General features: G+C 73.7%; 47 protein-coding genes and 1 pseudogene (2 of these 48 only partly in view). 27 read left to right on the plus strand and 21 right to left on the minus strand.

Features of this window, described 5'->3' with window-relative positions; all coding sequences use genetic code 11:
* A protein-coding gene (locus IE177_RS27205) for a polysaccharide deacetylase family protein (protein WP_190018084.1) crosses the window boundary here: on the plus strand, window positions 1-619 show its 3' portion. 146 nt of this gene lie to the left of the window's left edge; the window shows 619 of its 765 coding nt (coding positions 147-765); the start codon falls outside the window, past its left edge; its stop codon occupies window positions 617-619.
* A gap of 96 nt (window positions 620-715) precedes the next feature.
* Here the strand turns inward: IE177_RS27205 and IE177_RS27210 are convergent, their stop codons facing one another.
* On the minus strand, window positions 716-1,606 hold the full coding sequence (locus IE177_RS27210; protein WP_190018085.1) for an SDR family oxidoreductase: 891 nt from the start codon (window positions 1,604-1,606) through the stop codon (window positions 716-718).
* Window positions 1,607-1,726: 120 nt separating this feature from the next.
* Window positions 1,727-1,909 carry a hypothetical protein gene (locus IE177_RS27215; RefSeq protein WP_190018086.1) on the minus strand — a complete coding sequence of 61 codons (183 nt, stop codon included), beginning with the start codon at window positions 1,907-1,909 and terminating at the stop codon, window positions 1,727-1,729.
* 237 nt (window positions 1,910-2,146) lie between these two features.
* Between IE177_RS27215 and IE177_RS27220 the strand changes: the two genes are divergently transcribed.
* Window positions 2,147-2,536 (plus strand): VOC family protein, encoded by a 390-nt coding sequence (locus IE177_RS27220; protein ID WP_190018087.1) that lies wholly within the window; start codon window positions 2,147-2,149, stop codon window positions 2,534-2,536.
* An 83-nt stretch (window positions 2,537-2,619) separates the two neighbouring features.
* Here IE177_RS27220 and bla read toward each other — a convergent pair whose 3' ends face one another.
* Window positions 2,620-3,522: a class A beta-lactamase gene (gene bla / locus IE177_RS27225; protein ID WP_190018164.1), complete on the minus strand. Its 903-nt coding sequence runs from the start codon at window positions 3,520-3,522 to the stop codon at window positions 2,620-2,622.
* Between the two features lie 175 nt (window positions 3,523-3,697).
* Between bla and IE177_RS27230 the strand changes: the two genes are divergently transcribed.
* Together IE177_RS27230 and IE177_RS27235 are read left to right on the plus strand one after the other, a co-directional pair.
* Window positions 3,698-4,666 (plus strand): LysR family transcriptional regulator, encoded by a 969-nt coding sequence (locus IE177_RS27230; protein ID WP_190018088.1) that lies wholly within the window; start codon window positions 3,698-3,700, stop codon window positions 4,664-4,666.
* The gene (locus tag IE177_RS27235) at window positions 4,663-5,610 is read left to right on the plus strand and encodes a serine hydrolase (protein ID WP_229816293.1); all 948 of its coding nucleotides are present in this window, start codon (window positions 4,663-4,665) and stop codon (window positions 5,608-5,610) included. Before IE177_RS27230 ends, IE177_RS27235 begins: the two co-directional genes overlap by 4 nt.
* Before the next feature lie 124 nt (window positions 5,611-5,734).
* Here IE177_RS27235 and katG read toward each other — a convergent pair whose 3' ends face one another.
* Together katG and IE177_RS27245 are read right to left on the minus strand one after the other, a co-directional pair.
* On the minus strand, window positions 5,735-7,975 hold the full coding sequence (katG, locus tag IE177_RS27240) for a catalase/peroxidase HPI (protein WP_190018089.1): 2,241 nt from the start codon (window positions 7,973-7,975) through the stop codon (window positions 5,735-5,737).
* Between the two features lie 33 nt (window positions 7,976-8,008).
* Window positions 8,009-8,446, minus strand: a complete 438-nt coding sequence (locus IE177_RS27245; protein WP_190018090.1) for a Fur family transcriptional regulator — start codon at window positions 8,444-8,446, stop codon at window positions 8,009-8,011.
* Window positions 8,447-8,781: 335 nt separating this feature from the next.
* Between IE177_RS27245 and IE177_RS27250 the strand changes: the two genes are divergently transcribed.
* Window positions 8,782-9,981 (plus strand): acyltransferase family protein, encoded by a 1,200-nt coding sequence (locus IE177_RS27250; protein ID WP_190018091.1) that lies wholly within the window; start codon window positions 8,782-8,784, stop codon window positions 9,979-9,981.
* Between the two features lie 277 nt (window positions 9,982-10,258).
* Here the strand turns inward: IE177_RS27250 and IE177_RS27255 are convergent, their stop codons facing one another.
* Entirely contained in the window at window positions 10,259-10,756 is a 498-nt protein-coding gene (locus IE177_RS27255) for a MarR family transcriptional regulator (protein WP_190018092.1), read from the minus strand.
* A 249-nt stretch (window positions 10,757-11,005) separates the two neighbouring features.
* Here IE177_RS27255 and IE177_RS27260 point away from each other — a divergent pair, with 249 nt between their 5' ends.
* Genes IE177_RS27260 through IE177_RS27280 form a run of 5 tightly spaced genes read left to right on the plus strand, consistent with a single transcriptional unit; the run spans window position 11,006 to window position 15,438 of the window.
* Window positions 11,006-11,899 carry an STAS domain-containing protein gene (locus IE177_RS27260; protein WP_190018093.1) on the plus strand — a complete coding sequence of 298 codons (894 nt, stop codon included), beginning with the start codon at window positions 11,006-11,008 and terminating at the stop codon, window positions 11,897-11,899.
* On the plus strand, window positions 11,896-12,276 hold the full coding sequence (locus IE177_RS27265; protein ID WP_190018094.1) for an STAS domain-containing protein: 381 nt from the start codon (window positions 11,896-11,898) through the stop codon (window positions 12,274-12,276). The genes IE177_RS27260 and IE177_RS27265 overlap by 4 nt, the downstream gene beginning before the upstream one ends.
* Entirely contained in the window at window positions 12,276-12,722 is a 447-nt protein-coding gene (locus IE177_RS27270) for an ATP-binding protein (RefSeq protein WP_190018166.1), read from the plus strand. Before IE177_RS27265 ends, IE177_RS27270 begins: the two co-directional genes overlap by 1 nt.
* Window positions 12,719-13,768 (plus strand): ATP-binding SpoIIE family protein phosphatase, encoded by a 1,050-nt coding sequence (locus IE177_RS27275; protein WP_190018095.1) that lies wholly within the window; start codon window positions 12,719-12,721, stop codon window positions 13,766-13,768. The genes IE177_RS27270 and IE177_RS27275 overlap by 4 nt, the downstream gene beginning before the upstream one ends.
* Window positions 13,765-15,438, plus strand: a complete 1,674-nt coding sequence (locus tag IE177_RS27280) for a PP2C family protein-serine/threonine phosphatase (RefSeq protein WP_190018096.1) — start codon at window positions 13,765-13,767, stop codon at window positions 15,436-15,438. Before IE177_RS27275 ends, IE177_RS27280 begins: the two co-directional genes overlap by 4 nt.
* 74 nt (window positions 15,439-15,512) lie before the next feature.
* On the opposite strand, the gene IE177_RS27285 is transcribed toward IE177_RS27280, so the two are convergent.
* Both IE177_RS27285 and IE177_RS27290 read right to left on the minus strand, forming a co-directional pair.
* The gene (locus tag IE177_RS27285) at window positions 15,513-17,792 is read right to left on the minus strand and encodes a catalase (protein WP_190018097.1); all 2,280 of its coding nucleotides are present in this window, start codon (window positions 17,790-17,792) and stop codon (window positions 15,513-15,515) included.
* 422 nt (window positions 17,793-18,214) lie between these two features.
* Window positions 18,215-19,678, minus strand: a complete 1,464-nt coding sequence (locus tag IE177_RS27290) for an aminotransferase class I/II-fold pyridoxal phosphate-dependent enzyme (protein ID WP_190018098.1) — start codon at window positions 19,676-19,678, stop codon at window positions 18,215-18,217.
* A 154-nt stretch (window positions 19,679-19,832) separates the two neighbouring features.
* On the opposite strand from IE177_RS27290, the gene IE177_RS27295 reads away from it, so the two are divergent.
* The gene (locus tag IE177_RS27295; RefSeq protein WP_190018099.1) at window positions 19,833-21,008 is read left to right on the plus strand and encodes an amidohydrolase; all 1,176 of its coding nucleotides are present in this window, start codon (window positions 19,833-19,835) and stop codon (window positions 21,006-21,008) included.
* 65 nt (window positions 21,009-21,073) lie between these two features.
* Here IE177_RS27295 and IE177_RS27300 read toward each other — a convergent pair whose 3' ends face one another.
* Both IE177_RS27300 and IE177_RS27305 read right to left on the minus strand, forming a co-directional pair.
* Window positions 21,074-23,629: a discoidin domain-containing protein gene (locus tag IE177_RS27300; protein WP_190018100.1), complete on the minus strand. Its 2,556-nt coding sequence runs from the start codon at window positions 23,627-23,629 to the stop codon at window positions 21,074-21,076.
* Between the two features lie 102 nt (window positions 23,630-23,731).
* Complete coding sequence (locus IE177_RS27305; RefSeq protein WP_190018101.1) at window positions 23,732-24,610, minus strand: inositol monophosphatase family protein; 879 nt, start codon at window positions 24,608-24,610, stop codon at window positions 23,732-23,734.
* A 110-nt stretch (window positions 24,611-24,720) separates the two neighbouring features.
* Here IE177_RS27305 and IE177_RS27310 point away from each other — a divergent pair, with 110 nt between their 5' ends.
* From IE177_RS27310 to IE177_RS27340, 7 genes are all read left to right on the plus strand, one after another.
* The gene (locus IE177_RS27310; protein ID WP_190018102.1) at window positions 24,721-25,728 is read left to right on the plus strand and encodes a Ppx/GppA family phosphatase; all 1,008 of its coding nucleotides are present in this window, start codon (window positions 24,721-24,723) and stop codon (window positions 25,726-25,728) included.
* A gap of 123 nt (window positions 25,729-25,851) precedes the next feature.
* On the plus strand, window positions 25,852-27,561 hold the full coding sequence (locus IE177_RS27315; protein ID WP_373305190.1) for a DUF885 domain-containing protein: 1,710 nt from the start codon (window positions 25,852-25,854) through the stop codon (window positions 27,559-27,561).
* Between the two features lie 184 nt (window positions 27,562-27,745).
* The gene (locus tag IE177_RS27320) at window positions 27,746-27,916 is read left to right on the plus strand and encodes a hypothetical protein (protein WP_190018104.1); all 171 of its coding nucleotides are present in this window, start codon (window positions 27,746-27,748) and stop codon (window positions 27,914-27,916) included.
* Window positions 27,909-28,160, plus strand: a complete 252-nt coding sequence (locus IE177_RS27325; protein WP_229816294.1) for a hypothetical protein — start codon at window positions 27,909-27,911, stop codon at window positions 28,158-28,160. The genes IE177_RS27320 and IE177_RS27325 overlap by 8 nt, the downstream gene beginning before the upstream one ends.
* 34 nt (window positions 28,161-28,194) lie before the next feature.
* On the plus strand, window positions 28,195-28,602 hold the full coding sequence (locus tag IE177_RS27330; RefSeq protein WP_190018105.1) for a PaaI family thioesterase: 408 nt from the start codon (window positions 28,195-28,197) through the stop codon (window positions 28,600-28,602).
* Window positions 28,603-28,722: 120 nt separating this feature from the next.
* On the plus strand, window positions 28,723-29,937 hold the full coding sequence (locus IE177_RS27335) for a chitinase (protein WP_190018106.1): 1,215 nt from the start codon (window positions 28,723-28,725) through the stop codon (window positions 29,935-29,937).
* Window positions 29,938-30,084: 147 nt separating this feature from the next.
* On the plus strand, window positions 30,085-30,540 hold the full coding sequence (locus IE177_RS27340) for a hypothetical protein (protein WP_190018107.1): 456 nt from the start codon (window positions 30,085-30,087) through the stop codon (window positions 30,538-30,540).
* An 86-nt stretch (window positions 30,541-30,626) separates the two neighbouring features.
* Here IE177_RS27340 and IE177_RS27345 read toward each other — a convergent pair whose 3' ends face one another.
* The gene (locus tag IE177_RS27345; RefSeq protein WP_190018108.1) at window positions 30,627-34,001 is read right to left on the minus strand and encodes a pyruvate carboxylase; all 3,375 of its coding nucleotides are present in this window, start codon (window positions 33,999-34,001) and stop codon (window positions 30,627-30,629) included.
* A 190-nt stretch (window positions 34,002-34,191) separates the two neighbouring features.
* Window positions 34,192-35,094, minus strand: a complete 903-nt coding sequence (locus tag IE177_RS27350; RefSeq protein WP_229816295.1) for a hypothetical protein — start codon at window positions 35,092-35,094, stop codon at window positions 34,192-34,194.
* 454 nt (window positions 35,095-35,548) lie between these two features.
* Here IE177_RS27350 and IE177_RS27355 point away from each other — a divergent pair, with 454 nt between their 5' ends.
* Window positions 35,549-36,538, plus strand: a complete 990-nt coding sequence (locus IE177_RS27355) for an aldo/keto reductase (protein WP_190018109.1) — start codon at window positions 35,549-35,551, stop codon at window positions 36,536-36,538.
* A 364-nt stretch (window positions 36,539-36,902) separates the two neighbouring features.
* A complete protein-coding gene (locus IE177_RS27360) occupies window positions 36,903-38,150 on the plus strand; it encodes an MFS transporter (protein WP_229816302.1) in 1,248 nt (415 codons plus the stop codon).
* Window positions 38,151-38,325: 175 nt separating this feature from the next.
* On the opposite strand, the gene IE177_RS27365 is transcribed toward IE177_RS27360, so the two are convergent.
* Genes IE177_RS27365 through IE177_RS27375 form a run of 3 tightly spaced genes read right to left on the minus strand, consistent with a single transcriptional unit; the run spans window position 38,326 to window position 40,027 of the window.
* A complete protein-coding gene (locus tag IE177_RS27365; RefSeq protein WP_190018111.1) occupies window positions 38,326-39,069 on the minus strand; it encodes a metallophosphoesterase family protein in 744 nt (247 codons plus the stop codon).
* Entirely contained in the window at window positions 39,066-39,344 is a 279-nt protein-coding gene (locus tag IE177_RS27370) for a BON domain-containing protein (protein ID WP_190018112.1), read from the minus strand. Before IE177_RS27370 ends, IE177_RS27365 begins: the two co-directional genes overlap by 4 nt.
* Window positions 39,341-40,027, minus strand: a complete 687-nt coding sequence (locus IE177_RS27375) for a nucleotidyltransferase family protein (RefSeq protein ID WP_190018113.1) — start codon at window positions 40,025-40,027, stop codon at window positions 39,341-39,343. The genes IE177_RS27370 and IE177_RS27375 overlap by 4 nt, the downstream gene beginning before the upstream one ends.
* A gap of 511 nt (window positions 40,028-40,538) precedes the next feature.
* Here IE177_RS27375 and IE177_RS27380 point away from each other — a divergent pair.
* Window positions 40,539-41,726, plus strand: a complete 1,188-nt coding sequence (locus IE177_RS27380) for a PP2C family protein-serine/threonine phosphatase (RefSeq protein ID WP_190018114.1) — start codon at window positions 40,539-40,541, stop codon at window positions 41,724-41,726.
* A 278-nt stretch (window positions 41,727-42,004) separates the two neighbouring features.
* Here the strand turns inward: IE177_RS27380 and IE177_RS27385 are convergent, their stop codons facing one another.
* From IE177_RS27385 to IE177_RS35260, 3 genes are all read right to left on the minus strand, one after another.
* Window positions 42,005-42,268, minus strand: a complete 264-nt coding sequence (locus IE177_RS27385; RefSeq protein WP_190018115.1) for a hypothetical protein — start codon at window positions 42,266-42,268, stop codon at window positions 42,005-42,007.
* A gap of 35 nt (window positions 42,269-42,303) precedes the next feature.
* Entirely contained in the window at window positions 42,304-44,478 is a 2,175-nt protein-coding gene (locus tag IE177_RS27390) for a serine/threonine-protein kinase (protein WP_190018116.1), read from the minus strand.
* Window positions 44,479-44,731: 253 nt separating this feature from the next.
* The gene (locus IE177_RS35260; RefSeq protein WP_229816296.1) at window positions 44,732-45,190 is read right to left on the minus strand and encodes a flavodoxin family protein; all 459 of its coding nucleotides are present in this window, start codon (window positions 45,188-45,190) and stop codon (window positions 44,732-44,734) included.
* 151 nt (window positions 45,191-45,341) lie between these two features.
* On the opposite strand from IE177_RS35260, the gene IE177_RS27400 reads away from it, so the two are divergent.
* Complete coding sequence (locus tag IE177_RS27400) at window positions 45,342-45,983, plus strand: class I SAM-dependent methyltransferase (protein ID WP_229816297.1); 642 nt, start codon at window positions 45,342-45,344, stop codon at window positions 45,981-45,983.
* Between the two features lie 6 nt (window positions 45,984-45,989).
* On the opposite strand, the gene IE177_RS27405 is transcribed toward IE177_RS27400, so the two are convergent.
* Complete coding sequence (locus tag IE177_RS27405; protein WP_190018117.1) at window positions 45,990-47,315, minus strand: lipase family protein; 1,326 nt, start codon at window positions 47,313-47,315, stop codon at window positions 45,990-45,992.
* Between the two features lie 210 nt (window positions 47,316-47,525).
* Here IE177_RS27405 and IE177_RS27410 point away from each other — a divergent pair, with 210 nt between their 5' ends.
* A complete protein-coding gene (locus IE177_RS27410; RefSeq protein ID WP_190018118.1) occupies window positions 47,526-48,224 on the plus strand; it encodes a lipoprotein in 699 nt (232 codons plus the stop codon).
* Between the two features lie 23 nt (window positions 48,225-48,247).
* Here the strand turns inward: IE177_RS27410 and IE177_RS27415 are convergent.
* Window positions 48,248-48,895, minus strand: a pseudogene (locus IE177_RS27415) (GNAT family N-acetyltransferase).
* 108 nt (window positions 48,896-49,003) lie between these two features.
* Window positions 49,004-51,049, minus strand: coding sequence for a DUF1996 domain-containing protein (locus IE177_RS27420; protein WP_190018168.1), 2,046 nt, complete (start codon window positions 51,047-51,049; stop codon window positions 49,004-49,006).
* A gap of 403 nt (window positions 51,050-51,452) precedes the next feature.
* On the opposite strand from IE177_RS27420, the gene IE177_RS35265 reads away from it, so the two are divergent.
* The 4 genes from IE177_RS35265 to IE177_RS27440 all read left to right on the plus strand — a co-directional run.
* Window positions 51,453-53,429, plus strand: coding sequence for an NlpC/P60 family protein (locus IE177_RS35265; RefSeq protein WP_229816298.1), 1,977 nt, complete (start codon window positions 51,453-51,455; stop codon window positions 53,427-53,429).
* A gap of 219 nt (window positions 53,430-53,648) precedes the next feature.
* Entirely contained in the window at window positions 53,649-55,013 is a 1,365-nt protein-coding gene (locus IE177_RS27430; protein WP_190018119.1) for an FAD-dependent oxidoreductase, read from the plus strand.
* 82 nt (window positions 55,014-55,095) lie between these two features.
* Window positions 55,096-56,061, plus strand: a complete 966-nt coding sequence (locus tag IE177_RS27435; RefSeq protein WP_190018120.1) for a DUF1152 domain-containing protein — start codon at window positions 55,096-55,098, stop codon at window positions 56,059-56,061.
* A gap of 300 nt (window positions 56,062-56,361) precedes the next feature.
* Window positions 56,362-57,317, plus strand: partial view of a hypothetical protein gene (locus IE177_RS27440; RefSeq protein WP_190018121.1) — the 5' portion only. The gene runs 229 nt beyond the window's last position; only the first 956 of its 1,185 coding nucleotides appear in the window; its start codon is at window positions 56,362-56,364; the stop codon falls past the right edge of the window.

Below are 57,317 nucleotides of genomic sequence, written 5' to 3' on the forward strand. Positions count from 1 at the left end.
GCCGAAGCCGGCGCACGTGTCCGAGACCATCGCCCACGCCTCCGACGGGGGCGCGCACGCCGTCAACATCACCATCGACGACGGCCCGGACCCGGCGTGGACCCCGCAGGTGCTGCAACTGCTGCGGGACAACGGCGTGAAGGCGACGTTCTGCATGGTCGGCACCCAGGCGCAGGCGCACCCGGACCTGGTGAAGAAGGTGGTGGCGGCGGGGCACCGGCTGTGCGATCACACGGTGTCGCACGACACCACCATGGACAAGAAGTCCACGGCCTACCAGTCGCAGCAGATCCTCGATGCCGAGCGGCAGATCACCAAGGCGTCCGGTGGCGTGCGGCCGATGTACTACCGCGCCCCGGGCGGTGCCTTCACCCCGTACAGCCGGCACCTCGCCGCGTCGCACGGGATGCGGCCGCTCGGCTGGAACGTCGACTCCAAGGACTTCGAGCGGCCGGGTACGGACGCCATCGTCAACACCGTCAGGACCGAACTGAAGAACGGGCCCACGATCCTCTTCCACGACGCGGGCGGCGACCGCTCCCAGACCGTGGCCGCGCTGCGCACCCTGCTGCCCTGGCTGAAGCAGCAGGGGTACACGTTCGGGTTCCCCGTACGCTGAACAGCGCCTGTAGCAACGGGACTTCGGGGGCCCTCGGTACGGAGCGACCATTGGCCGCCGCGGCACCTCGACGCCCCCCTTTCAGGAACGGCGAGGTCAGGGCAGGGGGGTGCCGCCGGTCGCGTTGAGGATCTCGGCGGTGATGTAGCTCGCCTGCGGCGAGGCCAGATAGACGTAGGCGGGGGCCAGTTCGGCGGGCTGGGCCGGGCGGCCGAGCGGGCTCTGCTTGCCGAACTCCGTCGTGTCGGGCAGGGTCGACGGGATGAGCGGCGTCCACACCGGGCCGGGCGCGACCGCGTTGACCCGGATGCCGCGCTCGGCGACCATCTGGGCGAGCCCCTGCGTGAAGGTGACGATCGCACCCTTCGTCATGGCGTAGTCCAGCAGGTGCGGGCTGGGCTTGTACGCCTGCACGGAGGTGGAGTTGATGACAGAGCCGCCGGACGGGATGTGCGGCAGGGCGAACTTGGTCAGCCAGAACATGCCGTACAGGTTCGTCCGCATCACCCGGTCGAACTGCTCGGTGCTGATCGCCTCGATGCCGTCCGGCTGGGACATCTGGTAGGCCGCGTTGTTCACCAGGACGTCGATGCGGCCGAACTCGGCCACCGCGCGCTCGACCAGTGCCCGGCAGTTGCCCTCGTCCCGGATGTCGCAGGACACGGCGACCGCCTTGCGGCCCGCTTCCTCGACGAGACGTGACGTCTCGCGCGCCTCGTCCTCCTCCTCGGCGAGATGGGTGAACAGCACGTCGGCGCCCTCGCGGGCGAAGGCGAGGGCCACCGCCCGTCCGATGCCGGAGTCCCCACCGGTGATCACGGCCTTGCGGCCGTCCAGCCGGCCGGCGCCGCGGTAGGACTCCTCGCCGTGGTCGGGCGGCGGGTCCATCGGACCGGTCCAGCCGGGATGCGGCTGGTCCTGGGCGGGGAAGTCGGGGCGGGGGTGCTGTGTGACCGGGTTCGGCCGGTCACCGTGCTGGGGCGTCACGGGAGCCTCCTGTGTCTCGGCGAACGGGACAGCCGCCCGGGTTCCCGGATCACGCCCGCCGAAAAGCCACCGATCAGCGAGAACGCGCGCCGGGGAGGCTTCGCGCCCCGCCGGTGCACGTCAGGTCGTCGGCGCGGTCCGGCCGGTGGCGCGCATGAGGTCCCTGCGGGCGTTGTTGCAGATCCGCAGGAGGTGCTTCGCCACGGCGCAGGCCACGGAATCGGCATGGCACTGGCGGCAGGTCTGCAGGTGCTGCTGGTAGGTGAGGCGCGCGTTCTCGAACGCGTCTTCGACAGAAGACATGGACATCTCCGGGTAGGGCGCGTCATGGGACCGCGCCGAGTTGACTGACTGGTACACCTGAAGACAAGGTCATCATGTTACTGGCGGTACTGGGAAACCCGTCCTGACGCCTCCGGCCGGGACCGGATTCGCGTGGACGTTCGCACGCGTCCGTGACTACCATCGGCGGCGGCATCGCGTGCCGGTCACCGGCCGGGTGAGGCATGGAGGTGCCAGGACATGCCCCGGAGGCATTCCTTGCCAGTCGAGTTCAACCACACCATCGTCCACGCCCGCGACAACCGGGAGTCGGCCCGGTTCTTCACCGAACTGCTCGGCCTCGACATCACCACGGAGTGGGGCCCGTTCATCGCGGTCGCCCTGAGCAACGGCGTCACCCTGGACTTCGCCACCGTCCCCGAGGACAGCATCACCCCGCAGCACTACGCCTTCCTCGTCTCCGAGGAGGAGTTCGACGCGGCGTACGCCCTCATCACCCGACGCGGCATCGAGCACTACGCCGACCCGCACCGCCGCCGGCCGGGCACGATCAACCACAACGACGGCGGCCGGGGCGTGTACTTCACGGATCCCTCGGGCCACGCCATGGAGCTCATCACCGTGCCCTACGGCGGCTGGCCGGCATAGGGGCCGAAGGCAGGCCGTGCGCCGGCCGCGGGACGCCACCGTCCGTGTCGTCCCGCGGCCGGCGCGGCCCGGGCCGCGGAGAGTCACTCGCCGGGTGCCAGGGTGCGGGCCACGACGTCCGCCGCCCCGGACACCAGCGCGTCGTCCACCGGCGCGTCCTTGCCGCTCTTGGTCGACAGCACGGCCAGCACGACCGGCGTCCCCCGGGTCGTCCAGGCCACGCCGATGTCGTTGGCCGTCGCGTAGGAGCCGGTTCCGGTCTTGTCCGCCAGGACCCAGTCGGGAGGCAGCCCGTCGCGGAAGCGTGCCGCGCTCGTGGTGTTGCCCTTCATCCAGCTGACCAGCTGGGCCCGGGCGGCGCCGTCCAGCGCCCCGCCCAGGGTCAGCCGCTCCAGGCTCCGGCCGACGGCCCGCGGGGTCGTGGTGTCGCGCGGATCGCCCGGGACCGCCGTGTTCAGTTCGGTCTCCCACCGGTCGAGCCGGCTCACGCCGTCGCCGAGCGACCGGAAGAACCGGGTCAGACCGGCCGGGCCGCCGATCTGACGGAGCAGCAGGTTGCCGGCCGCGTTGTCGCTGTACTGGATCGCCGCGGCGCACAGGTCCGCCACGCTCATGCCGGTCCCCAGGTGCTCCTCGGTACGCGGTGAGTTGGGCAGGATGTCGTGCGGCGGATAGTGGATCACCCTGTCGAGCGGCGCGCAGCCGCCGTGGTCGCGCAGGACCGCCGCCGCGGCGAAAGCCTTGAACGTCGAGCACATGGGGAACCGCTCCCCCGCCCGGTACGACAGGGTCCGTCCGGTACGGACGTTGTGCGCGTACACGCCCAGCCGGGCGCCGTACCGCTGCTCCAGGCCGCTCAACTCGGCCTCGGCGGCGCCGGGCCGGCGGTGCGGAGCCGCACCGGCGGGGGGCGCGGCGGCGGCGTCGGCCGCGACGGCGCAGGTGGTGAGCGCGAGGCCGGCCTTGAGCAGGCGGCGGCGCGGCATCGGGTCGGGGCGGTCGGTGCTGTACACGGCTGTGGTCCTCCCGGGACATGGCCGGCGGCTCCTCGGAGCCGCGGCGGTTGGTGGATCTTCCGGCGGGGACAGCGAAACAGCGGGACGCCACTCATGTCCAAGAGTGAACTTTGAACGCCTCATGCCTTATTGATATGACTGCTGGGTGGATCTTCTGGCACACCTGGAGGCGTACGTCGCCACGGCCGACGAAGTGAGCTTCTCGCGGGCGGCCGACCGGCTGGGCATCGCCCAGCCGCTGCTCAGCCGCCGCATCAAGACGCTCGAAGCCCACTTCGGTGGTGCGCTGTTCGACCGCTCACGGCGGCAGATCGCGACGACGGAGCTGGGTGTGCTGCTGCTGCCCTACGCACGGGAGGTGCTGGACCGCGCCCAGCGGCTGCGGCAGGCCGCCCGCTCGGCGCGGCGCTCCCGCGTGCTCACCGTGGGCGTGCCCGCCGACTGCGCTCCGGCGGCCCTGGCGCGTGTCCTGCGCGCGGGCGCCGAGCGCGGGATCGCCCTCGGCGTGCGGGAACTTCCGCCCGCGGAGCGGGCCTTGGGGCTGGCAGACGGTTCGCTCGCGTACGCGCTGCTGCGGGTCCCGCCGGAACAGGCCGCTCTCCGGGTGCCGTTGGGTCTGGCGTCGGCGCCGGACCGGCCGGACCACGTGCCCGGCGCGGGGCGTGTGATCCACCTGGAGGAGCTGCGGCCGAGACGCGGTCGCACCGCCGTGCCGCCCGCGCCGTCGCCCGTTCTGCTCCTGCCGGAGGACCAAGTGCCCTACTTCGCCGACCGGCTGGAGAGGGCCGTGGCCCGCGCCGGGCTGCCCGGCGGGCGGTTCCGGCCGGCCGGTCCGGCGGCCACCGCGCTCGCCGAGACGCTGGCGGGGCGGGCCCTGCTGCTGTGCGCGGAGCCGTTCGCCCGGCAGCACGGCGCGCGGTGGGCGCCGTTGGGCGACGGGGCGCTGCGCCGGGGGTACGACGTGAGCGCGGCCCCGGACCGCTCCGGCGGGGCGGACGTCCCGGGCTGGCTGACCCCCCTGCTGGCCTCCGCCGTGGCGGCCGGCTCCCGGCCCGGCGCGCCGGAGTCCGCGGCCCATGGCGACGCCCCGGCACGGCTGGCGGCGCGCGGATGAGCACGCCGATGGGCACGCCGCCGGTCCGGCGGCCGGTGTACGTCGGCGACGCGGACGCCCTGCTGGACGTCGCCGAGGCGGTCGCCGCGGACTGGGCGTCCCTCGGCGTCCGCGGCTCGTTCCTCGCCCGGAACATCGACACCGGCGAGCAACTCGGTTTTGGTGTCGAGGAGTCGATGCCGCTGGCGTCGGTGGTGAAGGTCCCGCTCGCGCTGGTCGTGCTGGACCGGATCGCGGCCGGTGACCTCGACGCCGCGCAGCCGGTCACGGTCGATCCCGCCACGAGCAGCGTCGGCCATACCGGGCTCGCCGCGTTCCGGTACCCGGCCACCGTCGCTGTCGGTGACCTGCTGCGGCTGATGCTCTCGGTGAGCGACAACGCCGCCGCGGACGCACTGCTCGGCCTGGTGCCGATCGCACAGGTCGACGCGCGGCTGCGTGCCTGGGGGTGCGCGGGCATTCACGTGCGGCATCGGCTGAACCACATGTACGAGTGCGCCGCCGGCGCCGCCGGGAACGACTTCTCGCTGGCCCTGGAGCTGGCCGTCCGGGACGAACGCGCCGGCCGGCACACCATCGAGACCCTGGACCCGGCGTTCGCCAACGCCGGTTCGGCCGCGGCGCTCGTCTCGCTGCTGCGGCGCGTGTGGTGCGACGAGGTCTCCGCTCCGGCGGCGACGGCCGAACTGCGCCGGCTGATGGGCGCGCAGGTGTTCACGCACCGGCTGGCGAGCGAGCTGCGCGCGGACACCCTGCGGTGGAGCGGCAAGACCGGCACGTTCCTGCACCTGCGGCACGAGATCGGCGTGGTCGAGGCGGAGTCCGGTGACCGGGTGGCCATGGCAGCGCTCACCCGTGCGGACCGGCGGGCGGGGCAGGCGCCGGACATCGACCTCGCGATCGGCGTCGCGGCGCGCGAGGCGTTCGAGGCGCTGCGCCGGTGAGGTGTGACACGCCGCCCACGGGCCGGACCCTGCGAACGCGGCTCGCCGGGCCCGGAGGGAGCCGGCCGCGAACGGCGTCCGGGGCCGCCCCGCAGGACGGACCCGGACGTCCGTGCGCCGCCGGTCAGCCGGCCCGGACGACGTCGAACCGGTCCAGGTTCATGACCTTGTCCCACGCGGCGACGAAGTCCGTCACGAACTTCTCCTTGGCGTCGTCGCTCGCGTAGACCTCGGCGAGCGCGCGCAGCTCGGAGTTGGAGCCGAAGACGAGGTCGGCGCGGCTGCCCGCCCACTTCAGCTCACCGGTGGCGGCGTCGCGGCCCTCGAACGTGGTCTGGTCCTCGGACGTCGCCTTCCACGTCGTGCCCAGGTCGAGCAGGTTGACGAAGAAGTCGTTGGTGAGGACCTCGGGCGTGGTGGTGAGGACGCCCAGCTGCGAACCCTGGTGGTTGGCGCCGAGGACGCGCAGGCCACCGACGAGCACCGTCATCTCGGGGGCGCTGAGGTTCAGCAGGTTCGCCCTGTCGAGCAGCAGGAACTCGGCCGGCAGGCGGTTGCCCTTGCCGAGGTAGTTGCGGAAGCCGTCCGCGGTCGGCTCCAGCGCCTCGAACGACTCGGTGTCGGTGTGCTCCTGGCCGGCGTCCACCCGGCCGGGGGTGAAGGGCACCTGGACCTCGAAGCCGGCTTCCTTGGCGGCCTTCTCCACGGCGGCGGCACCGCCGAGGACGATGAGGTCGGCCAGGGAGACCTTCCTGGCGCCGGACGAGGCGTTGAACTCCTGCTGGACGCCCTCCAGGGTGCGCAGCGCCTGGGCGAGCCGGTCGGGGTCGTTGACCTCCCAGCCGCTCTGGGGGGCCAGGCGGATGCGGGCACCGTTGGCGCCGCCGCGCTTGTCGCTGCCGCGGAACGTCGAGGCGGACGCCCATGCGGTGGCGACCAGCTGGGACACGCTGAGACCCGAGTCGAGCAGCTTGGTCTTGAGGGCCGCGATGTCCGCGGCGTCGATCGGCTCGCCCTCGCGCTCCGGCAGCGGGTCCTGCCACAGCAGCGTCTCCCGCGGGACCTCGGGGCCGAGGTACAGCGCCTTCGGTCCCATGTCGCGGTGGGTGAGCTTGTACCAGGCGCGGGCGAAGGCGTCCGCGAACTCCTGGGGGTTCTCGTGGAAGCGGCGGGAGATCGGCCCGTACACCGGGTCGAGGCGCAGCGCCAGGTCGGTGGTGAGCATGTTCGGCGCGATCCTCTTCGAGGAGTCGTGGGCGTGCGGGACCGTGCCCTCGCCCGCGCCGTCCTTCGGCCGCCACTGCTTGGCGCCGGCCGGGGACTCGGTCAGTTCCCACTCGTAGCCGAAGAGGACGTCGAAGAAGCTGTTGTCCCACTGGGTCGGCGTCGGGGTCCAGGTGACCTCCAGGCCGGAGGTGATGGCGTCCCCGCCCTTGCCGGTGCCGAAGGTGCTCCGCCAGCCCAGGCCCTGCTCCTCGAGGCCGGCCGCCTCGGGGTCGGCGCCGACGTGGTCGGCGGGACCGGCGCCGTGGGTCTTGCCGAAGGTGTGACCACCGGCGATCAGGGCGACGGTCTCCTCGTCGTTCATCGCCATGCGGCGGAACGTCTCACGGATGTCACGGGCGGCGGCCAGCGGGTCCGGGTTGCCGTTGGGGCCCTCGGGGTTGACGTAGATGAGGCCCATCTGGACGGCGCCGAGCGGGTTCTCCAGTTCGCGGTCGCCGGTGTAGCGCCTGTCGTCGAGCCAGGTGGTCTCGGGACCCCAGTAGACGTCCTCCTCCGCCTCCCACACGTCCTCGCGGCCGCCGCCGAAGCCGAAGGTGGTGAAGCCCATCGACTCCAGGGCCACGTTGCCGGCGAGGATCAGCAGGTCGGCCCAGGAGATCTTCTGGCCGTACTTCTTCTTGACCGGCCACAGCAGGCGGCGGGCCTTGTCCAGGTTGGCGTTGTCGGGCCAGCTGTTCAGCGGGGCGAAGCGCTGCTGGCCGGCACCGGCGCCGCCGCGGCCGTCGCTGATCCGGTAGGTGCCGGCGCTGTGCCAGGCCATACGGACGATGAGCGGGCCGTAGTTCCCGAAGTCGGCCGGCCACCAGTCCTGGGAGGTGGTGAGCACCTCGGCGATGTCCCGTTTCACGGCGGGCAGGTCAAGGGACGCGAAGGCCTCGGCGTAATCGAATTCCCCGCCCAGCGGATTGGCCACGGCCGGGTTCTTGGCGAGGATCTTCAGGTTCAGCCGTTCCGGCCACCACTGGCGGTTGCCGCCGCCCTGGGTCGGGTGCAGAGCGCGGTCATGTGCGACGGGGCAGCCACCGCTCGTGCCCTCCGCCTTCGCATCCGTGACGATCGCGTCGTGGTTCTCAGTCATGGCAATCCTTCCGAACTCTGCGGAAATACGTGCTCAGGAACTGCGGCCGGTGGAACAGTCGGGGCAGGTGCCCCAGTAGACGACCTCGGCCTCGTCGATGGAGAAGCCGCGGTCGTCGGAGGCGGTCAGGCAGGGCGCGTCGCCGACCGCGCAGTCGACGTCGGCGACGGCGCCGCACGACCGGCACACGATGTGGTGGTGGTTGTCACCCACGCGTCCTTCGAACCTGGCCGGGTGCCCGGCCGGCTCGATACGGCGCACGAGTCCCGCCGCGGTGAGGGCGTGCAGGGCCTCGTAGACGGCTTGCAGGGAGATGTGGCCCACGCGCTCGCGCACCTTGGAGGCGATCGCCTCGACGCCGAGGTGGCCGCCCTGCCGGACGGCCTCCAGCAACGCGACGCGGGCCGCCGTCACGCGCAGGCCGGCACCGCGTAGCTCGTCGGCGGTGGTCGGGGCCGGAGAGGCGGGCATGGGCCGAACCTACCGGCCCAAACACGAACGGTTCAAGAAAACGAACGAACCGATTCTGGCGGCCCGATGGGGCCGTGAGCGGCGGGGTGCCGGAGCGGCGGCCGGTCGGGATCATGCCCGCATCATGTGTCCGCATGCCGCCGCCCACCTGGCGGTGAGCCGCGAGATCCTCCGAAGGGGTGCGCCACGGGGGCGTGCGGCCCGGCCGTCCGTGGCATACGGGGGTCAGCCGTCCGGCAGCAGTGTGACGTTCCCCATGGGGCGTGATGGACCGGAGAAGAGCGGGCAAGGTACCCCCTCATGCCCCAAGCGAACCCTCTGCGGCAGGTGATTCGATGACAACGGCGACGACCCGGGCGTTCCGGACGCCGCCCACGGGATCCGGTGCGAAGTCCGCCGGGTCCTCCCCGCCGACCGCCAGACCCTCCCTGCCCTCCCTCACCGGGCTGCGCTGGATGGCCGCGTTGCTGGTCTTCGGACTGCACGTGAACAACTTCGGCTACTTCGGCGGTATCGCCGGCCGGTACGTGTCCTGGGGATTCGGGGCCGGCGCCACCGGAGTGTCGTTCTTCTTCGTACTGTCCGGGTTCGTGCTGACCTGGTCGGCACGGCCCGGCGACCGCGCGCTCGCCTTCTGGCGGCGGCGCATCGCACGCGTCTACCCGGTCCACCTCGTCACCCTCGCCGTGGCCCTGCTCATGGCGTACACACTCGCGCGGCAGCCGCGGCCGGAGCCGAAGCAGGCGGTGGCCAACGTACTGCTGCTGCACTCCTGGTGGCGTCCGTGGTGGCAGACGCTGAACCCGGTCAGCTGGTCGCTGGCCTGTGAGGCGTTCTTCTACGCCGCGTTCCCGCTGCTGTACCTGCTGCTCCGCCGGCTCGGGGCGCGCGGCTCGGCCGCGCTCGGTGTGCTGTGCGTCGCGGCGGTCCTGGTGCTGGCCCGGGCGGACGCCCATCACTGGTGGCGGTACGCGCTCTACTCGTTCCCCGCCGCGCGGCTGCCCGAGTTCGTGCTCGGCGCGGTCACCGCGCGCCTGGTGCTGCTGGGCCGCTGGCGCGGGCCCGGCCTGGAGGCGTCGCTCGCCCTGGCGGTGACCGGCTACTTCTTCGTGCCGCAGGTGGCCCCCGGCTACTCCGCCACCATGTGCACCCTCGCCGGTTTCGTGATGCTCATCCCGGCGGCGGCCGTCGCGGACCTGAACGGGCTGCCCTCCCTGTGGCGGCGCCGGCGGCTCGTGCGGCTCGGGGAGCTGTCGTTCGCCTTCTACATGATCCACCTGCTGGTGCTGCGCGCCACGACCCAGTTGCTGGGCACCAAGCCGCACTACGGTCCGTGGGCCGGACTCGCCGTCACCACGGTGCTGTTCGCCGTGTCGCTCGCGCTGTCCTGGGTCCTGTACGAGGCGGTCGAGTGCCCGGCGAGACGGCTGCTGCTGCGGCGCCGGGCGTCCACCCGGGCGGCGGAGCGGGCGGCGCCCCGCGGTGAGGCTTCGGGACCGGCCCGGGAGTCGCCGGCCGGTCGCACTACCGGGTGACGTCGGCAACACCCAGGAGAGTCCGGCGCGATCCGGGGTAGACGCCTCCCCGACACCGGCCCGGCGGCTCAGGCCCCCGGGCCCGGACCACGACGCGACGAAGGAGCCGTAAGGACGTGCGAGGCGAGAAGACCGCGGTGCGCCGGCGGGCGGACAGCGCCCCGTGCGCCGCCCGTGCGCTATTGGCGCTGCGGGGCCTCCCCTCGTACCTGCGGGCGCCATCCGCCGCTCAGCCGTACCCCTGGCCCTTCGCGAACGTGGGGGCGCGAGCCACTGCTCAGGCGGAGGGGCCGCCCGGCGCGCCGGGCACCTCGGTGGTGGCCGGCGCCACGGGGACGATGGCGCCCGCGCCGTCCGGCCGGCCGGACCCCGCGCTCAGCATGCGGGCCGCCGCGGCGGCCCGGCACACCTCCGGGCCCTCCAGCGGGGTCCGCCTCTCGGCCGCCGGCATCGCGGCCGGCACGGCTTCGTCCTCCGCCTGCCTGCGGGCGCGCGGACCGGCGAGGACGGCACGGCCGCGGCCCCCCAGGCGCAGCCGTGCCTGGCACCGGCCGGCGGCGCCCGGCCCGCGTTCGGGTGATCCGGTGATCTCCAGCCGGTCGCACGGCCCGCTCGCGGACGGCGGCGTCGTGCCGGGGCGGCCGGCGAGGGTGCGCGCGCTGGTGCCGTCGTGCTGTTCCGGAACGAGCGGCACGCGGACCCGTGAGGTGGACGCGGGTGCCCTGGGGGCCCGGCCCGACAGCACGTCCGGCGACTCCGCGGCCGTGGCGGTCACCCGGGCGGCTTCGCCGGACGGTGGCCGACGGCGGGAGGCGGCCACGCTCCCCCTCTCACAGGCACGGGAACGGTCCCCGGCGTGTCCGTGGACGGCTCTTCGGCCGGACTGCCCGCGGCGCCGGGCGAGTTGACGATCCAGAGCCCGGGACGGGTTTGGCCGGGCTCGAATGCGGGGCTAGTGTTGCCGGACGGCAATGATCGGCTCGGAGCCGGCCGACCGGCGGCACCTGGCTGTGCGAGAGGAGAGATGAGAGTGCCGGAGCAGGACGTGGCCGAATCGGCGCCGCAGGTGGTGAGTGCCTTCCTGGAGCAGCGCCGCGAACAGATCGCCCAGCGGTGGGCCGACGCCCCGTTGTTCCGCTGGGTCTTCACCGTGTCCCGCGACGAGGCGGTCGAGGCGTGCAAGCTCGTGGTGGACGCGCTGTCCGAGGTTGCCGTCAGCGGCCGGCTGGAGGACGTCGCGACCGCCGGATTCGCGCCGGTGCGCGACCAGTTGGGGCGGATGGCCCAGACCCGGGCCCGTGCCGGATCCACGCCCGCACAGATCGCCGGCGAGGTGGCCGGACTGCGCGGACCCGTGATCGAGCTGCTGCGCGCGGAGTTCACCGACCCCGACACCCCGCACGCCCAGGAGTGTGTCCTGGCGCTGACCCTGCTGATGGGCACGCTGCGCCTGGTCGTGATGGAGACGGCACTGGACGCGAACGCGGACCTCATCGAGCGGCAGCGGCAGCAGCTCCTGGAAGTGGCCACCCCGGTCATCAAGCTGTGGGAGGGCACGGTCGCCGTCCCGCTGATCGGCACCCTGGACAGCGCGCGCAGCCAGATCGTCATGGAGTCCCTGCTGGAGGCCATCGTCGACCAGCGGGCCCGCTACGCCATCCTGGACATCACCGGCGTGCCCACGGTCGACTCGCTGGTCGCGCAGCACCTGATGAAGACGGTGGCGGCCGCCCGGCTGATGGGCGCCGAGTGCATCGTCTCCGGTATCCGCCCGGCGATCGCGCAGACGATCGTGCAGCTCGGCATCGACCTGGGTTCGGTGCTCACCCGGGCCTCGCTGGCCGACGCGCTGGCGTACGCCCTGAGCCGGCAGGGCATCGAGGTCTCCCGTGCGGACGCGGGTGCGAGCGCGCGGTGAGCCAGCCCCTTCCCGGTCAGTCCGCCCAGGTCCCGGTGCTCGCCCTGGGCGACGTCCTGCTCGTCTCGCTGCAGGGCGAGCTGCACGACGGCATGGCCGAGCAGTTGCAGCACGACATCTCCAGCCGCATCTCCGCCAGCGAGGTGACCGGTGTGGTGATCGACATCTCCGGAGTGGACATCGTCGACTCGTTCCTCGGCCGGGTGCTCGCGGAGATCGCCTCCACGGCCGCGCTGCTGGCGGCGCGCACGGTCCTGGCCGGGATGCGGCCCGCGGTGGCGATCACCCTGGTCGAGCTGGGGCTCACCCTGCCCGGTCTGGTCACCGCCCTGGACGTGGACCGCGCTCTGGAACTGCTGTCCCAGGGGGGCACATGATGCGCCCTTCCGGCCAGGCACCGGCTACCAGCCTGCCCATCGGCTCGGACGCCGATCTGGCCTGGGTCCGGCAGCAGGTGCGGCAGTACGCGGCGCAGCTCGGTTTCGGCCTCGTGCAGCAGACCAAGCTGGTCACGGCGGCCAGCGAGCTGGCGCGCAACACCCTGGTGCACGGCGGCGGCGGGCAGGCGGAGATCACCGCGCTCGACGACGGCCGGAGCCGGGGCCTGCGGATGCGCTTCACCGACCAGGGCCCGGGCATCCGGGACCTGGAGCTGGCCATGACCGACGGCTACACCACCGGGGGCGGTCTGGGGCTGGGCCTGAGCGGCGCGAAGCGGCTCGTGCACGAGTTCCACGTGGACACCGAGCCCGGCCGGGGCACCACCGTCACGGCCGTCGCCTGGGTGACACAGGTCCCCTCCTCGCGTCCGGGGGCCGGATGAGCCGGGTGTGGGAGGTCCCGGTGCACGACTCGACGCGGGTCCGGGACGCCCGGACGGCCGCCCGGGAGGCGTGCGCCCACGCGGGTCTCGCCCCGTCGCGCGCGGCGGACGCGGAGCTGGTCGCCACCGAACTGGCAACCAACCTGCTCAAGCACGCGGGCGGGGGCCTGATGGTGGTGAACCTGGTGCCGCGGGCCGACGGGGGCGCGGGCACCTCGGTGCAGATCTTCTCCCTGGACCACGGGCCGGGCATCGCCGACGTCGACATAGCGTTCCGCGACGGCTACACCACCGCGGACGTCTCCCTCGGCGCGGGCCTCGGCAGCTGCCGCCGGAGCGCGAACGCCTTCCACCTGTACAGCGCGCCGGGCCGCGGGACGGTGGCGACGGCCCGGATGGACCCGGACCCCGCGAGGGACGGTGCCGCGCCGGCCCACCTGCCCGTGGGCGGGATCACCCTGGCACTCGCGCGGGCCGAGCAGTGCGGCGACGCCTGGAGCGGGGTGCGCTCCGGGAGCCTGCTGACCCTGCTGCTCGCCGACGGTCTCGGGCACGGTCCCAAGGCGGCGCACGCGGCCGGCGCCGCCGTCGCGGAGCTGCGCGGCGTCGCGCACCTGCCGCCCGAGGACATCCTGCGCCGGCTGCACACGGTGCTGCGGCCCACCCGGGGCGCGGCGGTCGCCGTGGCCCAGGTGGACACCGAGCGGGCCGAGCTCCAGTTCGCCGGGGTCGGCAACATCGGCGCCCGGTCACTGTCCGGGGACACCTGGACCTCCCTCATCTCCCACCCGGGAATCGTCGGCGCGTACTTCCCCGCAAACGTCCCCGTGCGCAGGCTGCCGTGGCACCGGGACAGCCTCCTGGTCCTGCACAGTGACGGACTGCCCAGCCGCTGGACCCCGCCGGAGGACCCCCGCCTGCTCGCCCACGACCCGTCGGTGGTGGCCGCCACGATCCTGCGGGACGCCGGCAGCCCCGCCCGCCCCGTACGCGACGACACCAGCGTGGCCGTACTGGCCCCCGACCGCCGGACCCAGCTCCCATGACAGCCGCCTCTGACACCTGGACCATCGCCTCCGCCGCCGACGCGGCCCGCGCCCGTGCCCTGCTGTCACGGCTCGCGGCGGACGCCGGGGTGCCGGCGGCCGACCGCGCCCGCTTCCTGGCCGATCTCGGCGCCCGGCTGCGCCGCGGCCTGCCCACGGCTCGCGCGGAGCTGACCGTGACCTGCCGGCCGGACGGGGAGCTGCGGGTCGTCCTCGGCGGCGCCGAGCCCTGGCGGTACACGCTCGTCTGCCCCTCCCCCGTGGCCGGCCCGCTGCCCGGTCCGGCCGGTGTGGACGAGGCCCGGCTGGCCGAGGCCCTGCTGGACGCGGACGAGGAGACGGCGGCCGTCCTGGCGAGCCTGGACGAGGCCGAGGAAGTGGTCCGCTTCCACCGCGAGGAGCTGCACCAGACCAACCAGGGCGTGCTGGCGCTGCACGCCGAGCTGGAGGCCGCCGCCCTGGCCCAGCGCGAACTCCTGGAGGCCGAGCGGAGCGCACGCGCGGAGGCCGAGAAGGCACGCCGCCTGCTGACCTTCCTGGCCAACGCCAGCGCCGTCCTCAACGCCTCGCTCGACCACGAGGACATCCTGCGCCGGCTCCCGGAACTGCTGGTGCCGGAGTACGCCGGGCGCGTGGACATCTGGCTCATGGACGACGACGAACGCACACCGCCGGGCGAGCGGGCGGCGGCCGCGGTGACGGCGGCGCGCACCGGCCGCCCCCAGCACGCCGGCGCCCACCCCGGTGAACTGCCGGGTGTGGACGACCTGCCGGCCTCCGCGCTGTCCCCGCACCGGCCGCTGCTGTGCCTGCCGCTGGGCGCCCGCACGGTGCGGGGTGTGCTGACGCTGTCCGCGCCCGGCGACCGCTTCGATCCCGACACCACGGTGATGTTGCTGGAGGTGGCCCGCCGGGCCGGGATCGCCCTGGACAACGCCCGCCGCTACGAACAGCACCGCGACGTCGCCGAGGAGCTGCAGCGTGCCCAGCTCACCGAGCTGCCCACCACCGCGGGCCTCGCCCTGGCCGCCCGCTATCTGCCGGCCACGCACGGTCTGAACATCGGCGGCGACTGGTACGACGCCTTCCCCCAGCCCGACGGCAGCGTGCTCGCGGTGATAGGGGACGTCACCGGCCACGGACTGCGCGCCGCGGTCATCATGGGTCAGTTGCGCACCGCCCTGCGCGCGTATGCCGTGGAGGGCAACGGTCCCGCCCGGATCCTGACCCTGCTGCACCGGATGCTGCGCCATCAGCAGCCGGAGCTGTACGCGACCTGCGCGATCGCCCGGTTCACGCCCGGTGGGTCCGCCGTGGTGCTGGCCGCAGCCGGGCATCCGCCCGCCGTCGTGCGGGAGCCCGGGGGCGAGGTGCGGGTGCTGGAGGCCAAGCCAGGGATCATGCTGGGTGTTCCGGTGCCCTACGAGTACGCGGAGCACACCGTCGAACTGCCGGCGGGGTCCACGCTGGCGCTCTACACCGACGGTCTGGTGGAGCGGCGGTCGGCCGGCATCGACGCGGGCATCGACCGGCTCGCGCAGGCCATGGGCGCGCTCGGCGCAGCGGATCTGGAGGACCTGGACACGGCGGCCGACTCCCTGCTGAAGCCGATGCTGCACGACTCCGAACACGACGACGACATCTGCCTGTTGCTGTGCCGCACGACGTGACGTGACCGGCCGTGCGCCGGCCCCGCGGGGGGGGCGGCGCACGGCCGGCGTCACCTGCACCGTCCGGGGCGCGGTCAGGCCGCGGCGGGGAAGCGTTCCCAGACCCGGTGGGCGCCGAGCAGGGGGACGAGCTGCTGCAGCACGGTCGTGGCGCCGTCGCCGGCGACCACGCCGGGGGCGTCCAGCGGGATGCCCGCGGCCTCCAGCGCGCTCTCGCCGCCCTTGGTCGTGCCGATGGCCTTGCCGTGCCGGAACGCCTCGGCGAGCAGCAGACCGACCCGGGGGTCGGGGGTGGCCGGCTGGGCCGTGGGCAGGCCCGCCTTGGCGTCACGGGCGCCGAAGGCGTCGGCGCCGACACCGGGCGTGCCGGCCACCAGGAGGGCGTCGAACTCCACCGAACGCGCCGTGGTGTAGGTCCGCTGGACGGTCAGCACGTCGGCACCCGAGCCGAGGGTCCCGCCGGCCGGTGCGACCACCAGCGGCACCATGCCGCTGTCCAGCACCTCCTGGCGCACGGTCCTCACTCCGTCGAGGTCGCCGTCCGGTCCGGTGATGATGCCGATGACGCGTCCGTCGGTGGGCCAGGTCTGCCCGACCTGCGAGAGGGCGGGGCTGGGCTCGACGTCGGCCAGGGGCACCGTGGGCTCGGGTGCGGGCAGGCCGAGGCCGACGGCGACGCCCGCGCACAGCTCCGGGTCGATGTTCGCGAGTACCTGCAGGGCCCGCTCCCGGATGGCCTGCTCGTAGCACTTGCCGAGCTCGAAGGTGTAGGCGTGGATGATGTGCTCGCGCTCCACCGGGCTCATGCTGAGCCAGAAGCGGCGGGGCTGGCTGAAGTGGTCGTCGAACGACTCCGGCGCCTCACGGACCTTGGTCGACTCCGCCACCCGCACGGGCGTCTCGACGTACGCGCCCGTGTCCGCGCCGGCCGTGAACGGGCAGCCGCCGTCCAGGGAGTTGGGCCGGTACGGGGCGACGCCCCGGTGCACGGCCGTCTGGTGGAAGCCGTCACGCAGCATGTCGTTGACGGGTGACTGCGGCCGGTTGATCGGGATCTGCGAGAAGTTGGGCCCGCCCAGACGGGTGATCTGGGTGTCCAGGTAGGAGAAGAGCCGGCCGGCGAGCAGCGGGTCGTCGGTGATGTCGATGCCGGGCACGAGGTGACCGACGTGGAAGGCGACCTGTTCCGTCTCGGCGAAGTAGTTCGACGGGTTGCGGTTGAGGGTGAGCAGCCCGATGGGCTGCACGGGGGCGAGTTCCTCGGGGACGATGTTCGTCGGGTCCAGCAGGTCGATGCCCTCGAACGTCTGGTCCGGGGTGTCGGGGAAGGTCTGGATGCCGAACTCCCACTCCGGGTAGGCGCCCGCCTCGATGGCGTCGTAGAGGTCGCGGCGGTGGAAGTCCGGGTCCACGCCGCCCACGATCTGCGCCTCCTCCCACACGAGGGAGTGCACGCCCAGCTTGGGCTTCCAGTGGAACTTCACCAGGGTCGTCTCACCGGCGGCGTCGACCAGGCGGAAGGTGTGGACGCCGAAGCCCTCCATCGTGCGGTAGGAGCGCGGGATGCCGCGGTCGGACATGTTCCACAGCGTGTGGTGCGTGGCCTCCGTGTGCAGGGTGACGAAGTCCCAGAACGTGTCGTGGGCGCTCTGGGCCTGCGGGATCTCCCGGTCGGGATGCGGCTTGCCGGCGTGGATGACGTCCGGGAACTTGATCGCGTCCTGGATGAAGAAGACCGGGATGTTGTTGCCGACGAGGTCGAAGACGCCCTCGCTGGTGTAGAACTTGGTCGCGAACCCCCGGGTGTCGCGGACGGTGTCGGAGGAGCCCCGGGAGCCGAGGACGGTGGAGAAGCGCACGAACACCGGCGTTTCGACGTCCTCGGCGAGGAACGCCGCCTTCGTGACGTTCGCCGCCGTGCCGTAGCTGCGGAACACCCCGTGGACTCCGGCGCCGCGGGCGTGGACCACGCGCTCGGGGATGCGTTCGTGGTCGAAGTGCATGACCTTTTCCCGCAGGTGGTGGTCCTGGAGGAGCACCGGGCCGCGGGGGCCCGCCTTGAGCGAGTGGTCGGTGTCGTACAGCCGGGTGCCCTGGGCGTTGGTCAGGTAGTTGCCGCTCTGGGCCATCCGTGCCTGGTCGGCTCCGGTGGGCTGACCGGTCGGCGAGACGGTGTCCGGGCCGCTCTGGTCGGGCTTGGGGGGCAGCGGCTCCCGGGGGTCGGTCGGCTCCGCGAGCGACGGCGACTCCGGCGCCGGCTTGCCGGGGATGCCCTCCTCGGGGCCCGTGGGGCCGCCGTGGAGGGCGTCCGCCACCTTGTCCGCCGCTCGCCTGAGGGGGTTGGTCTCGCTCATCAATACCATTCCTTCGCTGGTCACGAGGGCAGGCCCGGCACGGCGAGCCGGGCGGGCCGGCATGCGGGAACCACGCCCGGGCATGCGGCCGACGACATGATCGAAGCGGATGAAAACAGCTGAAAAGGGTCGACGTGACCCTCGTACGGAGGTCCCCGGGCCGGGGCGTCCGAAACCGGGAATCTCGGGGATTTCCCGGTCGGGGTGAAGTCGGGCCGTCTCTCATCGAGTTGCCGGGGCGGCAGGCCCGCCGGACGCACGGTCCGGACCCGGGGACCGCCGGACGGGGCCAAGAGCCTCCCGCGGCGGATGTCTTTCGCGAGCAGGGCCGGCTTCTTGACCCGGGGCGCGGACCAGCTCAGGCCGCCCGCAGTGGCCACCCTATGCGTTGCCGCGCACCCCCGCAGTTCGGTTCGTCCCGGTCAGTGACGGGCCATGACACGCATGGTCTTCAGGGCGGGGTCGGCCGCGCCGGCGATCAGGAAGCCGTGCTCGACCCCGCTGCGCAGGTACTCGACGATCTCCGGTGTGATCACCTCGCCCGGCGCCACGACCGGTACGCCCGGCGGATAGGGGCAGATCATCTCGGCGGCGATCCGCCCGGCGGCCCGTTCGGCGGGCACCTGTTCGGCGGGTCCGAAGAAGGCCTCGCGGGGCAGCACGGCCTGTTCCAGCTCCAGCGCGCCGGGCTCGGGCAGCCGCACGGGGGGCTGCCGCTCGATGGAGTCGGCGCGTTCCACGAGCGAGCGCACGGAGTCCAGGAAGATCTTCTCGGTCTCGTCGTCGTCGGAGTGGGTGATGGAGGCGCTGATCCGGCAGGTGTCGGAGCCGCCGACGTCGATGTGGCGGTTCGCGCGCAGCCATTCGGCCGCCTGCATGCCGCTGATGCCGAGGCCGCGCACGTCGACGACGATCTTCATCGGGTCGTACTGGGCGGCCAGTCCCTCCTCGACGACCTCCCCGCCCATGACCCGCAGTCCCGGCAGTTCCCGCAGCTGTGCCCGGATGCGTTCGGCGCGGTGCAGGGCCGTGTCCAGCAGGTCGCGGCCCTGCTCCACCATCTGCCTCCGCCATCCGTCGAGAGCCGCGTACATCAGGCTGGAGGCGCTGGTGGTGCCGAGCAGGTCCTCGCGCTGTTTGAGCACGTCGGGCGAGATCCGGTCGTGCTGGAGGTGGAAGACCGAGCTCTGCTCCAGGGCCCCGCCCATCTTGTGGACGCTGGTGACGACCAGGTCGGCGTCCGCGTCCATGCCCCAGGTGGGCAGGTCCGGGTGGAACGGCAGGTGGGCTCCCCACGCCTCGTCCACGACGAGCGGCACGTCGGCCGCGTGGCAGACGTCGGCCACCGCGCGGATGTCGGCGCAGGTGCCCCAGTCGGTGGGCGTGATCAGCAGCATGCCCTTGGCGTCCGGGTGCTCCCGCAGCCGGTCGCGCACGTCGTCGGCCTCCGGCGGGTGGGCCATGTGCCGTTCGCCGTCGAACTTCGGGTGGACCCAGATCGGCACCACGCCGTTGATGATGACGGCGGCGATGACCGACTTGTGCGCGTTGCGGGACAGCAGCAGCTTCTCCCCCGGGCCGGCGACCGCGCACATGGCGGTCTTGACCGACAGGGAGCTGCCGCAGGTCGAGAAGAACGCCTGCTCGGCGCCGACTGCGTCGGCCATCAGCTCCTGCGCCTGCTCCAGCACTCCCTGCGACTGGCGTCGGTCGTCCAGCCCGTTCATGGTGAGCACGTCCGAGCGGAAGACGTCCTCGCCGAGGATCTCGGCGACCCGGGGATCGGTTCCGCGGCCCTGTTTGTGTCCGGGTGGCCCGTAGACCACGTCTCCGCGTCGCCGGAACTCCTGCAGGGCTTCCAGGACGGGTACGCGTGAGTGGTCCATGTCTGTCCTCCTGAGCTGGTCGGGGCCGCACCGACCGTGTTGCACCCGCCGCGCGGTCCAAACACGCGGGGCTGGTGTCGGTGGCCCGTTCGGTGGAACCCGGCCGGGGCCCTTCGTCCGCTCCGGGAACGGAACGAGCCCGCAGGAGGCCCTTGTGTCGCTGTACCGCAGAGTCCGGGAGGAGACCGCGCGGCGCGCCGACGCGCTGTGGGCCGTCGCGTCGGCTCTGCACGCCGACCCGGAGACCGCGTTCGCCGAGCACCGGGCCGCGGCCCTGCTCACGGGCGAGCTGGAGCGCGCGGGTTTCGAGGTGCGGCGGCAGGTCGCGGACCTGCCGACCGCGTTCACGGCACGCTCGGGCCGGGGGCGGCCCGTCGTCGCCTTTCCCCTGGAGTACGACGCTCTGCCCGGCCTGGGGCACGCCTGCGGGCACAACCTGATCGCGGCCGCGGGGCTGGGCGCCGCGCTGGTCACGGACGCGGTGCTGGACGGGGGCGGGGGAACGGTGCTGGCGGTGGGTACGCCGGCCGAGGAGGGCGGCGGCGGCAAGGCCCTGGAGGTGGACGCCGGGATCTTCGACGACGTGGACGCGGCCCTGATGTTCCACCCGGGGGTGTACGACTGGGTGCGGGCGCCGCTGACCGCGCAGGAGCAGTACCGGGTCGGCTTCCGGGGGCGGGCCGCGCATCCGACGGGCAACCCGACCGAGGGCATCGACGCGCTGGCGGCGCTGATCGAGCTGTTCAACGTGCTGTCGGCGCTGGGCCGGCGGCTGCCGGAGGGGTCCCACGTCCAGGGCATCATCACCCACGGGGGCACGGCGACGAACATCGTGCCCGAGTACGCCGAGGGCCGGTTCGGACTGCGTGCCCTCACCACCGGGGCACTGGACGACCTCGCGGGGCGGCTGCGCACCGCCGCCGAGGGCGTCGCCCGGGCGACCGGTACAACCGTCACGACGGAGCGCGCGAGCGTGCGGTACGAACACTTCCGCGACAGCGAGGTGCTGTCGGAGCGGTTCGCCGGGCATCTGAAGGGTGCCGGCATCGCCCTCGGTCCGCCCGCTCCGGGGGTCTATCTGGGGTCCTCCGACATCGGCAACGTCAGCGGACGGGTGCCCGCCATCCACCCGTTCGTCGCGATCACGGGCGCCGACGGCTCCGACCACACACCCGAGTTCGCCGAGGCCGCGGCCTCGGACCGGGCCCGCCGTGTCCTCATGGCCGTCGTGGAGGCGCTGGCCTGCACGGCCGTGGACGTGCTGCGCGAAGCGGACCTGCGCGGCCGGGCCTGGCGGGACCTGCGCGACGTCGCGGCACCACGGCCGTAGCGCGCCCTTCGCGCGGGCCGTGTCCCCGGGACGGAGCCGGCTCCGTCCCGGGGGCACGGGCGGGGTCACGGGAAGGACGTCACCTTGGAGGGGACGGTGCTGGTCCCCGAGGTGGGCGGGCCGGTGCCGTTGACAACGTGGGCGTACTGGCCGTTGCCGCCGAGGGAGATCACCAGCAGGTCGTGCATCCTGATGCCGGAGGCCGTGGGCACCTGGAAGCCGTGGGCCTGCACGATCGAGGGATCGGCCGTGTAGTTGCAGTAGCTGCCCAGGCCCCAGGCCTCGTGGGTGGTGACGGAGTCGGCGACCTTGTAGGCCGCGTAGCCGGTGATGCCGTCATGGGTGACGGCCGCGGCGTTCGGGGCGTCGTACGCTTTCTCGTTCTGGAAGAAGACGGTCCGGCCGCGTTCTCCGCTCCAGTAGACGTCGTACTTGTTGAAGTGTTCGACGAACAGGCCGGTGGCGAGGACGTCGTCGCCGTTGACGCGCAGCCCGTAGTCGGCGCGGTTGGTGTCCCAGCCGACGCCGCTGCCGTGGTCGGCCCGCCAGATCCAGGTGTGGTCGATGAGGACGTCGTCGCTGTCGACCACCACGGAGTTGGTGGCGAGGCCGGGTCCGGCGCCGCCGACGCGGATGAACACGTCCTGCAGGGTGGTGGGGTTGGCGGAGTGGTCGGCGCCGGCGCCGGGGGTGCCGATCCGCAGCAGTGTGTCGGAGTTGACGGGTCCGGCGTCGATGAGGAACCCGGCGAGCCGCACGCCGTCGACGTCGGCCACGTGCATCGCGTCGACGCCGTTGTCCGGGACGAGGGTGGCGAGTCCGAGGCCGAGGACGACGGTGTTGGCGCGGGTGACGTCGATGGTGCGGTCGAGGTGGTAGACGCCCGGCGTGAAGAGGAGGTTGAGGCCCTGGGCCAGGGCGGTGTTGATGGTGGCGGCGGTCGCGCCGGGCTTGACGACGTAGAACTGGTCGAGGGGCAGGGAGGTGCCCGCGTTCGCGGGCCAGGACACGCCCCGGGCGGCGGTGCGCTTGGCCGGGACGAAGACCTTGTAGGCGGAGCCGTCGAGGTAGAGGAACGGCTTCTCGCGCGAGACCGGCGTCGTGTCCAGGGTGGTGTACGGGCCGCTGTCGAAGTCGGTCGCCGGCGCGCCCTGCACGCCGGAGAAGGTCATGTTCCACACGCCGTTGGTCCAGCCGCCGACCGAGCTGTCGCGGGTGTACCACTGCTGCTGGGAGTACGGCCCGACGGTGCCGTCGATCTTCGAGTCCGCGATGTAGCCGCCGGAGGCCCAGCCGTAGCCGTTGGGCGCGAGGTTGAGGCCGCCCTGGACGTGGATGCGGCGGAAGGGCGCGGCCTGCGCGACGGCCCAGCGGTCGGTGCCGTTCGACGGCTTGACGGCGAGATTCTCCGCCGAACGCCAGAAGTTCTGGGTGGCGTTGCCGTTGAACCAGCCGGCGTCGACGGTGACGTCGCCGTTGATCCGGGTGTCGTCGGGGTTCAGCCCCAGACCGGAGATCGAGGTGTAGAAGCCGATCTGGGCGTTGATGTCGTCGTAGGTGCCCGGCTTGAGCAGGAACTGGTAGCGGCCGGTGCCGAACTGGGCCGACTCCTGCTTCCTGAAGACGTCGTCGAACTTCTGCTGGAGGTTCGGCGTGGAGGGGTCGACGACGATGACGTTCGGGCCGAGGTCACCGCCGCCCTGCACCGGCGGGGTGCCGGTCGGTCCGGTGTGCACGGCGACCTCCCACAGCGAGTACCCGTAACCGGTGCCGCGTGCGGTGCCGTGGATCCGGACGTACCGGCCGGAGCCGCTGACGTCGTACGACGCGGTGCCCCCGGTCGCGCCGGTGACGTCCTTCAGGGTGCTCCAGCTCTGGCCGTCGGCGGAGGCCTGGATCCGGAAGTCCTTGCCGTACGCGGCCTCCCAGTTCAGGTCCACCTTGCACAGGTCCTCGACGGAGCCCAGGTCGACCTGCAGCCACTGGGGGTCGGCCGCCTGGCTGGACCAGCGGGTCGAGGCGCTGCCGTCGAAGGCGGCGGAGGCCGGGGTGCCGGCGTTCTCGGTGGAGGAGGCGGAAGCGGGCCTGCCCTTGGCCGCGTTGGCCGTGCCGCAGGCCGGCTGTGTGTCACCGGTGGTGCCGAACACGCGGAACTCCCAGAGGGAGTAGCCCCATTGGGTCGCGCGGTGCAGGCCGAGCAGGCGCACGTAGCGGCCCCGGCCGGACACATCGAGCGTGTCGGTGCCTCCGTCGCCGCCGGTGACGGACTTCAGGTCGGTCCAGGTGGCGGCGTCCTCGGAGATCTGGACCTTGTAGTCCTTGCCGTAGGCGGCCTCCCAGTTCAGGACCACCCGGGTGACGGAGGCGGTGGCCCCGAGGTCGACCCGCAGCCACTGGTCGTCGGTGGCGGCGGAGGACCAGCGGGTCGCCGTGTCGCCGTCGACGGCGGCGGCGGCCGCGGTGCCGCCGTTCTCCTCGGAGGAAGCGGTGGCGGTCCTGCCCTGCGACAGGGGGGTGTCGGCGGCGCCGGCCGGGGTGGGGGCGAGGGGCAGGGTGAGCAGCGCGGCCATGGCGGCCAGCGCGACACCGAGTGGTCTCAGTCTGGTGCGGTGGGTTCTCATGTGGCGGCTCCATGCGGCAGCGGGGGCCGGTCCACCGGCCCCTCGGCTTAGTTCATGTTTTGATTTAAGTGGTGAACCAAGCGGGCCACAAGCCTTCGGGACTCAAATCCTTCGACGGCCGGCCCCGTTGCCGGTGCCGGGCCGACCGCCGGGAGACCCTTCGTGAGCGCTACGGGCGCGGGGCTGATTCTTCACCAGGTCCAGCAGCGCGGCGTGCGTCTGCGCGTCGGCGGCGGCGATCAGCCCGCCCGCGCCGGTGTGCACGGGCTCGCCGTACAGGCCTGTGACCGTGCAGCCCGCCGCCCGGCACAGCGCGATGCCCGCCGCGAAGTGCACGCTGTCGCGCAGGTCGCCGTCGGTCACGTAGGCGGCCCGGCGGCCGGCGGCCACCCAGGCCACCGCGAGCGTGCTGGAGACCACCCGGGGCCGGAACCGTGCGGTGAAGCCGGGGTCGGCCAGCAGGTGAACGGCGCGGAACGCGGGCGCGTTCGGGAACGGCGGGTCCAGGTTGACGTCCACCAGGGCGGACCCGGCCGACGGTGCGGCCTCCTCCTCGACGCCGTCCCCGCGGATCCAGGTCCGCTCGCCGTCGGTCCAGAACACCTCGCCGCCGAAGGGGTCGGCCGTCGCCGCGGCGGTGACCTCCGAGCCCACCCGCAGGGCCACGTTCACGCCGGCGAGCATGGTGCGGACGGCGTAGTTGAGGGTGCCGCACAACGGGTCGACCAGCCAGCGGCGGCGGGCGCCGGCCGCCCCGGTGCGTCCACTCTCCTCCCCCGTCACGGCGTCCGCCGGACGGGCCTCGCGCAGGACGTCGAGGACGGCGCGCTCGGCGGCCAGGTCCGCCTCCGTCGCGAAGTCACCGGCGGACTTCTCGTACCGCGCCAGCCGCCCGCCGTACAGCTCACGCACGACGGCCGCACCGGCCCTGGCCGCCCGCACGGCCAGCCGGGCGTCGGACTCCCCGTTGGTGATCGTCATGGCCCGAGGATATGCCGCGCGCCACGGTCGGGGGCACGCGTCCGGCCGCCGTGCACCGGCACGCCCCGGGCGGGACGGGTGGTTCCCGGTGGAGTGGGTAGGCCCCGGCCATGCGGGTGAGCGTGGTGGATGCGGGTTCGAACACGGTCCGGTTGGCGATCGCGGATGTGGAGGGCGGTGTTCCGCTGCCGGTGCACACCGTCAAGTGGAAGCTGCGCCTGTCCGAACACGTCGCCGCGGACGGCACCATCGCCGACGAGGCGGTGGAGCGGCTCGTCAAGGCGGTGGCCGCGGCGGGCGCCACCGCCCGGAGGTGGCACGCAGCCGGTCCGCTGGCGTTCGCCACCGCGGTGGTCCGCGGCGCGCCCAACCGGGAGGACGTCCTGCACCGGGTGGCGTCCGGGACCGGGATCCGCATGTGCACCCTGCCGGGTGAGACCGAGGCCGAGCTGACGTTCCTGGCCGCCCGCCGCTGGCTGGGCTGGAACGCGGGACCACTGGCGTTGCTCGACATCGGCGGCGGATCGCTGGAAGTGGCCTTCGGCAGGGGCCGGATGCCCGACTTCGCCGCCTCACTGCCGCTCGGCGCGCGCCGGCTGACCCAGGAGCACCTGGCGGTCCAGGACCCTCCCGGGCCGGGTGAGCTGAAGGAACTGCGCCGCCGGATCCGCCACGAACTGCGGGACGTCGCCTCGCGGATCCGCTGGGAGCGACCGCGCACCGCCGCCGTCAGTTCGCGTACGTTCCAGCAGCTCGCCCGGCTGTGCGGCGCCGCACCCGGCCGGCACGGCCCGTTCGTGGCGCGGGAGCTGGACTGCGAGGACCTGCGCGAGGCGACGCGCACCCTGGCCGCGCTGCCGGCCGCCGAGCGCGCCCAGCTGCCCGGGATCACTGCGCCCCGGGCCGCCCAGAGCCTGGCCGGCGCCGTCGTGGGGCACACCGCGCTCAAGCTCATGGGCCTGCGCCGGGCCGTGGTCTGCCCGTGGGCGATCCGCGAGGGCGTGCTGCTCCGCTACATCGAGGACGGCGCCGACTGGTGGACGGACGTCACCTCGGTCGGCGACCCCGCGACGCCGGTCCCCGCGACGCCCCTGCGCATCGCGAGTCCGACCGCGTAGCCGGCCGCGCCACGCGGAGTCAGCCGGCACCGCCACGCGGGACCGGCCGACCGGGCCGACCGACGTTTCCGAGGAGGCGGCGTGCCGTCGCGGGGGTGACGCGGCGGCCGCGTCCGTACCAGGATGGCCTCCATGTCCAACACCCTTGCGCCCGGGGGCGATCACCTGCCCCGCCAGGTCGCCGACGCCCATGTCGACGCCCTGGTCGACCTGGACCCGATCACCGGCACCTTCCTCGGTGTCGCCGAGAGTTCCGGCCGGCTCACCGACTTCTCACCGGCGGGCCAGGAAGCGATGGCCCAGCTCGCCCGCACGACCCTGCGACGGCTCACCGAGGCCGAGGCCAGGCCAGGCGGCGACAGCGTCGCCGAGCGGCGCTGCGCCCGGCTGCTGCGCGAGCGGCTGACCGCCGAAATCGCGGTGCACGAGGCGGGCGAGGGGCTGCGCAAGGTCAGCAACCTCAGCTCTCCCCTGCACCAGGTACGCGGTGTCTTCACGATCACGCCCGCCGACACCGACGACGACTGGGCGGCGATCGCCCGGCGGCTGCGGGCGGTGCCGGACTCACTGGCGGGCTACCGGGCCTCCCTGGACGCCGGCCGCGAGCGGAAGCTGCCCGCCGGCCCGCGCCAGGTCGCCACGGTGGTCGGCCAGTTGGACGAGTGGATCGGCGCCGGCACCGGCCGGGGCTGGTTCGCCGAGTTCACCGCCGCGGGACCGGAGCGGCTGCGCGGCGAACTCACCGCGGCCGCCGCGGTGGCCACCGGCGCCCTGGTGGAACTGCGCGACTGGCTCCGGGACGGCTACGCCCCGGCCGTCGAGGGCGCACCGGACATCGTGGGCCGGGACCGCTACGGCGCTCTCGCGCGTTACTACAACGGCACCGACCTCGACCTGGACGAGGCCTACGCCTACGGCTGGTCGGAGTTCCACCGGTTGCTGGCCGAGATGCGCACCGAGGCGGAGAAGGTCCTGCCGTCGGCGAGGACGCCGTGGGAGGCGCTGGCCTGGTGCGACAAACACGGCGAGGCCGTAGAGGGTGTCGAGGAGACCCGGCAGTGGCTGCAGTCGCTGATGGACGAGGCCATCGAGGCGCTGGACGGCACCCACTTCGAGCTCGCCGAGCGGGTGCGCCGGGTGGAGTCCCGGATCGCGCCGCCGGGCAGCGCCGCCGCCCCGTACTACACCGAGCCCTCGCTGGACTTCTCCCGGCCCGGCCGCACCTGGCTGCCGACCATGGGCGAAACCCGCTTCCCCGCGTACGACCTGGTCACCACCTGGTACCACGAGGGCGTGCCGGGCCATCACCTCCAGCTGGCGCAGTGGGCGCATGTCGCCGACACCCTCTCGCGCTACCAGACCACCGTGGGCACCGTCAGCGCCAACGCCGAGGGCTGGGCGCTGTACGCCGAGCGCCTCATGGACGAGTTGGGCTTCCTGACCACCGCCGAGCGCCGGCTGGGCTATCTGGACGCGCAGATGCACCGCGCCATCCGTGTCGTCGTCGACATCGGCATGCACCTGGAGCTGCGCATCCCCGGGGACTCCCCCTTCCGTCCGGGCGAGCGGTGGACGCCCGGACTGGCGCAGGAGTTCCTCGCCGCCCACAGCAGCCGCCCCGCCGACTACGTCGAGAGCGAGATCATCCGCTATCAGGGGATGGCGGGCCAGGCCATAGGCTACAAGCTCGGGGAGCGTGTCTGGCTCCAGGGGCGGGAGGCGGCCCGGGCCCGGCACGGCGCGGACTTCGACCTCAAGGCATGGCACATGGCGGCGCTTTCGCAGGGCTCACTGGGCCTGGACGACCTGCTGACCGAACTGTCGGCGCTGTGAGATCCACCGGGCCGGCCACCATGGTCCGGACCTCTGCCGCGTGGACTTGGCCGATGGCCGAAGGCTCGCCGAACTCGCCCTGGGTATGGTGTTGTTGACCCACGCGGAGCTGCTCCAGGCGCCCGGCGGCGGCGACCGCCGCCGGGCGCCTGCGAGGCCGCCGCCTCGGAGTGGAGGAACTGATGTGGGGCGTGGCCCGGTGCCGGCGCCGACGATGTCCGCCTGGCCGCCGGCGGGGCTGCCGGGCCTGCCGTGGCTCGCGCTCGGCGCGTGCCGCCGCGCGGCGGTCGTCGTGCTGCGGCGGCTGAACCGCGTGCCGCCCGCCCACGGGCTGCGGGAGACCGTCGATGGCTGAGCGGGCCGTTGAGGTTGGCCGCCCCGGGGAGTTCCGCGACGTCTACCACCGGGTCTACCGCGGGCACGGCCGCGCACTGCCGGACGCGCTGCTGGCCGGCCGCGACGAGCGGTTCGCCGTGCTCGCCGCGTCGACCAGGGCGCCCGCGCACGACATGTACCTGCGGTGGGGCTGGGCGAAGGCCGGTGAACTCGCCGGGCCACCGTACGGGGTGGCCCTCCTCGCCCTCCCCCTGACCACCTGAACCGGCACAGGCACCCAACGAAAGGCGGTACCCCATGACGTCCCCCTCCGCACCGGCCGAGCTGCTGGCCGCGATGCCGTTCGCGGCCGGCCTCGGCATCGAACTGCACGAGGCCACCGCCGAGCGGTGCGCCGGCAGCCTGGCCTGGTCCCCCGGGGCCTGCACGGTGGGCGGCGCCCTGCACGGCGGGGCGCTGATGGCGCTGGCCGACAGCGTCGGGGCCGTGTGCGCCTACCTCAACCTGCCCGAGGGCGCCACCGGTACCTCCACGGTGGAGTCGAAGACCAACTTCCTGCGGGCGGTCACCGCGGGCCGGGTCCACGCGACCGCCCGTCCGCTGCACATCGGCGGCACCCTCCTGGTCGTGCAGACGGACCTGCGGGACGACGCGGAACGGCTGGTCGGTCAGACCACGCAGACGCAGATCGCCCTCCGGAGGTAAAGAGATCGTCTGGTCTAGTCCAAGGACCAGGTTGGTCTAGTCCAATCTATTGACGTGACCGTGACACCTCCCGGAGGGTGGGGCTCCCCACCTCCCCACCCACCCCTCTGGAGGCACGCAGTGAGACGTCTTCGGGCATGTCTGGGCGCGGCGGCCGCCGTCACCCTCGCCGCCACGGGCACGACCGCGCTGGTCGCGGGCAGCGCCTCGGGCGCGGGCAACGCGCTCGACAACCGCTGGTACGCCGCCGCCCCCTACCTGATGCCGCTGGACAACGACCCGCCGGACCCGGCCGCCATCATGGACGCCACCGGCCTGAAGTCCTTCCAGCTGGCCTTCGTCCTCGCCCCGAACGGCGGCGGCTGCACGCCGACCTGGGGCGGCACGGCGCCCGTCTCCTCGGACACGGCCGTGAAGTCGGTGATCGACAGGATCCGCGCCAAGGGCGGTGACGTCTCGGTCTCCATCGGCGGCTACGGCGGCACCAAGCTCGGCCAGGCCTGCGCGGACCCCACCGCCACGGCCGCGGCCTACCAGCAGGTGATCACCAAGTACGGGCTGCGCGCCATCGACTTCGACCTGGAGGAGCCCGAGTACGAGAACAGCGCGGCCATCAGGAACGAGATCGGCGCCGCCAGGATCCTGCAGCAGAACAACCCGGGCCTGTACGTGTCGGTGACGACGGCCGGAACGGCGGACGGCACCGGCTGGTTCGGCAAGCAGATGCTGCTGGAGGCCAAGTCGCAGGGGTTCACGCCGAACAACTTCTCCATCATGCCGTTCGACGGCGGCTTCAACGGGGCGGCGAGCCAGACGAGCGCGCTGACGAAGTTCAACGAGGTCCTGCAGTCCACCTTCGGCTGGGACCAGGCGACCGCGTACGCCCACGAGGGCTTCTCCGGCATGAACGGCCGCAGCGACACGGGCGAGTACTTCTCCCAGGCCGACTTCCAGACCGTGCTCGACTACGCGACGAGCCACCACATGGACCGGTTCACCTTCTGGTCCCTGAACCGCGACCGGCAGTGCACGCCGGCCGACAACGGCGGCCGCACCTCGGGCACGTGCTCCAGCGTGGTCCAGAACTCCTGGGACTTCGCCAAGTACTCGGTGAAGTTCGCGGGCGCCACCCCGCCCAGCACGACCCCCACCCCGACCCCGACGCCGACCCCGCCGGGCGCCTCCTGCAAGGCCGCCTGGAGCTCGGCGGCGGTGTACACCAAGGACGACGAGGTCTCGTACGGCAAGCACAACTGGAAGGCCAAGTGGTGGACCCAGAACGAGGTGCCCGGCGCCTCGCAGTGGGGCCCCTGGCAGGACGAGGGCGCCTGCTGACCTACTTGACGTGTTCGGTTCAGATCGTGCGCGAGACGGCCGTCCGTACCACCCGCACCCGGCGCGACCTGCGCGATTGGTGCATCGGGGCGGACGGTCGTAGCGTCGAGTGCACACGGTCGACACGGAACGGCAGTGGGAGCGGCCATGCGCGGATCACTGGTGGGAACGGCAGTCACCCTAGCGGCGGGAGCCATGCTCACGGCGGCCATGACGACGGCCTCCGCCGGTCCGCCGGACACCTCGGCCGCGCAGGTCCGGTCCACGCAGCCGGTGCTGGTCGACTGCTCGTTCCAGCGCAACGTCCGCCCGGCCGACTTCATCCTGGCCTGCGGTGACGGCAACAGCCGCCTGCTGGGCCTGCACTGGACCGAGTGGAGCCCGCGGGGGGCGGTCGCCGAGGGCCTGAACGCGGTCAACGACTGCAAGCCGTACTGCGCGGCCGGCAAGTTCCACTCGTACCGGGTGACGGTGCGGCTGGACCGTCCGGCGCCGTGGAAGAAGGACCCGGGCGTCGACCGCTTCACCCGGATGCGCCTCACCTACGAGAACGCGCGGCCCGAGGGCTTCGACCAGGTCGTGACCTACCCGCTCTGGGGCTGACCGGCCCTCTCCTCCCGGCGTCCGCCCGGTTCCGCACACCCGCTCGCCGCGGCCGGTGGTCACCGGCCGCGGCGAGCGGTGCGCCGTCAGGCGATCTCCACCAGCAGATCGCCGCCCTCCACCTGCTGGATCCGGTTGATGGCCAGCCGGGACACCCGGCCCGCCTTCGGCGCGGTGATCGTCGCCTCCATCTTCATCGCCTCGATGGTGGCCACGGTGGCACCGGCCGCCACCTCGTCGCCCTCGGCCACCGCGAGCGTCACCACACCGGCGAACGGCGCCGCCACGTGTCCCGGGTCGGACCGGTCCGCCTTCTCCGTCACCGGGATGTCCGAGGCCGCCGCCCGGTCACGGACCTGGATGGGCCGCAGCTGGCCGTTGAGCGAGGACATCACGGTGCGCATACCGCGTTCGTCGGCCTCACCGACCGCCTGCAGCTCGATCAGCAGCCGCACACCGGGCTCCAGGTCGACGGCGTACTCCTTGCCCGGGCGCAGGCCGTAGAAGAACGCCTTGCTGTCCAGCACGCTGGTGTCGCCGAAGGACTGGCGGTGCGTCTCGAACTCGCGCGTCGGGGCCGGGAAAAGCAGCCGGTTTAGGGTCGCCCGGCGGTCCTTGGCGAGTCCGTCGCGGTCCTCGGCGGACAGCTCGGGCGCCGGCTTGGCCGCGGCCCGGCCCTGCAGCGCCTTGGTGCGGAACGGCTCCGGCCAGCCGCCGGGCGGGGTGCCCAGTTCCCCGCGCAGGAAGCCGATCACCGAGTCCGGGATGTCGAACCTGTCGGGGGTCGCCTCGAAGTGCTCGGGGGAGACGCCCGCGCCGACCAGGTGCAGGGCCAGGTCGCCGACCACCTTCGACGAGGGGGTGACCTTCACCAGACGGCCGAGGATGCGGTCGGCGGCCGCGTACATGGCCTCGATGTCCTCGAAGCGGTCGCCGAGGCCGAGGGCCACGGCCTGGGTGCGCAGGTTGGACAGCTGCCCGCCGGGGATCTCGTGGTGGTAGACGCGGCCGGTCGGGGAGGCGAGGCCCGCCTCGAACGGGGCGTAGATCCGGCGGACGCCCTCCCAGTACGGCTCCAGGTCGCCGACGGCCTGGAGGTCCAGTCCGGTGGGCCGCTCGGAGTGGTCGGTGGCGGCGACGAGCGCGGACAGCGACGGCTGCGAGGTCGTACCGGCCATGGAGGCAACCGCTCCGTCGACCGCGTCGGCGCCCGCCTGGATCGCGGCGAGGTAGGTGGCGAGCTGGCCGCCCGCGGTGTCGTGCGTGTGCAGGTGGACCGGCAGGTCGAACTCGCGGCGCAGAGCCGTGACGAGCTTGGCGGCGGCCGGGGCGCGCAGCAGTCCGGCCATGTCCTTGACCGCGAGGACGTGGGCGCCGGCCTCGACGATCTGCTCGGCCAGCCGCAGGTAGTAGTCGAGGGTGTAGAGCCGCTCGGCGGGGTCGTTGAGATCGGCGGTGTAGCAGAGGGCGACCTCGGCGATCGCCGTGCCCGTCTCCCGTACGGCCTCGATGGCGGGCCGCATCTGGCCGACGTCGTTGAGGGCGTCGAAGATGCGGAAGATGTCGATGCCGGTGGCGGCGGCCTCCTGCACGAAGGCGTCGGTCACCTCGGTCGGGTAGGGGGTGTAGCCGACGGTGTTGCGGCCGCGCAGCAGCATCTGCAGGCAGATGTTGGGCACGGCCTCGCGCAGGGCGGCCAGCCGCTCCCAGGGGTCCTCGGCGAGGAAGCGCAGGGCGACGTCGTAGGTGGCGCCGCCCCAGCACTCCAGGGAGAGCAGCTCGGGCAGGGTGCGCGCGACGACCGGGGCCACGGCGAGGAGGTCCTTGGTCCGCACCCGGGTGGCGAGCAGTGACTGGTGCGCGTCGCGGAAGGTGGTGTCGGTGACGCCGATGGTGGGCGACTCGCGCAGGTGGCGGGCGAATCCCTCGGGGCCCAGTTCCACCAGGCGCTGCCGTGATCCGGCGGGCGGCTCGCCCGCGGGTAGCGGCGGCAGCTTGGTCAGCGGGTCGAGCAGGCCGGGCCGCTCGCCGTGGGGCTTGTTCACCGTCACGTCGGCGAGGTAGGTCAGCAGCTTGGTGCCGCGGTCCGCGGAGGAGCGGGCGGTGAGCAGGTGGGGGCGCTGCTCGATGAAGGACGTGGTGACCCGCCCGGCCTGGAAGTCCGGGTCGTCCAGGACCGCCTGCAGGAAGGGGATGTTGGTGGCCACACCCCGGATGCGGAACTCGGCCACCGCCCGCCGGGCCCGGCCGACGGCCGCCTTGAAGTCGCGGCCCCGGCAGGTGAGCTTGACCAGCATCGAGTCGAAGTGGGCGCTGATCTCCGTGCCGGCGTGCGTGGTGCCGCCGTCGAGACGGATGCCGGAGCCGCCCGGCGAACGGTAGGCGCTGATCCGGCCGGTGTCCGGGCGGAAGCCGTTGGCGGGATCCTCGGTCGTGATGCGGCACTGGAGGGCGGCGCCGCGCAGGGTGATGGTGTCCTGGGAGAGGCCGAGGTCGGCGAGGGTCTGCCCGGAGGCGATCCGCAGCTGTGCCTGGACCAGGTCGACGTCGGTGACCTCCTCGGTCACGGTGTGCTCGACCTGGATGCGCGGGTTCATCTCGATGAAGACGTGGTTGCCCTCGCGGTCGAGCAGGAACTCCACGGTGCCCGCGTTGCGGTAGCCGATCTCGCGGGCGAAGCGCACGGCGTCGCCGCAGATGCGGTCGCGCAGCTCCGGGTCGAGGTTCGGGGCGGGGGCCAGCTCGATGACCTTCTGGTGGCGGCGCTGCAGCGAACAGTCCCGCTCGAAGAGGTGGATCACCTCGCCCTCGCCGTCGGCGAGGATCTGCACCTCGATGTGGCGGGGGTCGACGACAGCCTTCTCCAGGAACACGGTCGGGTCGCCGAACGCGGACGCGGCCTCGCGGGAGGCGGCCTCGATGGACTCGCGCAGCTGGGCCGGGTCCTCCACCCGGCGCATGCCGCGCCCGCCACCGCCCGCGACGGCCTTGACGAAGACGGGGAAGCCGATCTCCTCGGCGGCGCGCACCAGTTCGTCCACGTCGGTGGAGGGCTGCGACGAGCCGAGCACCGGCACGCCCGCCGCGCGGGCGGCGGCGACCGCACGGGCCTTGTTGCCGGTCAGCTCCAGTGTGGCGGCGCTCGGACCGACGAAGGTGATGCCCGCCTCCTCGCAGGCGCGGGCCAGTTCGGGGTTCTCGGAGAGGAAGCCGTAGCCCGGGTAGACCGCGTCGGCGCCGGCCCGGCGGGCGGCGGCCACGATCTCCTCGACGGAGAGGTAGGCCCGCACCGGATGCCCCGGTTCCCCGATCTCGTACGCCTCGTCGGCCTTCAGCCGGTGCAGCGAGTTGCGGTCCTCGTGCGGGAACACGGCGACGGTGCGCGCGCCGAGTTCGTAGCCCGCCCGGAACGCGCGGATCGCGATCTCTCCACGGTTGGCGACCAGCACCTTGCGGAACATCCTGGATTCCCTTCAGCTGCCTGCCGGCGACGAACACCCTGGTGTAAGCCACGCCCTGCCGTACTCGCGGCCACCTTAGGGGGTGGCCGTACGGGTCGACGTGCGAAAACCATCACACCGACGGGGTGGGCCGCGCCACACGGGCGCGCAGTGCGGCGGTGACCCGCCGGGCGCCGGTTCCCCGTGGCGCCTACGGCATTACCCGTGGGCACGAACGTTCGAGGGCAGGCTCCGGGACCTCGGCCAGGGTCTTCCCGGCGTGATCGGGGGGTGCCGGGGCCGGCACGGTGTGCGGGGTCGGCACGGTGTGCGGGGTCGGCGGGGGATGCGGGGACGGCTGGGGCGCGCGTTCGGTGCCCCGAGCAGTCAGCAGGGACCGTGCGACGGCGCGCCACCGCTGCCCGCGGCCATGCAGGAGTCCGAGGACGATCGCCGCGCCCACCGCGACCAGGTGCTCACGGCCGGCCAGATTGGGGACGGCGACGGACTCCCACACCATCGAACCGGCGGTCAGTGCGAACACCACGGGCGCGCGTCTGACGACCGCCAGATAGGTGAACAGGCCCACCACGGCCGCGGAGGGGCCGGTGTCGAGCACCCGCGCGCATCCCGGCGGCAGTCCGAACCCCCACCAGCCGGGTCCGGCGGCGATCATCAGCCGGGCGGTGAGGGTGCCGGCCAGGGTGGTGGTGTAGGCGACGACCAGGGTGCGGGCGCGGCCCAGGGTCAGTTCCGCGAGCGCGAAGGCGAGGAAGAGCTGGGTGATGCCGGCCCAGACCGGCAGGTCGAGCGCCGGTACGTAGAGCGACACGGGGGTACGCAGCAGCGACAGCCACACCGGCAGCCCGGCCTCGACACCGCCGAGCCGTCGTACCCACACCGCGCCGAGGGGGTGCTGGGCGACGTCGTGGAAGAAGATCACGCCCGCCGCGGCGACGAACGCCAGCAGCAGTCCCGCCGGTCCGCGCCGGACGAGCAGCCGCACCGGATCGACGACGACGGCGTGCCACTCGGCCCGCAGCGTGCGTCCGGTGAACCGGGCAGGGCGTGCGAGCAGCGAGCACGGACGCGCCCCGCGGCCCCCGCCGGTCATAAGCCACGGCAGCCCGTCGCCCCCGGCTCCCCCGTCTCGTGCACCGCCCGCTTCACCGCCCTCCCGGCCCATATGTCCTTTTGACGTCATCGTATAGAGGCGCCGGCACACTTCCGCACCGGCTCTCCGGCGCGGACGGCGCGGGCAGCGCGACGCCCGCCTCCAGCCTTCCCACGCCTGGACCTCGCGGTGCCGGTGGCCGAGCTGCGCGACAAGCCGGTGGTGACGCGGAACGACCTGTTCGAGCTGCCCGTGCGGCTGAATCCGTAGCCCCGCCCGCGGCACGCCTTGACTTGGAGAGCGCTCCAACTCGTAGCGTCGAAGACACCCGGAGCGCCGTCCCCGCACCCGGTCTCCCTCACGGGATGCCGGGTGCCGGGATCCGTCGCCGGACGGAGGCAGACCCGCGCCCGGGAGACGAACGGCACGCGTGCACGAAAGGCTGGGACACCACATGCACAAGCGCAGTCTGGGAGACCTCCAGGTATCGGCCATCGGCCTCGGATGCATGGGGATGTCCGCCTTCTACGGCTCCGCCGACCAGGAGGAGGGCATCGCGACCATCCGGCGCGCCCTGGAACTCGGCATCGACTTCCTCGACACGGCGCAGCTCTACGGCCCGCTGACCAACGAGTCGCTGGTCGGGGAGGCGATCCGGGGGCATCGCGACGAGTACGTGATCGCGACGAAGTTCAACTACCGGATGGACGACGCCGTACCCGGTGACATGAGCTCGATCGGCCGGCAGGACGGCTCGGCCGAGCACGTGCGCAGCTCCGTCCACGGCTCCCTGGAGCGTCTGGGCACCGACCACATCGACCTGTACTACCAGCACCGGGTCGACCCGGACGTGCCGATCGAGGAGACGGCCGGCGCGCTGGGCGAGCTGGTCGCCGAGGGCAAGGTGCGGTACATCGGGCTGAGCGAGGCGAGCGCGGAGACCATCCGGCGCGCCCACGCCGTGCACCCGGTCACCGCCGTGCAGAGCGAGTACTCGCTGTGGTCGCGGGACGTGGAGGCGGAGGTGCTGCCCGCCTGCCGGGAGCTCGGCATCGGCTTCGTGCCGTACTCGCCGCTCGGCCGCGGCTTCCTCGCGGGGCGCTTCAGCTCCCCCGACGAGCTGGACGAGAACGACTTCCGCCGCAACAACCCCCGCTTCACCGACACCAACCTGGACGCGAACCTGCGGCTGGCGGAGAAGGTCAAGGAGATCGCCGCCGAGAAGGACGTGACCCCGGCCCAGCTGGCGATCGCCTGGGTGCTGGCCCAGGGCGAGCACCTGGTGCCGATCCCGGGCACCAAGCGCCGCACCTACCTGGAGCAGAACGCCGGCGCGACCGGCATCGAGCTGACCGGGGAGGACCTGGCCCGGATCAACGCCGAGCTGCCCGAGGCGGCGGGCGAGCGGTACGACGAGGCGGGGATGCGGGCGGTCAACCGCTGACGGCGCGGGTGCGGGGATTCCCGGGCGGGCCCCGCACCCCGTCGGCGAATCCGGCGTACGGGGCCTGTGAGGAACCCCACGCACGGGGACAAGTGCCGTCTGCACACCGGAACTTGTGGTTCGTACTGCCCTGCGGGCGAGCTCGGTGGCGACGACTCGCCCGTCCCGTCTGCCAGCATGGTCGGCGCCCTGACCAGGCGCCCTGGCCGTGCAGCGCAGCCGGCCCGACGGGGTCCGCCGGTCCTTCTTCCCACCGACTGGTTGCCGAGACCCCGCCGTGCCCTGTGCCCCCGTCCCTCCCCCGTCCCCGGACCGCGCCCGCGCCGCCTCGCGCTCGCCCTGGCGGTCCCTGCGCCACCGCGGCATGCGCTGGTGGTCGGCCGCGAACTTCGTCTCCAACGCCGGCACCTGGATGCAGCTCACTGTGCAGAACCTGCTCGTGCTGCACATCACGGGCTCGGCGGCGGCCACCGGCCTGTCGATGTCCGTACAGGCGGCGCCCGCGCTGTTCGTCAGCCTGCTGGGCGGCGCGGCCGTGGACCGCTGGCCCCGGAAACTGACGGTGGCCGTCAGCCAGGCCCTGCTCGGCGCGGTCGCCTTCACCACGGCGCTGCTCGTCGCGCTGGACCGGATCGACGTGACGTCGCTGCTGGTGCTGGCCGCCGTGACCGGCGTCATCGCCACCGTGGACGGGCCGGCGTGCGCGCTGCTCGGCAACGATCTCGTCCCCGTGGAGGACGTGCCGTCCGCGATCGGCGTCGGCGCGCTCGTGCACAGCGCGGGCCGGCTGGCCGGTACCGCCCTCGCCGGTGTGACCGTCGGCTTCCTCGGCACCTCGGCGGCGTACGCCGCCAACGGGCTGTCGTTCCTCTTCGTCGCGTCGGTCGTGCCGTTCCTGCGGCCCGCTCCCGGTGCCGTCAAGGAACCGGCGACCGGGGTGCGGGCCGTCCCGGCCCGCGCGGAGATGACCGTGCGGGAGGGACTGGTCTACTTCGCGCGCCGCCCCCGCCTGGTCGCGCTGGCGGGCATCACCGGGCTCAGTTCCGTCTTCGGCCGCAACTACGGCCTCACGCTCGCCGTCCTCGTCACGGGCCCGCTCGCGGGCGGCGCCGGCGCGTTCGGCACCGTCTCCACGGTCCTGGCCGTCGGCGGCATCGTCGGCGCCGTCCTCGGCGCCCGGCTGCGCAGGCCGTCCGTACGGACCGTGGGCCTGCTCGCGGCCGCGGGTGCGCTGCTCCAGGCGGTCGCGGGGCTGTCGCCGTCGCTGGCGGTCCTGCTGGTGCTGGTGCTGCCGATGGCCGTGGTGGAGTCGGTGTCCGACACCGCCGGCACGGCCGTGCTGCAGACCGATCCGCCCGCGCACCTGCGGGGCCGGGTGCTCGGGGTGTGGAGCAGCGTCGGCACGGTCTGGAGCCTCGGCGGGCCGCCCCTGCTGGGCCTGCTCATGGAGTGGGCGGGGGCCCGCGGCGCCCTGGTCGGCGGCGGTCTGCTCATCGCGGGGTCGGTGGGCGCGGGCCTGCTGGTACGCCGCCGCGGCGTCCCGGTGGCGGTGACGGTGACCGCGAAGGACGGCGACGTGACCGGCCGGGAGGCCCTGGGCACGGCCGCCTGAACCGGCGCCGTCGGTCACGACGGCGCCGGCCTGGGCACCGAGGCACCGAGCAGCTCGCCTTCGGCGTCCTGGTCTCCCCCGCGCCACCCGTGCGGGTGTCGTTCCCGGCCACGCAGGGCCTCTGCTGAGCGTCCTCGCCGTAGGCGGCCTCCGGTTCGCGGCCGCTGTGCTCTCCTCAGCCCGTCGGCCGCTGGTCCCGGCCGGGCAGGTGGTACACGTGGAAGGCCTGTCCGATCACCGGCTGGGCGACGTTGCGGACGCGGACACCGCCGCTGGTCATGCCGTGCTCGGTGCCCGCGTGGGCGTGGCCGTGCACGGCGAGGTCGGCGCCGCCGGTGTCGATGGCCTCCGCGAGCAGATAGCTGCCGAGGAACGGGTAGATCTCCGGCGGCTCCCCGGCCAGCGTGTCCGGCACGGGCGAGAAGTGGGTCAGGGCGATCCGCACGTCGCAGTTCCAGTCGCCCAGGTCCCGCAGCGCGCCGTGCAGGCCGTCGGCGCACCGCCGGGAGTAGCGGACGAACTCCTTCATGAGCGGTTCGCCGAACTCCCCCGCGCAACGGCCGACGAAGCCGCCGCCGAACCCCTTCGTCCCGGCCACCCCGATCCGTGCCCCGTCGGCGGTGACGACGGCGGCCTGGCCCTCCAGGACGTGCGCGCCGGCGTCCCGGAGGATCGCGGTGACCTCCTCGGGCCGTTCGTCGTGGTGGTCGTGGTTGCCCAGGACGGCCACGACCGGCACCCCGATGTCCTTGATCTCGCGGGCGACGACCGCGGCCTCCTCCGGTGTGCCGTGCCGGGTGAGGTCGCCGGCGAGCAGCAGCACGTCGGCGCACTCGGGCAGGGTCTCGAACGAGGGGCGCAGCGTGCCCTGGTTCTCGGGAGCCATGTGGATGTCCCCGACGGCCGCGACGCGGATCATGTGAGGTCCTCCCCGTGATCGGGCGAGGAGGTCCCGGCGACGAGGATGTCGCAGTGCACCGGATGCCCCGCCAGTTCCTCGCGTGCCATGTGCACGATCTCGTCCCGGCACTGGGTGGACGGCACGGTGCCGGTCAGCAGGACGGCGTCGCCGCGCAGTTCCAGCCGTACCCCGAGCTCCCCGAGCGGTCCGGCGGCGAGGTGGTCGGCTAGGTGGGCGACGCGGTAGTCCAGGTTCGCCGCCCCCGGCGGGGGTGGCGCGCTTGCGTCGGTCATGGCTGCCTCTCCTGGGGGGCGATCACGTTCAGGCGTTCGAGGAGGAAGAGGAAGGCGGCCGGCATGGGCTGGTCGCCGCAGGTGACCCGCACCTCGTCCCAGTCGACCTTCTCCCGCACGGCTCGGGCCACCGGCAGAACCGATCCGAAGTCGCAGTAGTGCTCCGAGAAGGCGCTGATCAGGCTGCGGATCAGGTCGGTCGGGGACAGGACGGGCATGAGCACCGAGTCGACGGGCAGGACATGGGCCCGGTCGAGCATGTCCTTCGCCACGGGCTGGTGTGCGAGGGCGAAGATGATGTCGACGTTCTGCCCGTGGCAGGTGGTCTTCAGCAGCCAGTCCTCGGGCGGGGTGCGTACGGCGAGGCCGGCCTCCCGCAGGGTGGCGGCCACCGCCTCGGCGTCGTCGGGCAGGACGCAGAAGTCGGCGTCGTGCTGGAGGTAGCGGCTGCCGCCGTGGGCGTAGACGGCCACGCTCCCGGCGAGGGCGAAGGGATGGCCCGCGCGCTTGAGGAGGGCGCCGATCCGTTTGGCGGCCTCCAGGATCGCCTGGCTGCGGTCGTGCGGCAGGTCCGGCGTCCGGGGCTCGGGAGGGTCCTGCTGCTTCTGCGCGTCCGCCGCGAGGCGGAGTCCGGTGACCTCCGGTCGCCCGGCGGGCGCGGTGTCCTCCCCGTTGTGCGTCATGTCCTCTCCATTCACGGCACCCTGCACCCTGTCCCCCGGGCGGCCGGCCGGCCCCGGGGGAGATACGGGTACCCGGCGCACCCGTGCCGACACGGCTCACGCGCCGACGGTGCCGGTGGCGGCCCTCCCCCGGGCGTCACGCGGCGACGGCGTGGGCCCGTGGCAGCCGGCCGGCCCGGGACCGGCGGAGTCACCCTGGCGGGCGGCCACCGGGGTGGCTTCGCGCGCCCCCCGGGGGCCGGACCGGGCCGCACGGTAGGCCGGGCCCCGTGGTGAGGGGTACGGACGCTTGGCGTGCCCCTCGCCGGGCGGCGGCCGCGGACCACCTCCGGTACGGCCCGACCGGCTCCGCCGACCGCGGCTCGACCGGTTCCGCCGAACGGTCCGCCAACCGGTCCGCCGACCGGTTGGACCGGTTCTCCCACGGGCCGGCGGACAGGCCGGGACGCGGCCCGGGCCGGCGGCGCCCGGCGAGTGGCCGCGCGGCCGCCCCGGGAGCAGGCTGGTAGGCATGAGTCCCCGGCCCCGGGTCGCGGGCGAGCGGCGGCCGTGGCTGTCGACGCACGCGCTGCTGCTGCTGCCGATCACACTCATCGTGGTGATCACGGTGGTGGACACCCAGGCACCCACCAGCGTCCACCTCGGGCCGGCCCTGGTGATCGCCCCCGCGCTCACGCCCTCCTTCGCCGGGCCCCGGACCACGGCGGCCGTCGGAGCGCTGGCGGTCGGCGCCCAGATCCTGATCGCCCACACCCACGGCGGGCTCGGCACCACCAACCACATCGTGCAGATCATCACCCTGGCGGTGCTCTCGGCGCTCCTGGTGCTCTACAGCGCCCTGCGCGAGCGCCGGCAGGCCCAGCTGGCCCAGGTCCGGACGGTCGCGGAGGCCGCGCAGCACGTGCTGATGTGGCCGCTGCCCGAGCACATCGGCCCGCTGCGGATCGCCTCGCTGTACCTGGCCGCCGAGGACGAGGCGCAGATCGGCGGTGACCTGTACGCGGCGACCCGGGGCGGCGACGCGGTGCGCGTCCTGATCGGCGACGTCCGCGGCAAGGGCCTGTCCGCCATCGGTGAGGCCGCCCTGCTGCTGAGCGCCTTCCGGGAGAGCGCGCACCGGCGCATCCCGCTGGCCGAGCTGGCCGGCAGCCTGGACCAGAGCGTCAGCCGTTACGCGGCGGACCTGGAACCGGCGGAGGAGGCGGGTGAGCGGTTCGCCACCGCCCTGCTGGTGGAGATCCCCGACCACGGCCAGGTCACCCGGATGACCAGCTGCGGTCATCCGCCGCCCCTGCTGCTGAGCCCCGGCCATGTGGTCACGGTTCCGACCCTGCATCCGTCACCGCCGCTCGGCGTGCACGCGGGCACCGAGCACACCCTGGACGTGTTCTCCTTCGAACCGGGCGACACGCTGCTGCTCTACACGGACGGTGTCGTGGAGGCCCGTGACGCCGGCGGCCGGTTCTATCCGCTCGCCGAGCGGGTCGCGCGCTGGACCGAGGACAGTCCCGAGGCGCTGATACACCACCTGCGGCGCGACCTGCTCGGCCATGTCGGCGGCCGGCTGGGCGACGACGCCGCGCTCATCGCCCTGCACCGCACGCCCGTGGACCGGCACCGCCACCACGGACGCGTGGCCACGGCCGACGCCTTCCGGCACGGCCCCGCCCCGGGTTCGCGCCGGCAGACCGGACCCTGACGAGTGCCGCTCTCCGGGGCACCGCACCCTCAGGAGGGCACCGCCTGCCGCACGGCGGCATGAGCCCCGCCCCGAGTGGGGCGGGGCGGGACCGCACGCCCCGGCTTACGGGTCAAGGACCGGCTCGGACATGTGTCTCGTTCCCCCGGTTTCCTCGCGGCGGCCGGAGCGAACCGGCCGTCGACGGACCGTAAGACCGCTTCCGCCGCGCCCGGGTTCCGCTGCTTTCGGCCGTCTTCGCCGGCCGGAACACGCCACTGCCGCGCGAGGGCCAGGGCTCAGGCGCCGGCTCGCGTGGGCGGCGACAACGCCTCGGCCGCGGCGCGCAGTTGCCGCGCCGCCGTGGTGCAGGCGGCGGCCTGCCGTGCCAGGGCGGGGCCGCTCCACCGCGGTGCCGCCGGGCAGGCGGTGAGCATGGCCGCCGTGCCGAGCAGCCGGCGGGCACAGTCGTCCATCAGGTCGGCGTCCGCCCGCAAGGTGTCGGCGTGCGCGGGAGGTTCCCCGGCCGCGCACACGGCCGCTCGGGGGATCTCGGTCACCATGGCGGCTCCCATCCGGCTGGAGTCGTGGGGTCGGGTCAGCGCGGCAGGACCGCGCCCGCGCCGCGGCGGGCCATGAACCGGGGGCAGTTCAGGACGAACAGGGGCCGGGCGGTGTCGATGCCGAGCCGGCGCAACTGCCCGGCGAAGGGCTCCGCCGCCGCCGTCTCCAGCCGCAGCCGCAGCCCGGCGCCGCTGTGCAGCCGCCGTCTGCCGTGGGTCCTGACCAGCGTGCGCACGGTGTTCTCACCGCGGCGCCCGTAGAGGATCCAGTCGGCCTCGGGGCAGCGGACGCCCGGTCCGAGGCGGCCCTCGACGGTGAGCCCGAGGTCCGGGGAGCGGACGCCGATCTCCCGGCCCATCAGGTCGGCGTCGGCCGTCATCCGCATCGCGGGCCGGCCCCAGATCTCCTTAGCGACCGCCCGGGCCTCCTCGCCGGTGACGGCGGCGGAGACGACGAACCGGCCGGTGCGGCGCAGGTCGGCGCGGCGCAGCAGGTCGGTGACGGCGTCGTACCGGCGCGGTCGCCACAGGTCGTCCACCAGCACGGACAGGGCGATCTCGGTGTGGGGGCCGATGGTGGTGCAGCGGTGCTCGTACAGCGACAGCACCGCGAGCGCCCGCCGGCCCAGCCGGCCGGGTGCCGGCCAGGTGGCGGCGGGCAGCAGGCTCCCGGCCGCGCCGGCGTCGACGGGAAAGCACAGGTGGGCGGCCGAGGAGTCGTAGTAGCGCACCGGCACGTCGACCGGGCCGGCGGTCGTGGGCAGGGAGGCGGTGGGCACGGTGAGGAAGGGGTGGCCCTCGGGCGGATTGGCGCGGTCCTTGAGCCGGTAGGCCTGGGTGCGCACGATCGGGCCCCGGTAGGAGGTGAGCGCCTCGTCGACGTCCTCGCGGGCCTCGGGGACGACCGTGCGCAGGTGCTCGATGTACTCGTGGAGCATGTGGCACCGCGGGAACTCGTGGGCGGGTCCGGTGTAGTCGACCTCGTACCAGTTGGGGTGCGGGCCGAAGGCGGAGCCCGCGCCGAGGCCGTCGCGGACGGAGAGGACGTCGTGCCGGTTGGTGATGCCGGCGACCCAGGTGCGCGGGTCGGCGGGCTTCCTGCCGGCGACCGGGGAGCCGACGGCGACGACGTGCGTGACCCTGAAGGTGCGGCAGAACTCCTCGTCCTGGGCGAGGTTCATCACCGCGACGCCACCCTCGCCGTGCCCGATCAGCGCGAGGTCGGCGCCCCGTGGGATGCCGTGGTCGCGCAGGGCCAGCAGGACCGAGCGGGTGTGGGGCGAGTCGGTCGTGAACAGGTTGCGCCAGACGGCGGCGAAGTCCTGCGGGCAGTCGTCGCGGGGGCGGCCGGGTGCCGTGCCGGGTGCCTGGACGACGTAGCGGACGACGCCGTCGGGGCCGCGCACGTTCTGGACGAGGACGCGCCCGCCGGCGGACAGCGCCTCGATGTTGCGCAGGAACCCGAGGACGGAGCCCTCGGTGGCGATGACCTGCTTCTCCTGGTCGGTGAGGTCGACGGCCTCGGCGGAGCCCTCGCCCCGGTCCGGGCCCGCCGGGCCCGGGGCGCTCGTGGCGCGCGGGCCGGCGGGCAGTTCCGGGCCCGCCGCGAGTGCCCGGGCGGTCCCGCTCTCGGCGGGGTCCTGGTGCAGCAGCGCGCGGACGGCGAAGAGTTCGGCCATCACCGGCGCGAGCCCGGACAGCGCCCGCTGGGCTCCCCGGTCGCGGAACAGTGCGCGCAGGGCCCGTGCGGCCTCCGGGTCGTCGTCGGTGGTGACGGCCTCCATCAGCCGGCGCATGCCCGGATCGCGGACGAATTCGGGGTGGTCCACGAGCACCGCGGCGATCCTCAGCCGCAGGGAGGTGACGGCCACCAGCGCGGCCAGACCCTCCCGGCCCAGCGCGCCGAGGACCTGGCCCATGCCTTTGGGGGCGACGATCGCCGGGCCGCCCAGGCCCTGCTTGCCGGTCAGGGCCCGCAGCAGCGCCCACCGGGCCGCGAGGGCGCTCCGGGGACGTCGGCGCGGCCCGGTGGCGACCGGGGGCGGTGCGAACAGCGCGGCACCGGTGCGCTCGGCGACCGCGCGGATGTCCTCGGCGACGTCCACCACGTCCCGGGCGCAGCGGCGCAGCAGGTCCCGGGTGTCCTGGTCGTCCCGGGTGTCCTGGCCGTCCCGCGCGGGCCGTCCGGGCGCATGGCCGTCCGCTCGCATCCGACGCTCCCTCGGCTCGACGTCTCATGACGGGGCGGGCCGGGTCGGTGGGCGCGGCCTCGGTCCCATCGTCGGGCAGGGCGGGCGGGCTCGCACCTCCATCCGTCCGGGCAGCGGATGCCCGCGGGTCGCGCACCGCCCGCCGGGCCCGGGCGACGCGGGCGTCCGGCTGCGGTGCGAGCACCGCGCCTGGCACGCCCCCCGTCCGGCGGCCCGGGGCACCGTGCGGGCCGCGCACCGCGGGGCCCGGCCGTCAGGCGCCGGCCGTCAGTCCCGCCGCGACGGTGGCGCCGAGTTCCCAGCACGCCTCGGTGTCGTCCTTGCCGGGCTCGCCGGTGACGGTCACCGGCTCGGCCGCGCGGCGCCAGCCGAGGCCGGTGGTGACGGCCTCGACGGCGCGGACGGCCCCGGTGACGTCGTTGCCGCCGTGGACGTAGTAGCCGAAGGGGCGGCCCCGGGTCCCGTCCAGGCAGGGGTAGTAGATCTGGTCGAAGAAGTGCTTGAGGGCACCGGACATGTAGCCGAGGTTGGCGGGGGTGCCGAGCAGGTAGCCGTCGGCTTCGAGGACGTCGGAGGCGGTGGCGGACAGGGCCGCCTTACGGACGACGCGGACACCCTCGATCTCCGGTGTCGTGGCGCCGGAGACGACGGCCTCGAACAGGGCCTGGCAGTTGGGCGACGGGGTGTGGTGGACGATCAGCAAGGTAGGCACGCCTCGCACCCTGCCGTGCGCCGGCGCCCTCTCGCAAACGGCGGCCGCCCCCGGGGCGTCGGACCCGCCCGCCCGGGGTAGGACCAGCCCGGCAGTGCGCTTGCGGCAGTGCGCGGGATGCCGTGCGCATCCGGCGACGGAAGGAGACAGGGTGACCGAGGACGGGCGCCGGGCACCGGCCGCCGTGGTGTTCGACGCGCTGGGGCTCGCCTACGAGGAGGCCTTCGCGGCGTCCGAGCCGCACCGGGCGTCGCTGGGCCGGCTGCTGGAGCGGCTGGCGCCGGGCAGCAGGGTGCTGGACGTCGGCTGCGGCACGGGCCGGCCGACCGCGCAGGCCCTCACCGGTGCCGGGCACCGGGTGCTCGGGGTGGACGTCTCGCCGGTCATGGTGGAGCTGGCCGGGCGGCAGGTGCCCGGGGCCGAGTTCCGGCTCGCGGACATCCGGCGACTCCCGCTCGAGGAGGGGGCGTTCGACGCCGTGTGCGGGTACTTCTCACTGCTGCAGATGTCCCGGGCCGAACAGGCGGCCGTGGTGGGGAAGCTGGCACGCGCGGTACGGCCCGGCGGGCTGGTCTCGCTCGCCACCGTGCCCCTCGACGTGCAGGACGCCGAGGGGCTCTTCATGGGGCAGCCGGTGCGGGTGACGAGCTTCGCCGCCGGGGAGTTCACCGAGTTGGTGACCGGGGCCGGCCTGACGGTGCTGGCCGAGGAACACGCCCTGTTCACACCGGCCCACCCCGAAGCGGTACCCGAGCCGCACCTGTTCCTGGACTGCCGGCGCGGGACGGGATGACGCCGGTCAGGGCTGGAGGGGCAGGGACCAGCAGGTGGAGCCGGCGGGCCGGCCCGCGAGCCGGTCGGTGAGCCAGTCGATGGCGGCGCCCTGGTCGGCGATGAGCGGCGCGACGTGGTTGAGCAGGGCCCGTCCCAAGGGCGGTGTGCTGACCGGGACGTAGGTGACGTTCGCACCCTTGCGGCACCAGTCGACGGCCAGCTGCCGGGCCTGCGCGTGCGGGACGAGGTCGTCGGTGATCCCGGTCGCCACGCGTACCGGGCCCGCCGGCCTGCCCCTGCCGATGCGCTGCCGATCGAGGAAGTCCCGCAGCGCGGGTTCGGCCTTGACGACGTCGCCGAGGGACGAGCCGTCCTTCGTCCAGGACGTGCTGTGCGCGGAGTTGTAGGAGAGGATCGCGTCGCCGACGCACATCGTGGACAGGTCGGCCAGTGCCGCCCGGCCCGCCGCGTTGAGGTGCCTGTCGGCGATCGGCTTCAGGGACGGTTCGGACTGCAGGAAGCCGTTGACGGACCAGCCGAGGGCTCCGGCCAGGTCGCTGCCGTCGATCGCCTCGGTCACCGCGGTCAGCTCGGCGGGCGGCGCACCGGAGTAGGTGCCCGCCAGGGTGATGTCCGGGGCGTAGGACGGCTGGAGTTCGGCGGCGGCCGCGGTGGCGCCGCCGCCCTGGCTGTAGCCGTACAGCCCGACGGGTGAGGCCGCCGTCGCCGACGCCCCCTGGAGACCGCGGGCCGCGCGCACCGCGTCCAGGACCGCGTGGGCGCCGTCGAGACGGTTGACGTAGGTGTGCAGCCGGTCGGTGGCGCCGAGGCCGGCGTAGTCGGTCACGACGACGGCCACTCCCTCGGCGAGCAGCCGGTAGATCGCGAGGTCCTCGTAACCGACCGACGCGGTGCGGCCGTTGAGCGTCAGCGGGTGCTCCAGCCCGAGGGACGCGGCGCACTGGTCGCCCTGGCCCATGGTGCCGGGGGCCACCGCGACGAGCGGGCGCGGTCCTCCGCGCCTCCAGGGGGCGGTGGGTTCGAGGTAGGCGCCGGTCACCGCGACCGGCTGCCCGGTGGAGTCGGTCGACTTGTACATCAGCCGGGTGGCCCGCCCCGGCAGAGGGCCGTCGAGACCGGGCAGGCTCAGCGCCAGGGGCAGGGGTTCGCTGCGGATCAGGGTGCCGTCGGCGGCGGGCAGGGTGCTGGGCGGGGTGTAGAAGGCGGGGATGGTGACGCCGCGGGACACGACGGTGTCCAAGGCGCCGGCGGGGAGTGCGGCGGCGGTCTGGGCGCCGAGGCAGGCGGCGACTGCGATGGCGAGGGCGGGCAGACGGGTACGCACGGGCATGGCGGACCTCCTGGGGGCATGTGGGGCAGGGGGCTCCGAAGCGGCTGGTCAGGAAGGTAACCGCGAAGGTGTTACCACGGGTAGCACCTGGAATATCACGGTTCAGTAAGGTAACGGCCCGTCAGCGGACGAGCACGGGGCTCCCGTGCGTCCCGCCCTGTCGGCGCACTCGGCTACAGTGGCGACCCGCAACCGGAGGGGAGAACGGCGGTGCAGGTCAAGGCGGGGTCCGTAGGGGGCCGGGCGATCGTGGCGGTGGCATTGGCGGCCGCGCTGGGCGGCTGCGCGGAGTCGGCGGACGACGACGGGAAGAAGGCCCCGAGCGCGTCGCCGAGCGCGAAGGGCACGGGCGGCGCCGGCAAGGCCGCGGCGAGCGGCGGCACGGTCGGAGCCGCCGGTTCCGCCTGCGAACTGCCCGTCAGCTTCGGCATCGCCAAGGACTGGAAGGCCAAGGCGATCGACGCGGAGGCGGAGCTGTCCAAGTCGTCGAAGGGGTCGGACGGCGACCTCACCGGGGCGCTGGCCGACGCGTTCCTGCGCCAGGGACCCGTCACCGCCGCCTGCGAGATCGACGCCAAGCCCGCGGGGAACATCGGCTTCCTGCGCGTGTGGACGGGCAAGGCGGGCGACACGGACGCGGGCGGGGTGCTGCGGGCGTTCGTCGCCGCCGAGGACGACGTCAGCAAGGCGAAGTACCACTCCTTCAAGACCGGCGGCGGTCTGCCCGCCGTGGAGGTGGAGTACCTCTACACGAGCAAGCTCCTGGACGAGACCAAGAAGGAGAGCGCCTTCGCGGTCAGCACACCCGACGGCCCGGTCGTGCTGCACCTGGGCGGCATGGACACCGCGGAGCACGAGGAGATGCGCCCCGCGTACGACCTCGCCAAGCAGACCCTCCGGCTCACCTGAGGGCCACCGCCGCCGGGCCCCGGTCAGTCCACGGCGGTGGCCCGGCCCAGGTAGGTGAGCGGACCGAGGTCCGGGACCGGGATGACGTGGAAGCCGAGCCGGTCGTAGAACGCGCGGGCGCGCGTGTTGGCGGTGACCATGCCGAGGTGGACCGTCTGGACGCCCCCCGCGCGCAGGGCGTCCAGGAAGGCGTGCAGCAACCGGCGGCCGTACCCCCGCCCCTACCAGGGCGGCAGCAGATCGATGTGCAGGTGGGCCGGGTAGGCGGCGAGTTCCGGTACGAGCATCCGCTCCGGGTGGTGCAGCAGGCGGACCATTTCCTCGCTGGGCGTGCGGGGCGGCTCGGCGGACTCCGGGTAGCGGCCGGCCATCCGGGGGATCCAGGTCCGCCGGAAGTCCTCGACGAAACGCCCGGTGTCGGCGGTGCCGACGATGTACCCCACGGCCCGGCCCGTGCCGTCGTCCAGCACGAAGGCGAGGTCCGGGTCGAAGTGGCAGTACGGCTCGGCGAAGAGCGACGGCATGAGCCGCCGGTCGGGGTAGATGGACCGGGAGTCGCCTCCGTTGTGCGCGGTGCGGACGCAGACGTCGGCCACGGCCGCCCGGTCGGCGGGGCGGTAGGGACGGATCGCGGGGGTCACGGGGGGGCCGGAGAGAGGACATGACCGCATCCTGACGCTCCTGGGAGCGCTCCCACAAGTGCTTCGCAGCCATCCGTACGGCGGCCCACCGACTTGGCGGGCCGCCGTACGGCGCTTTGAGGCTCAGTGACGCGAGACTCAGTAGCGCAGGCGCCGTGCGCGCAGGAGCATGAACAGGCCCGACAGGGCGAGCAGGGTGCCGAGAGCCGCGGGCCACAGGTGGGCCCCCGTCTCCGCCAGGCCGCCCTCGGCCGCCTGGGGTTCGGTCTGCGCGGCGACGGGCGGGGCGGATCCGGCGGCGGCCTGGTCCGACGCGGAGGACACGGACGGGGACGGCGCCGGTTCGGCCGGCGCCGATCGGGTCGAAGTGGGCCGGGGCTCGGCGGACTTGGCCGGCCCGGCCTTGCCGGAGCCGTCCGTCCCGCCCTTCTCGCCCGTCCGGTTCCCGTCGTCCGCCGGGTCCTTGCCCGCCGGCTTCCCGTCGTCCGTCTTCTTCGTCCTGTCGGCCGAGTCGTGCTTGGTGGTACGGGCCGGTGAGGTCGTCACGTCGGTCCCCGGAACCGTGCCGTCCCGGGAGACGGACGGCTCCGGCTCGGGTCCGGCGCCCGTGCCGGGTGCCGTGGAGGCACCGTCGCCCGGCTCCCGCGTGGCTCCGGGGCCGGGGGCGGCCGTCGCGCCGGTGCCCGTGCTCGCCGTCGGCGCCGGGGCCGGGACCGGGTCGTCACCGGCACCCCCGTCGTCACCGGCACCGCCGTCGTTGCCGTCGCCGTCGTCCTTCGGACCGCAGGTGCGGCCGGAGTTGATGCAGTCGACCATCTCGCGCATCAGGTCCTCGTCGAAGACGTTGATGAAGTCGCCGTGGTCGGTGACCGGCTTGTGCAGCTGCTCCGGGAAGGAGTCGACCGCGAACAGCGGGACGGTACGGCCGCCGTCCTGGAGGCTCGGCGCGTCGACGTCGTAGACGATCCGCTGCACGAGCTGCGGAATGGGGCGGAAACCCGCGGGGCACGAGCCGTCGGCGGCGGTGAAGGCCACGTGGGTGCGGTGGTTGGCGCTGTCGATGTTGCGCCCGTCCCAGCAGCTCTGGAACCGGAAGCTGCGCACGACGTCGCTGCCCTGCGGGCACAGCGGGTACTTGTCCTTGAGCTGACGGTTCTCGTAACCGGTGCAGCTCCAGGAGGCGTTGGCGTTGCCGGGGCCGTTGACGAACGCCTTGGCGTCGCCGGTGATGATGCGCAGCAGCCGGGGCATGGCGGTGACCTTCTCGCGCGGGTTGCCCACGAACGTCAGCGTCACCTGCTCGGGCGTGACGATCTTGCCCGCGTTGCCCTCCGTGCCGCCTCCCGGTGCTCCGGCGTCGCGCTCCTGCGTTCCGTTCTGCAGGCGCAGCACCGGCCAGTAGTACGTGGACTTGTCGCCCTGGTCCACACAGCTCGTGTCGGCCTTCGCCAGGTCGTCGTCGCTCGCGAAGGCGCTGTTGCCCTGGTTGCCGATGTAGTCGTGGAAGTGGTGGGCGCCGTTGGAGACTCCGGGGGCGACGATGACGTTGTCCGAGTTGAACAGGCCGTTCGCGTTGACGCCGCAGTCGGAGATGAAGGTTCCCGGTGAGGCGTAGTCCTGCCGGGGCGGGTTCGAGGTCTCGGGCGGGACGGAGGTGATGTCCGTGTAGTCGGAGGCGACGGGCCCGTTGCCGCCCTGGCCCGCCCCGCCCGGCGGCTGGCTCCCGCCACCCTGCTGGCCCCCTTGGCCGGGGGAGGCCGTGGCCGTGCCCTGACCGCCGCCGTCGCCGGGGCGCATGGCGCATCCGGCCAGGTCGTCAAGTCCGCCCGGGCGCTGCCCCACCCGGTCGATGGCGTCGGCGATCCGGCCGATGGTCTCCGTCCGCTTCTCCTTCAACGGGTCCATGATCGCGCCGTCGACGGAGCCGGCGTCCTGCCCCGCCTGCCACGACTCCTGGAGCTTCCGGTACGCCGCCGCGGTCTGCTGGTCGAGCACGGCCAGCTGTCGGTCGACGTCCTGGCGGGCCGCGTCCGGAACGTCCGTCAGCCGGCTGCCGACGTCGGGGCAGTAGATCGTGGCCGTGCCCGCGGACAGGACCTGCCCCTGGGCGTCGGAGCCGTCGCCCCAGCCCTCGGTGGCCGAGGCGTAGACGTTGGCCGCGACGAGGCCGCCTCCGCCCAGCATCAGGGCCACTGCTGCGAGGGTCGCGCGTCTTGCGCCGGTCGGGCGTCTGCGCCTGTTGCGTACCAAGGTCGTCCCCTGTGTCTCATTGCCGGTCGGGCATGGAGGTCCCCCCGCTTCATACGGAGGACGGAGCCCCTGTGTTCAACCGAAACGCGAATTCACCGGGATCTCACAGGAAGACGAGAATCCCACCCGTTCCCCTTCGAACGCCATCGCGAACATCACGAATACGTATCGGACATTTCACACGTCAACCTTCACACGAGGCACACACGTTGGCTAGGTTGACGCGAGGCCGCCCGGCTCGACCCCGGCGAGCCGCCGTGTGGTCCGGCGTCGGTGCTCGACGGTCCGGGCGAAACGGCCCGACTGCCCCGCGGGGCGAGGAAGGAGCACGTCTTCCATGGCGCCGGAGAGCCGCGACGAGGTTCGGCAGCGGATCGATTCCCTCTACGAACAGGCCGAGAACGCGACAGGGAACTTCAACGCGACCCGGGCCATGGCGGCCCGGACTCGCTCCCGGGGCGTCCCGCTGGCCAAGCGGCGCGGCCGGCGGCCGGATCCCGCGCTCGACGAGGTGGCCCGTCAGTGGTTCGACGCGGCACGGGCCAAACTCGGCCCGACCGTCCCCGCGGTGCTGCCCGCCGACCGGCAGCCCGACGGCCCGGCGGCGCCCCCTCGTTCGCGGGAGGGGTGGTGGTCGGGCCTGCCGGACGGCGGACGCGAACTCCTGGGCCTTCCCAGCGGCGGGCGGGAGACCCCCGCCCTGCCCGGAGGCGCCCGGGCGGCTCTGGAGCCGGGGCCGGCCGGGCGGAGGCCCGAGGCGCTGGAACGCGGCGCCGACCGCCCGGTGGCCGAACTGACGGCCGGGCCCGCGGCGGACGCGGCGGGCCGCTCCTGGCCGGCCCGGGAAGACGACCGCACGACACCGCCCGGTGCGCCGGGACGCGAACTGCCGCAGGGCGCCGCCGAGTCGACCGGCCTCGCCCTCACCGGTCCGGCCGGCGCCGGCGCACCGGCACCGGGGATGGGCGCACCGGCGGTTTCGGCGGGGGGCGGCATGCGGGGCACCCCCGGGTCCGGCACCCCCGGTTCCACGCCCGGCCCGCCGGGACTCGGCGGACCGGGGCAGGCACCCGGACCGGCCGGCGCGGCAGTGCCCGCGCCGGGGCAGGACCCGGTCGCCCCCGGCACGCCGGAATCGCTCGGGCTCGGCACACCGGGGCCCACGGCGCGGTTCGCGGCACTCGACGGGCTCCGGTCGGCGCCGCAACCGGCCGGGGCGGGACTGCCCCAACTCGCGGCGGAGCCCGGCACAACCTGGTCGAGCGGTGAATGGGCCCTTCCCGGCGCACCGGGGCCCCTCGGGCTCGGAGTTCCGGGGACCACGACGCAGTTCCCCGCACCGGACGGACTCGTACCGGCGTCTGCGACTACCGCGGCTGTCATGCCCCAGCAGGCAACGGAGTCGCGCGGCGTCGTCGCCACCGGGCCGGAGACGGCCGGCTTCGGGGCGTACGGATCGGCCACGGGAGTGCCGGAGTCCCGGGTGGCGGAGGCCGTCGCGCCGGGGTTCGGTACGGCGGAGGCCGTCGCGCCGGGGTTCGCGGAGGCGGCCCTTCCGTCGGTCGCCACACTCCCCACCGCACAGCCGGCCCCCGTTCGTGGGCCCAGGACCCTGCCCGGCTCCGCCGCGGCCGGCCGCCCCTCCCCCGCCGACCTCAAGGACGGTAACCGGCGCAGGATCACCGCGGCGGGCGACCTGCTCTCCCGGTACGCCGCTCAACTCGCCGCTCCCTCCACCGGAGTTCAGCCCGCCGTGCCCTTGGTGGCACAGGGCGCGCAGGCGACAGGACAGTGGCAGCAGCCTCAGTGGGCGACCCCCGGTGTGCCGGTGACGGCCGCGCCGGCACCGGCGACGCCCACCGCCCCCGCTGTGCCCGGCGCCGCCACCTCCGCCGCCCCCACCACCGGAACGGGCTCCCTCCCGCTCCCCCTCCCCGCCTCCGGGTCCCCCCGTGCCGTGCGGGCCGCCAAGGCCATCGCGTTCGCCCGGGCACAGCTGGGCAAGCCGTGTGTGTGGGGCGCGACCGGGCCGGACTCCTACGACTGCTCCAGCCTCACCCAGGCGGCCTGGAAGGCGGCCGGGGTCTCGTTGCCGCGTGCCGCGCACCGGCAGGCGCTCGCCGGCTCCCCGGTCACGCTCGCCGGCCTGGAGCCCGGAGACCTCGTCCTCTTCTTCGACGACGACCGGCATGTGGGCCTGCACGTCGGTGACGGCATGATGGTGCACGCCCCGGGGCCGGGGTCCTCCATCCGCGAGGAGTCGATCTACGGCGCCGGCGAGGCGGCGATCCACCGGATCGTCAGACCCGCCTGACACCCCCGGCACGCCGAGCGGACCACCTCGGCCCGCCTCCACCCCCGCCCACAACCCCCGACCGAGCGGGCCGCCCGGCCCCTCCCTCCATAAGGAATACCTGCGCCAGGCATAAGATCACCTTATGAGGTCATAGGTGCGACCCCCTTACTAACTTAGGCGTGCCTTAGCTTAGGCTTCTTGATCGAGTCTCCTGTTCACATGCGAAGGGAATCGATCATGCCGCGCCCCCTGCGGGTAGCCATCGTCGGAGCCGGCCCCGCCGGGATCTACGCAGCCGACGCCCTGCTCAAGTCCGAGGCGGCCGCCGGCCCCGGCGTGTCCATCGACCTCTTCGAGCGGATGCCCGCCCCGTTCGGCCTGATCCGGTACGGCGTCGCGCCCGACCACCCGCGCATCAAGGGCATTGTCACCGCCCTGCACCAGGTGCTGGACAAGCCCCAGGTCCGCCTCTTCGGCAACGTCGACTACCCGGCCGACATCAGCCTGGACGACCTGCGCGCCTTCTACGACGCGGTGATCTTCTCCACCGGCGCGATGGCCGACCGCGACCTGTCCATACCGGGTGTCGACCTGGACGGCTCCTACGGCGCCGCCGACTTCGTCTCCTGGTACGACGGCCACCCGGACGTGCCGCGCACCTGGCCGCTGGAGGCCGAGAAGGTCGCCGTGCTCGGTGTGGGCAACGTCGCGCTCGACGTGGCCCGCATCCTCGCCAAGACGGCCGACGAGCTGCTGCCGACGGAGATCCCGCCGAACGTCTACGACGGTCTGAAGGCCAACAAGGCCCTGGAGATCCACGTCTTCGGCCGCCGCGGCCCGGCCCAGGCGAAGTTCAGCCCCATGGAACTGCGCGAGCTGGACCACTCCCCGAACATCGAGGTCGTCGTCGACCCCGAGGACATCGACTACGACGAGGGCTCGATCGCGACCCGGCGCGGCAACAAGCAGGCCGACATGGTCGCCAAGACCCTGGAGAACTGGGCGATCCGGGACACCGGCGACCGGCCGCACAAGCTGTTCCTGCACTTCTTCGAGTCCCCCGCGGAGATCCTCGGCGAGGACGGCAGGGTCGTCGGCCTGCGCACCGAGCGCACCGCCCTGGACGGCACCGGCAACGTCAAGGGCACCGGCGAGTTCAAGGACTGGGACGTCACGGCGGTCTACCGCGCGGTCGGCTACCTCTCCGAGAAGCTGCCCAAGCTGCCCTGGGACATCGAGTCCGGCACCGTCCCGGACGAGGGCGGCCGGGTGATCGAGGAGGGCGGCGCCCACCTGCAGTCCACCTACGTCACCGGCTGGATCCGGCGCGGCCCCGTCGGCCTGATCGGCCACACCAAGGGCGACGCCAACGAGACCGTCGCCAACCTGCTCGCCGACCACGCGGGCGGCCGTCTGCACACCCCCGACTCGCCCGCGCCGGAGGCCGTGGACGCCTTCCTCGCCGAGCGGAACGTCCGCTACACCACCTGGGAGGGCTGGTACAGGCTGGACGCCGCCGAGCGCGCCCTGGGCGAGCCGCAGGGCCGCGAGCGGGTGAAGATCGTCGAGCGCGAGGACATGCTGCGGGGTAGCGGCGCGTAGCCCCGCGCTCGCCGGGGCCGGCGAGGGAGGGCAGCCGGAAATCCCCAAGGTCCCCCGGGGGCGGCCCTGTTACGGTCCTGCGGTGTCCTCCCTCCGTGAACCCGTCTTCTTCAGCCGCCTGCGCGAGGCGCGCCGGATCCTCGTCGCCGGCGCGGGCGGCGGCTTCGACGTCTACGCCGGCCTGCCCCTGGCCCTCGCGCTGCGGTCGGCCGGCGCCGAGGTCCACCTGGCCAACCTGTCCTTCGCCGACCTGTACGGCCTCGGCCCGGACCACTGGATCGAGGAGGACGTCGCCGCGATCCGTCCGGGCACCCCGCTGCGCGGCGACTACTTCCCCGAGCGCTCGCTCGCCCGGTGGCTGGACTCGCGGGGCCTGCCCGGCACCGTCTACGCCTTCCCCACCACCGGTGTCCGGCCGCTGCGCGCCGCCTACCGGGCGCTGCTGGAACACCTCGGCGGGGTGGACGCGGTGGTGCTGGTGGACGGCGGGACGGACATTCTGATGCGCGGGGACGAGCACGGGCTCGGCACTCCGGAGGAGGACATGGCGAGCCTGGCCGCCGTCGCGGGGCTGGACGAGGTCCCGCACCGGCTGGTGGCCTGCCTGGGCTTCGGGGTGGACGCTCACCACGGTGTCAACCACTCCCTCGTACTGGAGAACCTGGCCGCCCTGGACCGGGCGGGCGGCTACCTGGGCGCGTTCTCGCTGCCCCGCGAGAGCCCCGAGGGCGCCGCCTACCTCGACGCGGTCGCCCACGCCCAGCGCTCCCACGCGAGCCACCCGAGCATCGTGCACGGGTCGGTCGCGGCGGCGGTACGCGGGCAGTTCGGCGACGTGCGGTTCACCGAGCGCACCCGCGGCAGCGAGTTGTTCGTCAACCCGCTGATGGCGCTGTACTTCTGCGCCGACCTGCCGGCGCTGGCGCGCGCCAACCTCTACCTCGACCGGCTGGAGGACACGGTCCTGATGCGCCAGATCAGCTCGGTCGTCTCCGGGTTCCGCGAGGAGCTGCCCCGGCAGCGGCCGCCCCGGGCGTTCCCGCACTGAGCCGCCCCGGCCGGAGCGGGTCCGGCGGCCCGGGGGCGGACGACGGGAACGGGGTCCGCCCCTGAGCGGATGGGCGGGCGGGCCCCGTTCGCCGGACCATTGTGGGCGTCGCACGACGGCACCACCACGTGTGAACGGAGGCTCCTGGCGGGTGCCGCGCGCACCCCGGGTGCGCGTCGCGCGTCCCGTGCGCGGGGCGCGTGTCCGCCGCCACGCGCCGCCTGCGGGCCCCGGTCGTCGCTTCGTCGCGCCGAGTGGTGATACTGGGAGTCACACCTGCCCCCATCAGCAGATTGGCTCATGTCTATCTCCGCCACCGATCGCGCCGCGCACCCGCAGACCCTGTGGGCGGCCCGCGGCCGCCACACCGGTTCCGCTCCCGAGGAGGTCGTCCGGCGTACGCTGCGCCGGCACAAGGAGAGCGGTGACATCGACGACTTCGCCGAGCCGCCCGGGCCCGGGGACGCGGGACACCGGGTCTTCGAGGCACGCTGGCGGACCGACGGCACGGTGGCCGTACGGGCTCGGCTGACCCTGGTACCGGGCGCGGGCCGGCCGGAGGGACACCAGTGGCGGCTGATCGCGGAGGCGGAGCGCCCGTGGGACGACGCCTGGCCCTCGCCCGCGACCCTGTTCTGGCCCGAGGCCGGTCCGGGCGAGGGTGACGACGGCGCCTGGGACCACCACGCCGGCGTCGCCGGGGTGCGCCTGCGGCAGGTCAACGCGCTGCCCGCGGACGACAAGGAGATGCGGCGGCGGCTGCGGGACGCGGCCCGTGAGGCCTGGTGCGTCCATCTCGTCGTGCACGAGGCGATGACCCCGGACGAGCGGGGCCGGCTGCCGCTGAGCCGGCTGCTGCCGCCCGGCCTGCGGCACCGCGTGGTCGAGCACCGCGCGGCCCCGCACCAGCTGCGCGCCGTGAACTGGGCGCTGAAGGACCTCGGCGTCGAAGTGCCGCGCGGCGGCGCCGTGCTGCTGCCCCCGGACCCGGCGCCGAAGGACTACGACGGCCGGGAGCACCGTGTGCGCAGCGTCTTCCTGGACGGCTCGGAGCCGGCCGAACTCATCGCGGCACTAAGGCACTTCACCGCTCTTCCCCGGCCGCTGCCGCGGGACGCGCAGGAGGCGCTGACGGACCTGCGAGAGAACTGGACGCTGCTGACGCTGAGGGAGGAGCTGGAGCGTGAACGGCGGCTGGTCACCATGTACGCCGACGCGCTGGAGGCGATGACGAAGTCCCGGGACCTGTACAAGCA

The sequence above is a fragment of the Streptomyces lucensis JCM 4490 genome (genome assembly GCF_014650035.1).
GTDB classification, from domain to species: domain Bacteria; phylum Actinomycetota; class Actinomycetes; order Streptomycetales; family Streptomycetaceae; genus Streptomyces; species Streptomyces lucensis.

Excerpts from the sequence above, each read along its gene's own strand:
- IE177_RS35265 (WP_229816298.1), top strand. The coding sequence starts at position 51,453 with ATGGCGCCGGAGAGCCGCGACGAGGTTCGGCAGCGGATCGATTCCCTC.
- IE177_RS27430 (WP_190018119.1), top strand. The coding sequence starts at position 53,649 with ATGCCGCGCCCCCTGCGGGTAGCCATCGTCGGAGCCGGCCCCGCCGGG.
- IE177_RS27305 (WP_190018101.1), bottom strand. The coding sequence starts at position 24,610 with ATGACGATCACCAACGGGGAGTCCGACGCCCGGCTGGCCGTGCGGGCG.
- IE177_RS27365 (WP_190018111.1), bottom strand. The coding sequence starts at position 39,069 with ATGATCCGCGTCGCGGCCGTCGGGGACATCCACATGGCTCCCGAGAAC.
- IE177_RS27370 (WP_190018112.1), bottom strand. The coding sequence starts at position 39,344 with ATGACCGACGCAAGCGCGCCACCCCCGCCGGGGGCGGCGAACCTGGAC.
- IE177_RS27310 (WP_190018102.1), top strand. The coding sequence starts at position 24,721 with ATGCGGGTGAGCGTGGTGGATGCGGGTTCGAACACGGTCCGGTTGGCG.
- IE177_RS27245 (WP_190018090.1), bottom strand. The coding sequence starts at position 8,446 with ATGCCCGCCTCTCCGGCCCCGACCACCGCCGACGAGCTACGCGGTGCC.
- IE177_RS27385 (WP_190018115.1), bottom strand. The coding sequence starts at position 42,268 with ATGGTGACCGAGATCCCCCGAGCGGCCGTGTGCGCGGCCGGGGAACCT.
- IE177_RS27290 (WP_190018098.1), bottom strand. The coding sequence starts at position 19,678 with ATGGACCACTCACGCGTACCCGTCCTGGAAGCCCTGCAGGAGTTCCGG.
- katG (WP_190018089.1), bottom strand. The coding sequence starts at position 7,975 with ATGACTGAGAACCACGACGCGATCGTCACGGATGCGAAGGCGGAGGGC.
- IE177_RS27250 (WP_190018091.1), top strand. The coding sequence starts at position 8,782 with ATGACAACGGCGACGACCCGGGCGTTCCGGACGCCGCCCACGGGATCC.
- IE177_RS27420 (WP_190018168.1), bottom strand. The coding sequence starts at position 51,049 with ATGCTGGGCGGAGGCGGCCTCGTCGCGGCCAACGTCTACGCCTCGGCC.
- IE177_RS27315 (WP_373305190.1), top strand. The coding sequence starts at position 25,852 with ATGGCCTCCATGTCCAACACCCTTGCGCCCGGGGGCGATCACCTGCCC.
- IE177_RS27215 (WP_190018086.1), bottom strand. The coding sequence starts at position 1,909 with ATGTCTTCTGTCGAAGACGCGTTCGAGAACGCGCGCCTCACCTACCAG.
- IE177_RS27235 (WP_229816293.1), top strand. The coding sequence starts at position 4,663 with ATGAGCACGCCGATGGGCACGCCGCCGGTCCGGCGGCCGGTGTACGTC.
- IE177_RS27260 (WP_190018093.1), top strand. The coding sequence starts at position 11,006 with ATGAGAGTGCCGGAGCAGGACGTGGCCGAATCGGCGCCGCAGGTGGTG.
- IE177_RS27390 (WP_190018116.1), bottom strand. The coding sequence starts at position 44,478 with ATGCGAGCGGACGGCCATGCGCCCGGACGGCCCGCGCGGGACGGCCAG.
- IE177_RS27340 (WP_190018107.1), top strand. The coding sequence starts at position 30,085 with ATGCGCGGATCACTGGTGGGAACGGCAGTCACCCTAGCGGCGGGAGCC.
- IE177_RS27270 (WP_190018166.1), top strand. The coding sequence starts at position 12,276 with ATGCGCCCTTCCGGCCAGGCACCGGCTACCAGCCTGCCCATCGGCTCG.
- IE177_RS27325 (WP_229816294.1), top strand. The coding sequence starts at position 27,909 with ATGGCTGAGCGGGCCGTTGAGGTTGGCCGCCCCGGGGAGTTCCGCGAC.
- IE177_RS27275 (WP_190018095.1), top strand. The coding sequence starts at position 12,719 with ATGAGCCGGGTGTGGGAGGTCCCGGTGCACGACTCGACGCGGGTCCGG.
- IE177_RS27360 (WP_229816302.1), top strand. The coding sequence starts at position 36,903 with ATGCGCTGGTGGTCGGCCGCGAACTTCGTCTCCAACGCCGGCACCTGG.
- IE177_RS27405 (WP_190018117.1), bottom strand. The coding sequence starts at position 47,315 with ATGCCCGTGCGTACCCGTCTGCCCGCCCTCGCCATCGCAGTCGCCGCC.
- bla (WP_190018164.1), bottom strand. The coding sequence starts at position 3,522 with ATGCCGCGCCGCCGCCTGCTCAAGGCCGGCCTCGCGCTCACCACCTGC.
- IE177_RS27345 (WP_190018108.1), bottom strand. The coding sequence starts at position 34,001 with ATGTTCCGCAAGGTGCTGGTCGCCAACCGTGGAGAGATCGCGATCCGC.
- IE177_RS27350 (WP_229816295.1), bottom strand. The coding sequence starts at position 35,094 with ATGACCGGCGGGGGCCGCGGGGCGCGTCCGTGCTCGCTGCTCGCACGC.
- IE177_RS27375 (WP_190018113.1), bottom strand. The coding sequence starts at position 40,027 with ATGACGCACAACGGGGAGGACACCGCGCCCGCCGGGCGACCGGAGGTC.
- IE177_RS27330 (WP_190018105.1), top strand. The coding sequence starts at position 28,195 with ATGACGTCCCCCTCCGCACCGGCCGAGCTGCTGGCCGCGATGCCGTTC.
- IE177_RS27280 (WP_190018096.1), top strand. The coding sequence starts at position 13,765 with ATGACAGCCGCCTCTGACACCTGGACCATCGCCTCCGCCGCCGACGCG.
- IE177_RS27285 (WP_190018097.1), bottom strand. The coding sequence starts at position 17,792 with ATGAGCGAGACCAACCCCCTCAGGCGAGCGGCGGACAAGGTGGCGGAC.
- IE177_RS27355 (WP_190018109.1), top strand. The coding sequence starts at position 35,549 with ATGCACAAGCGCAGTCTGGGAGACCTCCAGGTATCGGCCATCGGCCTC.
- IE177_RS27300 (WP_190018100.1), bottom strand. The coding sequence starts at position 23,629 with ATGAGAACCCACCGCACCAGACTGAGACCACTCGGTGTCGCGCTGGCC.
- IE177_RS27380 (WP_190018114.1), top strand. The coding sequence starts at position 40,539 with ATGAGTCCCCGGCCCCGGGTCGCGGGCGAGCGGCGGCCGTGGCTGTCG.